The sequence below is a fragment of the Cyclobacterium sp. SYSU L10401 genome (assembly GCF_010993705.1).
GTDB lineage: Bacteria > Bacteroidota > Bacteroidia > Cytophagales > Cyclobacteriaceae > Cyclobacterium.
This window is the reverse complement of record NZ_WOFO01000009.1, coordinates 173,014-230,684: the sequence shown is the minus strand read 5'-3', so window position 1 is coordinate 230,684 and position 57,671 is coordinate 173,014. Positions and strand designations below refer to the sequence as shown.

50 protein-coding genes, 1 tRNA gene and 1 pseudogene (1 of these 52 running past the window's edge) are annotated in these 57,671 nt (G+C 43.8%); 39 read left to right on the top strand and 13 right to left on the bottom strand.

Features of this window, described 5'->3' with window-relative positions; all coding sequences use genetic code 11:
* Positions 1–279: 279 nt before the first annotated feature.
* A complete protein-coding gene (locus tag GL182_RS19315) occupies positions 280–906 on the bottom strand; it encodes a thioredoxin family protein (RefSeq protein ID WP_163381427.1) in 627 nt (208 codons plus the stop codon).
* A 4-nt stretch (positions 907–910) separates the two neighbouring features.
* A complete protein-coding gene (locus GL182_RS19310; protein WP_163381426.1) occupies positions 911–1,399 on the bottom strand; it encodes a TlpA family protein disulfide reductase in 489 nt (162 codons plus the stop codon).
* Positions 1,400–1,757: 358 nt separating this feature from the next.
* Between GL182_RS19310 and GL182_RS19305 the strand changes: the two genes are divergently transcribed.
* On the top strand, positions 1,758–2,624 hold the full coding sequence (locus GL182_RS19305; RefSeq protein WP_163381425.1) for an alpha/beta hydrolase: 867 nt from the start codon (positions 1,758–1,760) through the stop codon (positions 2,622–2,624).
* 63 nt (positions 2,625–2,687) lie between these two features.
* Here GL182_RS19305 and GL182_RS19300 read toward each other — a convergent pair whose 3' ends face one another.
* Both GL182_RS19300 and GL182_RS19295 read right to left on the bottom strand, forming a co-directional pair.
* Positions 2,688–3,335, bottom strand: a complete 648-nt coding sequence (locus GL182_RS19300) for a hypothetical protein (RefSeq protein ID WP_163381424.1) — start codon at positions 3,333–3,335, stop codon at positions 2,688–2,690.
* A gap of 298 nt (positions 3,336–3,633) precedes the next feature.
* Positions 3,634–4,989 (bottom strand): DEAD/DEAH box helicase, encoded by a 1,356-nt coding sequence (locus tag GL182_RS19295; RefSeq protein WP_163381423.1) that lies wholly within the window; start codon positions 4,987–4,989, stop codon positions 3,634–3,636.
* Between the two features lie 70 nt (positions 4,990–5,059).
* Between GL182_RS19295 and GL182_RS19290 the strand changes: the two genes are divergently transcribed.
* The 5 genes from GL182_RS19290 (at position 5,060) to GL182_RS19270 (ending at position 11,532) form a co-directional block, all read left to right on the top strand.
* Positions 5,060–6,403, top strand: coding sequence for a dihydroorotase (locus GL182_RS19290; RefSeq protein ID WP_163381422.1), 1,344 nt, complete (start codon positions 5,060–5,062; stop codon positions 6,401–6,403).
* A gap of 76 nt (positions 6,404–6,479) precedes the next feature.
* Positions 6,480–6,555, top strand: a tRNA-His gene (locus GL182_RS19285).
* A 557-nt stretch (positions 6,556–7,112) separates the two neighbouring features.
* A complete protein-coding gene (locus tag GL182_RS19280) occupies positions 7,113–9,029 on the top strand; it encodes an amylo-alpha-1,6-glucosidase (protein ID WP_163381421.1) in 1,917 nt (638 codons plus the stop codon).
* 10 nt (positions 9,030–9,039) lie between these two features.
* The gene (locus GL182_RS19275; RefSeq protein WP_163381420.1) at positions 9,040–10,320 is read left to right on the top strand and encodes a glycosyltransferase family 4 protein; all 1,281 of its coding nucleotides are present in this window, start codon (positions 9,040–9,042) and stop codon (positions 10,318–10,320) included.
* Positions 10,321–10,323: 3 nt separating this feature from the next.
* Complete coding sequence (locus GL182_RS19270) at positions 10,324–11,532, top strand: glycoside hydrolase family 57 protein (protein WP_163381419.1); 1,209 nt, start codon at positions 10,324–10,326, stop codon at positions 11,530–11,532.
* A 67-nt stretch (positions 11,533–11,599) separates the two neighbouring features.
* On the opposite strand, the gene GL182_RS19265 is transcribed toward GL182_RS19270, so the two are convergent.
* Both GL182_RS19265 and GL182_RS19260 read right to left on the bottom strand, forming a co-directional pair.
* The gene (locus tag GL182_RS19265; protein ID WP_163381418.1) at positions 11,600–14,638 is read right to left on the bottom strand and encodes an AAA family ATPase; all 3,039 of its coding nucleotides are present in this window, start codon (positions 14,636–14,638) and stop codon (positions 11,600–11,602) included.
* Positions 14,635–15,861, bottom strand: a complete 1,227-nt coding sequence (locus GL182_RS19260) for an exonuclease SbcCD subunit D (RefSeq protein ID WP_163381417.1) — start codon at positions 15,859–15,861, stop codon at positions 14,635–14,637. The genes GL182_RS19265 and GL182_RS19260 overlap by 4 nt, the downstream gene beginning before the upstream one ends.
* Positions 15,862–16,051: 190 nt before the next feature.
* On the opposite strand from GL182_RS19260, the gene GL182_RS19255 reads away from it, so the two are divergent.
* From GL182_RS19255 to GL182_RS19125, 27 genes and pseudogenes are all read left to right on the top strand, one after another.
* Positions 16,052–16,561, top strand: a complete 510-nt coding sequence (locus GL182_RS19255; protein WP_163381416.1) for a septal ring lytic transglycosylase RlpA family protein — start codon at positions 16,052–16,054, stop codon at positions 16,559–16,561.
* A 170-nt stretch (positions 16,562–16,731) separates the two neighbouring features.
* Positions 16,732–17,514 carry a 16S rRNA (adenine(1518)-N(6)/adenine(1519)-N(6))-dimethyltransferase RsmA gene (gene rsmA / locus GL182_RS19250; RefSeq protein ID WP_163381415.1) on the top strand — a complete coding sequence of 261 codons (783 nt, stop codon included), beginning with the start codon at positions 16,732–16,734 and terminating at the stop codon, positions 17,512–17,514.
* Positions 17,502–18,869 (top strand): magnesium transporter, encoded by a 1,368-nt coding sequence (gene mgtE, locus GL182_RS19245; RefSeq protein ID WP_163381414.1) that lies wholly within the window; start codon positions 17,502–17,504, stop codon positions 18,867–18,869. Before rsmA ends, mgtE begins: the two co-directional genes overlap by 13 nt.
* A 6-nt stretch (positions 18,870–18,875) precedes the next feature.
* Positions 18,876–19,808 carry an NAD(P)-dependent oxidoreductase gene (locus GL182_RS19240; RefSeq protein ID WP_163381413.1) on the top strand — a complete coding sequence of 311 codons (933 nt, stop codon included), beginning with the start codon at positions 18,876–18,878 and terminating at the stop codon, positions 19,806–19,808.
* A gap of 142 nt (positions 19,809–19,950) precedes the next feature.
* On the top strand, positions 19,951–20,424 hold the full coding sequence (gene greA, locus GL182_RS19235) for a transcription elongation factor GreA (RefSeq protein WP_163381412.1): 474 nt from the start codon (positions 19,951–19,953) through the stop codon (positions 20,422–20,424).
* 61 nt (positions 20,425–20,485) lie between these two features.
* Positions 20,486–20,887: an HIT family protein gene (locus tag GL182_RS19230; protein ID WP_163381411.1), complete on the top strand. Its 402-nt coding sequence runs from the start codon at positions 20,486–20,488 to the stop codon at positions 20,885–20,887.
* Positions 20,874–21,872 (top strand): ligase-associated DNA damage response exonuclease, encoded by a 999-nt coding sequence (locus GL182_RS19225; RefSeq protein ID WP_163381410.1) that lies wholly within the window; start codon positions 20,874–20,876, stop codon positions 21,870–21,872. Before GL182_RS19230 ends, GL182_RS19225 begins: the two co-directional genes overlap by 14 nt.
* 79 nt (positions 21,873–21,951) lie before the next feature.
* The gene (guaA, locus tag GL182_RS19220; protein WP_163381409.1) at positions 21,952–23,481 is read left to right on the top strand and encodes a glutamine-hydrolyzing GMP synthase; all 1,530 of its coding nucleotides are present in this window, start codon (positions 21,952–21,954) and stop codon (positions 23,479–23,481) included.
* 125 nt (positions 23,482–23,606) lie between these two features.
* Positions 23,607–25,265 carry an ABC transporter substrate-binding protein gene (locus GL182_RS19215; RefSeq protein WP_163381408.1) on the top strand — a complete coding sequence of 553 codons (1,659 nt, stop codon included), beginning with the start codon at positions 23,607–23,609 and terminating at the stop codon, positions 25,263–25,265.
* A 7-nt stretch (positions 25,266–25,272) separates the two neighbouring features.
* Positions 25,273–26,559 carry a glutamate-1-semialdehyde 2,1-aminomutase gene (gene hemL, locus GL182_RS19210; protein ID WP_163381407.1) on the top strand — a complete coding sequence of 429 codons (1,287 nt, stop codon included), beginning with the start codon at positions 25,273–25,275 and terminating at the stop codon, positions 26,557–26,559.
* 542 nt (positions 26,560–27,101) lie between these two features.
* Positions 27,102–28,277, top strand: coding sequence for an ATP-binding protein (locus GL182_RS19205; RefSeq protein ID WP_163381406.1), 1,176 nt, complete (start codon positions 27,102–27,104; stop codon positions 28,275–28,277).
* A 7-nt stretch (positions 28,278–28,284) separates the two neighbouring features.
* Positions 28,285–28,713 carry a response regulator gene (locus GL182_RS19200; protein ID WP_163381405.1) on the top strand — a complete coding sequence of 143 codons (429 nt, stop codon included), beginning with the start codon at positions 28,285–28,287 and terminating at the stop codon, positions 28,711–28,713.
* Between the two features lie 91 nt (positions 28,714–28,804).
* Positions 28,805–29,887 (top strand): AAA family ATPase, encoded by a 1,083-nt coding sequence (locus GL182_RS19195; RefSeq protein WP_163381404.1) that lies wholly within the window; start codon positions 28,805–28,807, stop codon positions 29,885–29,887.
* A 257-nt stretch (positions 29,888–30,144) separates the two neighbouring features.
* A complete protein-coding gene (locus GL182_RS19190) occupies positions 30,145–31,047 on the top strand; it encodes an NAD-dependent epimerase/dehydratase family protein (RefSeq protein WP_163381403.1) in 903 nt (300 codons plus the stop codon).
* A 120-nt stretch (positions 31,048–31,167) separates the two neighbouring features.
* Positions 31,168–31,539: a DUF6567 family protein gene (locus GL182_RS19185; protein ID WP_163381402.1), complete on the top strand. Its 372-nt coding sequence runs from the start codon at positions 31,168–31,170 to the stop codon at positions 31,537–31,539.
* A 218-nt stretch (positions 31,540–31,757) separates the two neighbouring features.
* On the top strand, positions 31,758–32,099 hold the full coding sequence (locus GL182_RS19180) for a hypothetical protein (protein WP_163381401.1): 342 nt from the start codon (positions 31,758–31,760) through the stop codon (positions 32,097–32,099).
* Between the two features lie 56 nt (positions 32,100–32,155).
* A complete protein-coding gene (locus tag GL182_RS19175; RefSeq protein WP_163381400.1) occupies positions 32,156–32,563 on the top strand; it encodes a DoxX family protein in 408 nt (135 codons plus the stop codon).
* A gap of 7 nt (positions 32,564–32,570) precedes the next feature.
* Positions 32,571–33,011 (top strand): DsrE family protein, encoded by a 441-nt coding sequence (locus GL182_RS19170; RefSeq protein ID WP_163381399.1) that lies wholly within the window; start codon positions 32,571–32,573, stop codon positions 33,009–33,011.
* Positions 33,012–33,629: 618 nt separating this feature from the next.
* Positions 33,630–34,601: a hypothetical protein gene (locus GL182_RS19165; RefSeq protein ID WP_163381398.1), complete on the top strand. Its 972-nt coding sequence runs from the start codon at positions 33,630–33,632 to the stop codon at positions 34,599–34,601.
* 27 nt (positions 34,602–34,628) lie between these two features.
* Complete coding sequence (locus GL182_RS19160) at positions 34,629–35,243, top strand: DapH/DapD/GlmU-related protein (RefSeq protein WP_163381397.1); 615 nt, start codon at positions 34,629–34,631, stop codon at positions 35,241–35,243.
* Between the two features lie 123 nt (positions 35,244–35,366).
* Positions 35,367–35,738, top strand: a complete 372-nt coding sequence (locus GL182_RS19155; RefSeq protein WP_163381396.1) for a hypothetical protein — start codon at positions 35,367–35,369, stop codon at positions 35,736–35,738.
* Positions 35,739–36,794: 1,056 nt separating this feature from the next.
* Complete coding sequence (locus tag GL182_RS19150; RefSeq protein WP_205603690.1) at positions 36,795–38,597, top strand: helix-turn-helix domain-containing protein; 1,803 nt, start codon at positions 36,795–36,797, stop codon at positions 38,595–38,597.
* 98 nt (positions 38,598–38,695) lie between these two features.
* Positions 38,696–39,736 (top strand): NAD(P)-dependent alcohol dehydrogenase, encoded by a 1,041-nt coding sequence (locus GL182_RS19145; protein ID WP_240469893.1) that lies wholly within the window; start codon positions 38,696–38,698, stop codon positions 39,734–39,736.
* The gene (locus tag GL182_RS19140) at positions 39,733–40,104 is read left to right on the top strand and encodes a DUF6567 family protein (protein ID WP_163381395.1); all 372 of its coding nucleotides are present in this window, start codon (positions 39,733–39,735) and stop codon (positions 40,102–40,104) included. The genes GL182_RS19145 and GL182_RS19140 overlap by 4 nt, the downstream gene beginning before the upstream one ends.
* A gap of 21 nt (positions 40,105–40,125) precedes the next feature.
* Positions 40,126–40,837, top strand: a pseudogene (locus GL182_RS19135) (DUF4386 domain-containing protein).
* Positions 40,824–41,513, top strand: a complete 690-nt coding sequence (locus GL182_RS19130; protein ID WP_163381394.1) for a DUF4386 domain-containing protein — start codon at positions 40,824–40,826, stop codon at positions 41,511–41,513. Before GL182_RS19135 ends, GL182_RS19130 begins: the two are co-directional and overlap by 14 nt.
* Positions 41,514–41,884: 371 nt before the next feature.
* Positions 41,885–42,508, top strand: a complete 624-nt coding sequence (locus GL182_RS19125; RefSeq protein WP_163381393.1) for a hypothetical protein — start codon at positions 41,885–41,887, stop codon at positions 42,506–42,508.
* 375 nt (positions 42,509–42,883) lie between these two features.
* Here the strand turns inward: GL182_RS19125 and GL182_RS19120 are convergent, their stop codons facing one another.
* Positions 42,884–43,090, bottom strand: a complete 207-nt coding sequence (locus tag GL182_RS19120; protein ID WP_163381392.1) for a GIY-YIG nuclease family protein — start codon at positions 43,088–43,090, stop codon at positions 42,884–42,886.
* A 103-nt stretch (positions 43,091–43,193) separates the two neighbouring features.
* Positions 43,194–43,442 (bottom strand): GIY-YIG nuclease family protein, encoded by a 249-nt coding sequence (locus tag GL182_RS19115; RefSeq protein ID WP_163381391.1) that lies wholly within the window; start codon positions 43,440–43,442, stop codon positions 43,194–43,196.
* A gap of 262 nt (positions 43,443–43,704) precedes the next feature.
* Here GL182_RS19115 and GL182_RS19110 point away from each other — a divergent pair, with 262 nt between their 5' ends.
* The 3 genes from GL182_RS19110 to GL182_RS19100 are packed head-to-tail and all read left to right on the top strand — an operon-like array spanning position 43,705 to position 45,606.
* Positions 43,705–45,036 carry a site-specific integrase gene (locus GL182_RS19110; protein ID WP_163381390.1) on the top strand — a complete coding sequence of 444 codons (1,332 nt, stop codon included), beginning with the start codon at positions 43,705–43,707 and terminating at the stop codon, positions 45,034–45,036.
* A 9-nt stretch (positions 45,037–45,045) separates the two neighbouring features.
* Complete coding sequence (locus GL182_RS19105) at positions 45,046–45,321, top strand: helix-turn-helix domain-containing protein (protein WP_163381389.1); 276 nt, start codon at positions 45,046–45,048, stop codon at positions 45,319–45,321.
* Positions 45,322–45,324: 3 nt separating this feature from the next.
* Entirely contained in the window at positions 45,325–45,606 is a 282-nt protein-coding gene (locus GL182_RS19100; RefSeq protein ID WP_163381388.1) for a hypothetical protein, read from the top strand.
* 43 nt (positions 45,607–45,649) lie between these two features.
* On the opposite strand, the gene GL182_RS24515 is transcribed toward GL182_RS19100, so the two are convergent.
* Positions 45,650–45,958 carry a helix-turn-helix domain-containing protein gene (locus tag GL182_RS24515; protein ID WP_410492720.1) on the bottom strand — a complete coding sequence of 103 codons (309 nt, stop codon included), beginning with the start codon at positions 45,956–45,958 and terminating at the stop codon, positions 45,650–45,652.
* A 611-nt stretch (positions 45,959–46,569) separates the two neighbouring features.
* Between GL182_RS24515 and GL182_RS19095 the strand changes: the two genes are divergently transcribed.
* Entirely contained in the window at positions 46,570–47,766 is a 1,197-nt protein-coding gene (locus GL182_RS19095; protein WP_163381387.1) for a tyrosine-type recombinase/integrase, read from the top strand.
* Between the two features lie 189 nt (positions 47,767–47,955).
* Positions 47,956–48,714: a hypothetical protein gene (locus GL182_RS19090; protein WP_163381386.1), complete on the top strand. Its 759-nt coding sequence runs from the start codon at positions 47,956–47,958 to the stop codon at positions 48,712–48,714.
* A gap of 10 nt (positions 48,715–48,724) precedes the next feature.
* On the opposite strand, the gene GL182_RS19085 is transcribed toward GL182_RS19090, so the two are convergent.
* The 4 genes from GL182_RS19085 to GL182_RS19070 form a co-directional block, all read right to left on the bottom strand.
* The gene (locus tag GL182_RS19085; protein ID WP_163381385.1) at positions 48,725–51,073 is read right to left on the bottom strand and encodes a ThiF family adenylyltransferase; all 2,349 of its coding nucleotides are present in this window, start codon (positions 51,071–51,073) and stop codon (positions 48,725–48,727) included.
* Position 51,074: 1 nt separating this feature from the next.
* Positions 51,075–52,157: a ComEC/Rec2 family competence protein gene (locus tag GL182_RS19080; protein WP_163381384.1), complete on the bottom strand. Its 1,083-nt coding sequence runs from the start codon at positions 52,155–52,157 to the stop codon at positions 51,075–51,077.
* 135 nt (positions 52,158–52,292) lie between these two features.
* Positions 52,293–52,499: a helix-turn-helix domain-containing protein gene (locus tag GL182_RS19075; RefSeq protein WP_163381383.1), complete on the bottom strand. Its 207-nt coding sequence runs from the start codon at positions 52,497–52,499 to the stop codon at positions 52,293–52,295.
* 143 nt (positions 52,500–52,642) lie between these two features.
* A complete protein-coding gene (locus GL182_RS19070; protein WP_163381382.1) occupies positions 52,643–56,347 on the bottom strand; it encodes a GLUG motif-containing protein in 3,705 nt (1,234 codons plus the stop codon).
* 253 nt (positions 56,348–56,600) lie between these two features.
* On the opposite strand from GL182_RS19070, the gene GL182_RS19065 reads away from it, so the two are divergent.
* Positions 56,601–57,671 carry the 5' portion of a Fic family protein gene (locus GL182_RS19065; protein ID WP_163381381.1) on the top strand. The gene runs 45 nt beyond the window's last position, so 1,071 of the gene's 1,116 nt are visible here — the first part of the coding sequence; it begins with the start codon at positions 56,601–56,603; its stop codon lies beyond the right edge, outside the window.

Sequence of the window (57,671 nt, the reverse complement as noted above, 5' to 3'; positions counted from 1 at the left end):
AGGCTAAAAGATAGTACCATCCCAATTACCCCCGAAAACAGCCCTTTCTCCACCATTTAGCTGCTTCGGGTTCTGTTTCATTGAAGGGCATTGCTTTCCCGGGAATATTGAAGCAGGTTGAAATAGGGAGAGAAATTTAGGATATCGTCCGATTAACTGATTTCAAAAGTGTTTTTCATTTTGGACGTCAGGACATTGAGGGCATGTTCTTGCTCCCCCGCCAAATAACCTGAATGAATAGCGTAAATTTGGGTAGAAATATTCTTTGGGGTTAAAAGCTTACTCCGATTTCCTGGTCCATTTGATGCTGCATCCAATGGCTTTGGTGGTTTCTTCAGCTATATTTTGCCCTTTCAATAGGGACGCTACTGCGTCTTCTGCATAGTGTTTGGTAACGGCAGAAGCATCCTGGTAGTTGTTGTCTATGGCTCCGATATATTTGACGATAAACTTGCCGTTTTCCTTGTTGAGCAAGTACACATGTGGGGTTCTACTGCCTCCGTAAGCTTTGATGACTTCCTGCGTCTCGTCATGAAGGTAGGGAAAAGGAAAATCTTTTTCTTCCGCCCTTTTTTTCATGGCATCAAAGCTGTCACCAGGGCTGATCTGGGCATCATTGGGATTGATGGCAATAACCGGGTATCCCTGAGGGGCATACTTTTCGTGCAGTTGAATCATTCGATCCTCATAAGCTTTTACATACGGACAGGTATTACAGGAGAAAATCACAAATGCACCCTTTGCATTTTCCATCCCACTCAGTGAAACCCGGGACCCGTCCACATTGGTCAATTCAAAATCCATGGCTTCGTCTCCAATTGAATAACCCTCATTTTGGCCAAAGCTCGGGGAGGAAAGGCACAGTAGGGTCAGGAGGGTTAAGGCTAAAGTAGCTGTCGTTTTCATGGTTTTATGGTTTAAGTTGATCGATTAAGTCTTGTAATGCAGTGGCTTCCAATTCTCCTTCATGAAAACGGCGCTTCCCATCGGGAAGTATAAAAAGGGTGGCAGGAATGGCGCCTGTCCAGCTTTTATCCACTTTATCAATCCAGGAATTGAAATCTACATCATTGAGCAGGTAGACAGGAGACTGAATGTCCTTTTTTTCAATGAAAGCAGTGACTCTTTCCGGCCGGCGCCCGTCATCCATGGAAATAAAAATCAATTCCAGTTCAGGATTGTCCTTGCTGGCCTGCTCAAAATGGGGCATTTCCCGAATGCAGGGGGCACACCAGGTGGCCCAGAAATTGTAGATACGCAGTTTTTCCGAATCCGCTGATGTCAGGGCTTCAAATTCTTCAAAGGAGATAATCTTGAAATCCGGCTCCGGTTCTTCCGTAAATGAAAAATCAGGTACCAGAATAAAAAGGAGTACAATTTTAATGAAAAATGCATTCATAGGTTGTGGTTTTTACGCAGATTTTGTTGGTATTCTTTATAACGCAACAGCCTGTTCAGGGTTTCAGACTGGATTTGAGCGCTTTGAAGAGAGGCTTTCTTGCAAGCAGCTGTCTGGCGTTTATGGCTGCTTTTAGAAATCACCATTAATGGGAATTACCCGACCAGAAAAGAGTAAGTGTTCTGGTAAATTTTAAATATTTAGGTATTTTTAATTTTTGGTAGCTCTTGCAACAAGATCAGCAAAAAATTTCCTATCATTACCGTTGATCCCATCAGGCAGGACTGTTAGAAAAGCATTATCTTTATTTGCCTTTTATTCAACAAAAAAATATTAAACATTAATCCCAATGCAATCTATGAAACCTTTACAACTCTTTTTGCCCTTATTTTTGATCCTGGTCAGCAGCTTGCAGGCCCAGGAAAGCCGTGTGTTTGATGCCCTGAGCATGAACAGTGAAATCCTGGATATGGAAAGGAAATTTGCCGTTTATCTTCCGCCAGGCTATGAATATTCCCAGCGTTCTTACCCGGTACTTTATTTATTGCACGGAGCCGGAGATGACCAGACCGGTTGGGTTCAGTTTGGAGAGGTGCAGCACATTGCAGATAAGGCTTTTGCCGAAGGAATAGCAACCCAGATGATCATCGTGATGCCAGACGCCAATACGGGAAAAAGGGGATATTTCAATGATGTAAACAATGACTGGCGGTATGAGGATTTCTTTTTTGAAGAATTGATGCCTTATGTAGAATCGACGTATAGAATAAAGAAAGAAAAACGCTACCGGGCGATAGCGGGGCTATCCATGGGGGGAGGAGGTACTTACTTCTATGCCATGCACCGCCCGGACCTGTTTTCCTCAGCTTGTCCCCTCAGTGCTGCTTTGAGAAACAATAGCTTTGAAGATTTCAAAAATGGCCTGGCGAACAATGAGGTAGAAGTAAAAAACCCGGCTACTTTGGAGGCTTATTACGACAGGCATCAGGCATTGCGGCAAATCGAGGTGAACGATCCTGAGGATATCAAATCCGTCAAATGGTTTTTTGATTGTGGCGATGATGATTTTCTCTACGAAGGCAACAGCCTGGTCCATATTGCCATGAAGAAAAAGGAAATACCCCACGAATTCAGGATCCGTGACGGAGCCCATAACTGGACCTATTGGAGGGAATCACTTCCCACAGTATTGAGCTTTGTTTCAGATACATTCCGTCAGAAATAAAATAAGCTCCCGGGTTTCCCGGGAGCTTATCCGATAGGTTAAATTATAGTTGGATGTATTCTTTTAAATTTTGGTATAAGCCATTCTTTTGGATACTTTCTTCATTAATGCCTGAACGATTTCTTCATTCATGACTTCCTTATTGCCGGCAATCCCATTCTGAAATTGCACCAGAAGTTCTCCATCTTCAGCATTGAAAATAGACAGGTTGATCACGGCCAGGTTGGTGCCTTGATTTTTGTTTCGGGCATTACAGTCCCGATCTCCATTTTGCCCGGCTTTGGGCTGATTGGTCTCATAATAACCCATGACCACGGCATCTACACCCAAAATATGTGCCAGGCGGGCAGGGCTGTAGGTAAAGTAATTGTCCGGGGTAATGCCTGCAGCTTTCAATTTGGCATTGGAAACGACCGGCGCCTGAATGGTCACGGACAATTTCCCATTTTCCTGCCTTTGCTGGAACCAGGTGTAAATGGCCTTTTGAATGCTTTCTCCTTCCGATTTTTCTAAGTTGGACAGCTCCTGCCTGCTGATGGTATCCATTTGTTCCGGCAGCAAAGTTACTTTGGTCAAAAATGGGAGCGTTGCAATGGTTTCATGGGTATAGGCAATGTTTTCAAAATCTGCATTTTTAAAAAACTGCATTTGCCCCCACAGCTGGCTGACCATCATAAAGGTCAGCAAAAAGACACACATGATTCTTTTCATGGTATAATTGATTTAAAAGTTGAATGTTCTCTAAAGCATTACTTTACATTAAAAAGCTGGAAAAAATCCAACACCGACGACCCGATCCATACGTATCACCAGTAAAAATTTCGGTGACTATCTGGGTACAAAGATCAGGCTATTATCCAGAATAAAAAAATTTCTATTGTGAAAAAACAGTAAAAAAATAATATAATAACACCCTTTACAGTTTTTTATTTGTAAAAAACAAATAATTGGCTACAAATAGGTTTGCCATGTATGGGTAGGGAAAAATATAAATGTCAGGGAAAGGACATCAACTGTTTTTCCATTTGCCCTTGGTTTTCATTTGGTTTCGGTTTCTTTTGGCCTTGCTGTTTTTATTGCCACGTTTTTGTGGCTTTTCGGGGGCTTTTTTCGGGGGAGATTTTTTTTCATGAAAAGCTCCCTGAAAATCAGGATCGTCTCCCCTTTTTTGTTTGTCGATTTCCCTTTCATAGGCTTGTTTTTCCTCAAATGGAGTGTCGTACACGGAGACATCTCTGGGTACCCGGCGTTGGGGAACCTGCATCCTGATAATGCTTTCTATTTTTTCAAAATGATATACTTCAGCCGGGTTGATAAAAGTAAAGGCTTTACCCTCGTTTTCTGCCCTTCCCGTTCTTCCGATCCGGTGTACATAATCTTCGTAAATCACGGGAACATCAAAGTTTACCACATGACTGACCATGCTGACATCCAGCCCCCTGGCGGCCACATCAGTAGCTACCAAGATTTTAATGCTGCCTTTCTTGAACTCATCCATGCTGTTGATGCGGGTATTTTGTCCTTTATTGGCATGGATGACGCGGATGCTTCCCGGCTGCTGGTGTTCCAGGTACCGGAATACCTCATCTGCATTCTTTCTGGATCGGGTAAATACGATACCCCTTTCGAATTTAGCATCTTTGACGATTTTTTCCAGCAGGCTCAATTTGGTTTTAAAGTTGGGGACAAAAAACTTGGACTGGGTAATGGTGCCTGCGGTAGTGGCTTGTTGGGCTACTTCCACCCGCTCTGGGAATTCCAGAAACTCATGGGACAATTTTTCTATTCGGTCACTGAAGGTGGCAGAGAACAGCAGGTTTTGACGTTTTACAGGAATAATTTCCAATATGGCCCGGATCTGTGGCAAAAAACCCATATCCAGCATTTTGTCAGCCTCATCCAGTATCATGGTTTTGATATCCCGGGTGTAGAGCACCTCTTTTTGATACAAGTCCATAAACCTGCCTGGAGTGGCGATAATAATGTCTACGCCCTGGCTTACTTTTTCTATTTGGGGTTTGGGGCCCAGGCCACCATATAGACAGACATACCTGAGGTCAGTATATTTGCCGAATCCGATTATTTCCGATTCGATTTGCATGACCAGTTCTCTGGTTGGGGCCAGTATCAGTGCCCTGGGGTGCTCGCCCTGCGCATATTTAACTTTAAAAAGGAGGGGGAGCAGATAAGCCGCCGTTTTACCTGTACCTGTTTGCGCAATGCCGAGAATGTCATGTCCGGCAAGTGCCAGCGGAATGGCTTTTTCCTGGATAGGAGTAGGTTTGGTGTAGCCGATTTCTTTTATCGCATTTAAAAGTTGTGTATTGAGCTTAAAATTGTCAAAAGATTGCAGCTGATCGGCCATGATTTTATAATTTTAGGGAAATTATGAGGAGTGAAAATATTCATACATCCGCTTATTAAAAACAAATGATATGAAAAGAATATTGATCCGTGATGCAAATATAGTGAATGAAGGTAAGATAATGCGTGGGGATGCCTATATAAAGGAGGGGCTGATTTTTGCCATTGGAGGTGATCTGTCGGGACATGAAGCCGATATAGAAATAGATGCAAAGGGAAAACACCTGTTGCCGGGCCTGATAGACGATCAGGTGCATTTTCGGGAGCCCGGATTGACCCATAAAGCTGAAATTTATACAGAAAGCAAAGCAGCAGTAGCAGGGGGGATAACCAGTTTTATGGAAATGCCCAACACTGTTCCCCAAACGACCGACTTGGAATTGCTGGAAAAAAAATACGATTTGGCGGCCAATAAATCTTTGGCCAATTACTCCTTTTACCTGGGAGCGACCAATGATAATATAGAAACCATTAAGAAAGTCAACCCCCAAACAGTCTGTGGGGTGAAAGTTTTTCAAGGCTCCTCTACTGGCAATATGCTGGTGGATAATCCAGATAGCCTGGAGAAGATTTTCAGATACTGCCCCATACTGATAGCTACCCATAGTGAGAACGATGACATCATTAAGGCCAACCTCGAGAAGTATAAAAAGGAATATGGGGACGACATACCTGTCCGTTTTCATCCCAAAATCAGAACGGAAGAGGCCTGTTTTGATGCTTCAAAAAGGGTAGTGGATATGGCCAGAATGTATGGGAGCAAGCTGCATGTACTGCATATCAGTACAGCAAAAGAAGTCATGCTTTTTGATAACCGACTTCCTCTGGAAGAAAAACGCATTACCGCAGAAGCCTGCGTCCATCATTTGTGGTTTGCTGAAGAAGACTACGAAGAACGGGGGAATTTTATCAAGTGGAACCCTGCCATTAAAACCGCTAAAGATAGGGAGGGGATTTTAAAGGGGGTTTTGGATGGTCACATAGATGTGATTGCTACCGACCATGCCCCGCATACCCTGGAAGAAAAATCCCATCCCTATACCTCTGCCCCATCCGGAGGTCCTTTGGTACAACATTGCCTGCCTGCTTTATTGGAGATGTATCATGAGCATAAAATAAGTTTGGAGGAAATTGTGCAAAAAACCAGCCATAATGTGGCGGTACTTTTTGAAATTGAAAAGCGGGGTTATCTGCGACCGGGATACCAGGCGGACATGGTTTTGGTGGACCTGGAAGATCCCTGGGAGGTAAAGAAGGAGAATGTCCTTTCGAAATGTGGTTGGTCACCTTTTGAGGGGCAGACTTTTAGGTCTAAAATTACCCATACATTCGTTTCCGGACACCTGGTGTACGATAATGGTACATTTGATGAAAGTAAACAGGGGCAAAGGCTTAAATTTTCAAGAAATGTATAGCATTATTTTGCTTGACTAAAAAAAGCATATTACCTTTGCATTCTCTTCAGACAAAAGGTTCAATAGAGGTAAAAATGGTGATTGTAGCTCAGCTGGTTAGAGCGCTGGTTTGTGGCACCAGAGGTCGCCGGTTCGAACCCGGTCTTTCACCCAAACCCTCCCTGTTACCGGGAGGGTTGTTTTTTAAACATAAATACCGTCCCTGAAATTATCCAAAACTATCGAATCGGGAAAAAAGGATAAACACTTTAAAACGAAAATCGTTTTAGAGAAAAGAAAGATAGAAAAGGAATTAAACCTATTATAAGCCTTAAAATATCGTTTTGCCATGCCCCAGAAAATGGCATATTATTTGAGTATCGAACGTTTTAGGAATTATTTAATTTTCAGAAGTCATGTTCCAATTATTGCACCCCACTAAGAAATTTCCTCAGATCAGATATGTCAATTTGAATCAAATTCAATTGTATATCATGAAATTTGAAGAGTCGATTAAGAATCTGGATGAAATTCAGAATGAAAGTACCTGAACTATAGGTTGATGTAGTTATAAGTGAAAGGGCATTTATGCCCTTTTTTTGGTTTCTTTCATTTCCTCAAAATGCATTTTTGCCCAGTTGATCAACTTATTTATACTAGTTTTTCCAACATTTATTTTTCTTTACGAAGTATTCAAGTATTTTTATAAAAACCACAAATTTTTGATTAAATGAGCTATATACATTTCGATAAGACGCAACTCATCAACCTGAATTATTCTTTGGAAAAGGAAATAATTCGATCTAACCGCTCAGGTTGTTATACGAGTACAACGATTATCGGCTGCAATACCAGGAAATACCATGGCCTGCTGGTGGCTCCACAACCTCAGATTGACGGTCAGCTGCATGTCTTGCTTTCCAACGTTCACGAAAGCATCGCTCAGAAAGATGCCGTGTTTAACCTTGGTATCAATAAATATCCTGGTAACTATTATCCCAGAGGACACAAGTACCTGGAAGATTTTGACTCCGAACCTATTCCTAAACTCACTTACAGGGTAGGGGGTGTGGTATTGGAAAAGGAAATTATCCTGGATTCAACCGCAGACAGGGTGATGATCAAATATACCCTGTTGGAGGCTTTGATTCCTACCAAACTCAGGGTGAGTCCTTTTTTGGCTTTCAGGGGATACCATACCTTGTCCAAGGCCAATACTTATGTAAATAAAAAGATCAAAAAAATCAAAAATGGCGTGCAATTCAGGCTGTATGAGGCCTATGATGCACTCTCTTTACAGGTTTCAAAAGAAAATACCTTTGTTCCGGTTCCTGATTGGTTCTACAATATTGAGTATATCCGGGAAATTGAGCGGGGCTACGATTACCAGGAAGATTTGTATGTTCCGGGATACTTTGAGTTTGATATAGAAAAGGGTGAATCAGTTATCCTTTCGGCCGGATTGAAGGAAGCCACTCCCGAAAAGCTGCAGCAGTCCTTCGAAAAAGAGATAGGCAGGAGAATACCCCGGGATAATTTTGAAAATTGCCTTAAAAATTCAGCAGGACAGTTTATCAGCAGAAGAGGAGGAGAAACAAGGGTCATTGCCGGGTATCCCTGGTTTGGCTGGTGGGGCAGGGATACCTTCATTGCATTGCCAGGCTTGACTTTAACCATGGAAGATACGCAGACCTTTTTAGAGGTGATGGATTCCATGTCAAAGGATTTAAAGGGAGCCCTGTTTCCGAATGTGGGTAGTGGAGTAATGACCAATATGAATTCTATTGATGCTCCCCTTTGGTACTTTTGGGCCCTACAGCAATATGTGCTTTTCACTGGGGACAAAGCGACCATTATTTCCAAATACCTGGAGAAATGTAAGGGAATCATTGAGGGGTTTAAAAAAGGAACTGCCTTTAATATCCATGTAAAAGAGAATGGCTTATTGTGTGGAGGTGAGGAGGGGATTGCCCTGACCTGGATGGATGCCGTTACCAAAGATGGTCCGGTCACCCCCAGAATGGGTTGTCCGGTGGAGATCAATGCTTTGTGGTACAATGCACTTTGCTTCTATCACGAACTTTCAGGAGATGCAGACATGAAGGAATTGGCTGACAAGGTGGGAGATGCTTTTCTGGAGGAATTTTGGAGCGAGAAAAAGGGCTACCTGGCGGATGTAGTAAATGATGAAGAAAAGGACTGGTCTATCCGACCCAATATGGTGTTTGCCACTTCTTTGGTTTACAGTCCTTTGACTGATGAGCAAAAAGACCATGTTCTGGAGGTGGTAAAAACCAATTTATTTACCGACAGGGGACTCAGGACCCTTGCACCAAGCGACCCCCGGTATAAGGGCTATTATCAGGGTGACCAGTACGAAAGAGATAACGCCTACCATCAGGGTACCGCATGGCCCTGGTTGTTGGGACATTTTGCCGAAGGATATTTGAAACTGCATGGGAAGCAAGGCAAAAAGCTGGTAGAAAACATGATCAGTAGTTTTGATGGGGTGATGACCCAGTATGGTATAGGCACCATAGCTGAAATTTATGATGGTGATCCGCCACACCGCCCCAAAGGTTCCATTTCCCAGGCGTGGAGTGTGGGGGAATTATTAAGGATGAAATATTTAATCAATAATCTATAAAAAGATTTCTATGAAAGTTTTAATGTTTGGATGGGAATTTCCACCCCATATCTCCGGAGGTTTGGGTACGGCCTGTTATGGGTTGGTAAAGGGAATGGCCCACCACAAACAAGACCTGATATTCGTTGTTCCCAAATTGTGGGGGGATGAAGATCCATTGGCCGAATTTGTAAATGCCAGTGATGTGGAAATCGATTACAGGGAGCGCCGCTTCCGGGATATCTGGAAAAACCTCACCTACCTGGAGGTCAGTTCTTTTTTAATTCCCTACCTGAGTCCTGAAGAATACCAAAACCATACCGAAAGACTACTCAAAGACCAGGATGAATTGGAGTCCAGTGTGCTGGCCAATAAATTCTCCTTTAGTGGAAAATATGGCAAAGACCTTATCCTGGAGGTTTCACGCTACGCATTGGTAGCAGCCCAGATTGCAAAAAACAAAAAATTTGACCTGATCCATGCCCATGACTGGCTGTCCTTTCCCGCCGGAATTGCAGCCAAAAAAATGAGTGGCAAACCATTGATTGCCCATGTACATGCTACCGAATTTGACCGCTCCGGACAAACGGTCAACCAAAGGGTATATGACATTGAGAGAGCAGGAATGGAAGCAGCAGATAAGATCATTGCTGTCAGCCAATTGACCAAGAATACCATCGTTTCCAAATACGGTATTCCCGAAGAAAAAGTGGTGGTGGTGCACAATGCAGTATTGGATACCAGTATCATCAAATCCAAAGAAAAGAAGAAGGTGCCCGAAAAGATTGTCACCTTCCTGGGAAGGATTACTTTTCAGAAAGGGCCGGAATATTTTGTGGAAGCAGCTTATAAAGTGATCAAAAAGGATGAAAATGTGAGGTTTGTCATGGCAGGTTCCGGGGATTTATTAAACCGGATGATCCAAAGGGTGGCGGAATTGAGAATCGGAACCAAATTTCATTTTACTGGATTTCTCAAAGGGGATGATGTGGACAAAATGTTTGCCCTCAGTGATGTCTATGTCATGCCTTCGGTTTCAGAGCCCTTTGGGATTTCCCCATTGGAGGCAGTAAGGCACAATACTCCTGTGATTATTTCCAAACAATCAGGTGTGGCTGAAGTGCTTCAAAATGCCGTTAAGGTTGATTTTTGGGATATAGATACCATGGCAGATGCCATTTTTGCGCTCCTTCACTACAACGGGATTTCAAAGATGTTTAGGGAGCTGGGTAGAGAAGAGCTGAAAAAGCTTAAATGGGAGCATGTGGCAAAAAAAGTAATCGATATTTATACGCAAACTGTTAATCAATAGGATATGAGAACCATTTGTTTTTACTTTCAAGTACATCAACCTTTCAGACTAAAGCCCTACCGGTTTTTTGAAATTGGGGATGATCATGATTATTGGGATGAATATGCCAATAGAAACATCATGAATAAAGTAGCAAAGAAATGTTATCTGCCCATGAACCGGCTTTTGTTGGAGCTCATCCATAAATACCAGGGCAAGTTTAAGGTTTGCTTTTCTTTGTCAGGAACGATACTTGATCAAATGGAGGCCTATACACCAGAGGTTTTGCACAGCTTTCAGGAGTTGGTGGCTACTGGCCATGTGGAATTGCTCAATGAAACCTATGCCCATTCCCTGTGTGCACTTAAGAGCGAATCTGAATTCAGAGACATGGTGCAATTACATCAGGAGAAAATCAAACACCATTTCAACGGCTATGAACCCAAGGTTTTCAGAAATACCGAGTTGATCTACTCCGACAGTATTGGAGAAATGGTAGCAGGTATGGGTTTCGAGGGCATACTTTCTGAAGGTGCCAAGCATATACTGGGATGGAAAAGCCCCAACTTTGTTTATGTCAATGCCCATGAACCCAAGCTTAAGGTTTTACTTAAAAATTTCCGGCTAAGTGATGATATCGCTTTCAGGTTTGGGGAGAAAACCTGGTCTGATTATCCCCTGACCACAGATAAATTTATCAATTGGCTGAACCAGGTGCCTCAGGAAGATGAAGTCATCAATCTTTTCATGGATTATGAAACCTTCGGAGAGCACCAATGGAAAGAGACCGGTATTTTTGAATTCATGCGACACCTTCCCGACGCCGTTCTCAATCGGACCAATTTTGGTTTTTCTACTCCCTCGGAAGTCATTGCCAATGCTTCTCCAGTAGGTAAAATCAATGTTCCAATTCCCATTTCCTGGGCTGATGAGGAGCGCGACCTGACTGCATGGCTGGGAAATGACCTGCAGGATGAGGCTTTTGACCGCTTGTTTGAATTGGAAGGAAAGGTAAAAAAATCCAAAAACCCGGACATTCACAGGGATTGGCGCTACCTGCAGACCAGTGACCACTTTTATTATATGTGTACCAAATTCTTTTCGGATGGAGATATTCATGCCTATTTCAGTCCTTACGAAAGCCCATACGAAGCTTTTATCAATTACATGAATGTGCTGAGCGATTTTATTTTGAGGTTGAAGCAAGATGAAAAGGAAAACATCGCTGTGTAAACGATAGTCACCAACAAAAACTACAAAGAAAACGACCCCTTCAAATAGTAAGGGGTCGTTTTCTTTGTTAAGAAAAGCTGTAATTTACCTGACTTCCCCTATCCGGGTCCAGGCTGATGCTGGCATAAACTTCTATTTCCTGTTGCAGTTCCTCTACATGGCTGATGATGCCCACTATCCGGTTTTCGTGTCTGAGGGCCTTCAGTGTTTCGAAGACAACCCTTAGCGAATTTCTGTCCAGTGCACCAAAGCCTTCATCCAGAAAAAAGAAACTTTGATCCGCCTGATTCAGGGATTTTACTTTTTCTGCCAGTGCTAAAGCCAGGCAGAGGGAGGCCTGAAAAGTCTGTCCGCCAGACAAGGTTTTGAGCAGTCTTTTTTTACCTCCATTCAGGTAATCCACAACCCAGAAAGTATTGTTGTCATCTATTTCCAGGCTCAGGCTGTTTTTGGTCAGTTTGGAGAATCTCAAGTTGGCGGTATTGCAAAGTTCCCGTAGATAAATTCGACTCACGTACTTCACAAACCCGCTTCCTTTAAACAATTGCTCCAGCTCCTTGAGGTAAGTCAATCTCAGCTCCAGTTTTTGAAATAATTGGCTGAGTCTCGCTTTTTCTTCCAGCTTTTCCCTGCTCTCCATGATCACCTGGTTCAAGAGGGTAAGCTGGTTTTTGATTTTTTCCAGGGCTTCTTTTTCAGCCAAATGTCGGGTAGTTAATTTTTCAAATACTTCCGGCTTGAAATCTTTTACCCCCGGTGAACCCTCTAAGGCTGAAATCCTGGATTTTACAACCGAGCACTTTTTTTCATGTTCCCTGATTTCCTGGTCCAACTGATCGGTGTCCATTTTGCGGGAGAAGAGATGTATCAAATGCGTTGTGTCTGGAAAGCCCCATTCCTGCTGAAGGGAAACAAAGGTATGGTTGAGGTTTTTTAATTTTTCGGTCGCTTTTTCCTTTTTGGCTTCGAAATTTTCCAGATTGGCTTTATTCGTTGCCGCTTTATTCCGTGTATCAATCAGCACTTTTTGTTTGCTATCCAGCAGGTGCGCTGTCTCCCGAATATCATCCTGCACTTTTTCTATGGTTTGGCTTATGGTTTCCCTCGTTTTTTGAAGGTAAGCCCTGGTAAAATCCGGATCTGTGATTTCATCTTCCTTGGCTTTAAGGGTACTGTTCAAACTCAAAAGCTGCTGTTCTACTTCTTGGAATTCTTTTTGATCTTTCTCTATCTGTTGGCGCAATTGATCCAGTTTTTTTCTCAAAACCCTACTTTCATTTTGCAGGTCCCGCTGCTTTAGGAGTTCGGCTTCCAGTTTTTTCTGCCTGGCTTCAAGGGCTGGAAGATGGGGTATTCCCTGTTCCCCAAGCTTATGCTGAAGTTTCTCCAGCTGACCATTAACCCGCTGGAGCTCTTCGGTTTTGTTTTGATGTTTCTGGTTTTCGTTTTCTTTTTGCGTTTGCTGTACCAACAAATCCTGAGCCATCAGTTGCGTTTGGTCCAGCACTGTGGAAGCTTTCTTTAGCTCCGCTTTAACGTTTTCCAGTAATTCCTGTGACTGGTCCGAATTGAGCGGAGCAGGGTGCTCCAGGGATCCACATAAGGGGCATGGCTCTCCTTCCGTCAGTACATGTGCGTGGTGTTGTAAGGCTTTTTTCTCAACTAATTTTTCTTTTTTTTCTTCCAGGGTTTGGATGGCTGTTTTCTGGTCAGTAATCCAATGGTCAAAATCCTTGTAATCCCCGGGGAGCTTTTTATTTATAGCATCCATTCCGGTTGTATACTGCTGAAGTTGCCGTTCTATGCCATTGATTTCTTCCTGGATTACAAGTGTTTGATCCTCAAGTGTCTTCCAGTCTTTGATGTCACTACTGTAAGCAGCCATTAACTCACTGCCTCCGGTATTTGCTGTTTTTTCAGCTTCCTGATCTATAGTAGCCCACTGCTTTTCCAGGGTTTTCCACTTTTCCAGGGAGATCTCGAGTTGGGGTTTTAATGCATCTATTTTGATCTGGGCGGCATTTTGCTTTTCGTGGATGGTCTGTATTTCCAATACCTTCTTCAGGTCCCTGATTTTAGCCTCCCTTTCGGATCTTTTATCTGCTTTCTCCCTCAGGTCTGCTTCTTCCTTTTGCAGGTTTGTGATTTCCTTTTCATAAGTCAGTTTGAAGCGGGAACAATCCGTGAACCCTATACTGGCTTCCTCCAGGTTTAGTTCTTCGTCTTTTATTTTTTCCCAGACCGGCCATAAATGGGTCCTGGCACGAAGAAATTCCTTCAGTTCCGTTTTCTTTTTTTCGATATCCGGGATTTGTTTCTCCAGGCTTTCCCAGGATTGTATTTGGGCTTTTAGCTCCAGGTGCTTTTCTTTGATACCCTCCATCTGCTGCATCTCCCCGCTCGTTTGTTCAAAGGATATCTCCTGTTTCTTCAATTCTTCCCTAAGGCCTTGCTGCTCATCCATTTTGTCAGATAGCATCTCCGGAGTCAGTTGTTCCAGGGCTTCCAATTGGGTTTGCAGCTTGATCATTTCCTCTCTGGCCTTTTTTAGTAAGGTGCCCGTTTTACCGGATAGGTCAAACCGCTCCAGGCCAAACAATTCTTTCATCATGTCGGCACGGGGTCTGGGAGTCAGGTCAATGAACTCCCTGAACTTGCCCTGGGGTATGATCACCGTTTGCTTGAAGTGTTCCTTCTTCATGCCAATGATAGCTTCTGCCTTTTCCTGAACGGGTAGCATTTCACCATCCTGTTTTTTGTAAAAGGTATGCGCTGCAGGTCGGATTTCATCAAAATTCTTGGGGTTCCTTTTGACCTCATATCTCGCCAGGTAGCTGTAATTGTGATTTTTTCCTGCAGTAAATTCAAAGTTAATCAGCAAAAGATCACTTTGCAGGTTGATCATGCTGTTTTTTTCCCCCTTGTCAGACAGCCTTTCGGTGCTGCCGTATAGCGCCAGCAAAATCGCCTCAAGGATGGATGATTTGCCACTTCCTACGGCTCCGAAGATTCCAAAAAGGCCTGCGGCGGTAAGTTGCCTAAAATCTATGGTCTGGGGTTCTTTATAAGAGTAGAGTCCCTGAAGGGTGAGTTTTATGGGAATCATGGGTTTTCTTTTTGACTGATCACTTCTTTAAAAATAGTGGTTAATTCCGGGTTGGGGTTTTGCCCTTTTTCGTCCTGGTAATACATCTCGAAAAGGCTTACCATGTCTTTTTCCAGATCTGCCAGCTGCAATTGCTGCCCGGTATTCCCCATTTTGTTTTTGATTTGCGGAATAAGATTGATGATGCCATCATGTGCTTTCATCAGGCTACGTCTGGTAGCCGCATCGATAGAGTGCTCTGTTTCATAAGTAAGTTCTACAAAGCAATTCGGATGTGCCGCCAGCCAATCCAGCGCAGTTGGCAAGTCTGAAAAGGTTTTTCGTTCCAGGCTCCTGCCCTGGTTAAGGGGTATGGCTTCATAACTGACTGCCCCTCCTGGTTTGGCATCAATGAGGACCACTTGTTTTTGCTGACCGGCTTCACTAAAGGAATAAGCCAGTGGGGAACTCGCATATACCACCGGGCATGGTGTTTTGCTGGCGGCATGGTATCGGTGCAAGTGTCCAAGGGCTGCATATTGTACCTGATCGGGTATGTTGTGCGTGTAGAGGGCCTGGGTTCCTCCCAGGTGGAGGATAGGCCGCTCACTTTCCGGTTCCGGCTCCGGTTTCTCTCCTTCCTTTACGAAGAAAAAATGGCCTAAAAAAAGGTTGACACCACTTTTGTCGCAGTATTTGTCGGCGAGGGCTTTCCATCTCCCGGCCAAAAGATTTCTAAGTTCATTCTCCCTGTCTTTTTCTCCCAGATAGGTGCGAAGAAGGGTTTCGTTGGCATAGGGGGCGAGCAGTATCCGGACAGGAAAATCCACCTCCGGTAATTTCAGTGACACGAATCCGGCGTCAGATGCCATGATTTCCAACCCATTATCCAATTCCCCCTGCGGGATTACCGTATCGTATTTCCCATAGAAAAATATTCCCATTTCCCTGGCCAGGGGATCTGGTGCCTCAATGAACTGGGTGCTGTCATGATTGCCCGAGATGGCTATAACGGGACGTTTTCCGTAATTGGAAAGTTTTCTCAGGGTCCGGTATAGTAGTTCTACCGCTTCATGGCTGGGATTGAAACTATCGAAAATATCCCCGGCGATCAGCACCAGGTCCACTTCAAAGGTTTCAGTAATGGCGATGATTTCTTCCAATACCAGGATTTGTTCATCAAACCTGGAAACATCCTGAAGTTTTTTGCCCAAATGCCAGTCTGCCGTATGTAAAATTTTCATTGGTAAAAAAAATGAAGTGAGAAAACATTAATTGAAGCTTAAATTTACTGCAAAGCAGGGGTAGGGCAATAGGAATTGATGAAATTTACTAATAGAAATGGTGGGTATTTGAGAAAAAATACCAAAATTGGCCCTGGAAATCTGTCCAAAGGCGGATGGTTGGGGATGTTGGTCGTAACTGTTGAATTTTATGAAATTGATTTTAGGACTTTTGATGATCAGTCAGTTGGCTGTTTTTTCTACTTCAAGCGCTCAATCCCCTTTTACAGCCCCGGATTCCCTTTTGGTTATTCAGGAGGGGATTGCGAGTTACTACGGAACCAGGTTTCATAACCGGATGACAGCCAATGGGGAGATATATGACATGTGGGAATTCACTGCTGCGCATAAACACCTGCCATTTGGTACCCTGCTGAAGGTTACCAACCAGAAAAATGGGCACCAGGCCATTGTTCGGATCAATGACCGTTTGCCCAAATCTTCTACCCGTATCATTGATTTGTCAAAAGGTGTAGCCCAACAGCTGGATATGGTAAATGATGGGATCGTTCCGGTTCGTTTGGAATTGCTCAGCCACCATGCCATTGATTGGGTGAGGAAGCAGTACAGGAAGGTGCCTGAAGACATTCGCCTGAGAAGTTATTTCCAAGGGGTGGCCTACCAAAAAGATCAGGAAATTATCAAAAAGCCATTGAGATAAAGCCACAGGAGGGCTGTAATTGGCATGCTGTTTTCTTACCTGATTTAAGGCTTTTTGAACAAAATCACATGCCATGCCAAATTTTATACCAGAGCGGGTATGGGGCCATGGTCGTTACAGATTATTGTTTTACTTTTGGATACTCAAACGCCAACTAAACACCCTTCTATATGCGCAAAGTGAAAGCCAAAAAGCATCTGGGGCAGCATTTTCTCACGGACCTGCAAGTGGCGGAGAGGATAGCCGGTTCACTTTCAGGTCACCAACAGGTGAAGAAGGTATTGGAAATAGGGCCAGGCATGGGTGTATTGACTGATTTCCTGGTACAACAGCCCTGGGAATTGTTTCTGATTGAGATTGACGAAGAGTCTGTGGACTACCTGCTGGAGAAGTATGCCGACCGGGACCTTAAAGTGATCAAGGGAGATTTTCTGCATCGCGAATTCCGAACCCTGTTTGAGGAGCCCTATGCCATTATTGGTAATTTCCCATACAATATTTCCAGCCAGATTTTTTTCAGGGTTTTGGAGGAAAGGCATCATGTATCCGAAATAGTAGGGATGTTACAAAAAGAGGTAGCGGAGCGGATTACTTCCAAAAAAGGAAACAAGACCTATGGCATATTGAGTGTATTGCTTCAGGCCTATTATGAGGTAGAATATTTATTTTCCGTACCACCTGAGGTTTTTGACCCACCTCCCAAGGTAAACAGTGGCGTGATCCGTTTGAAAAGGAATGCAATCAGTAAGCTGGATTGTGATGAAAAGCTGTTTTTCAGATTGGTCAAGCAGGCATTCAATACCAGAAGAAAAACCCTGCGCAATGCTTTGAAGCCCCTGGGACTTTCAGAGGCGTTTAAAAATGAAAGCATGCTGGGCTTAAGAGCAGAGCAGCTGGGGGTGGAAGAATTTGTTTATTTAACCCAACAACTGGAAGCATCTTGGAAGCAATAAAATCATTCGAACTCTCCAAAGAGTATTTGGAGGCCTTGAGGGAAAGCATAGCCAATGAAAACAGCGTTTTCATCCAGGAGTCTATGCAGGATGCCAATAGAGCTGATGTGGCCGCCCTTTTGGATGAACTGGACATGGAAGAAGCACTATTTGTGCTTCGTGCCCTGGATCCTGATTTTTCGGCTGATATCCTGATAGAGCTGGATGAAGACTCACAATACAAAGTGATCACTACCATTCCGCCTGAAGAACTGGCTACACTCATCGATCACATGGATTCTGATGATGCAGTGGATGTACTGAACCAATTGGTGGTCAATGACCGGGAGGCCGTGATCAGCCACTTGGAAAAGAAGGAAAAATCCCTGTACATCATCGAGCTGTTGCGGTATGATGAGGACAGTGCAGGTGGATTAATGGCCAAAGAGATCATTAAAGCCAACCTGAACTGGACCGTGGTGCAAACCATTGAGGAAATTCGCAGGCAGGCGGAGAATGTTGAAAAGATTTTTTCCATATACGTGGTGGATAATAAGGAGAAGCTTTTGGGAAGAATAGCCCTAAAAAAACTAATTCTGGCCTCTTCTGACACCAAAGTGGCAGACCTGTATGAGGACAATATCATTTCTGTACCCACCTATATGGAAGGAGAAGAGGTAGCAGAAATCATGCGCCGCTATGACCTGGAAGCAGTGCCGGTAGTGAATGTTAAAAACAAATTGGTAGGCCGGATTACGGTGGATGATATCCTTGACCTGATCAGGGAACAGGCCGAAGAAGACATTCAAGCCATGACGGGTTTTTCAGACGATGTAGAAGAGTCTGACTCTATCTACAGATTGTCCCGGGCACGGCTTCCCTGGCTGCTCATTGGGATGGTAGGAGGACTGATGGGAGCAGGATTTATCGGTTTTTTTGAAGAAGGATTAAATGCGGTTACAGCCCTGGCATTTTTTATACCCCTGATCACCGCTACCGGAGGGAACGTAGGTATTCAATCATCCACCCTTGTCGTACAGAGCCTGGCCAATAAATCGGTATTTGAGGATAGCCTGACCAAGCGGTTTTTTAAGGTGCTGCTGGTGGCCGTATTGAATGGCCTGGTATTGGCGGCATTTGTGTTTGCCACGGTAGTATTCCTTTACGGACAAGAAACTAAATTTGGACTGGTGGTAGCCATAGCCCTGTTTAGTGTAGTCTTGCTGGCTTCTTTTATGGGTACATTGACACCCATTATTCTGGATAAGATTGGAATCAATCCTGCCATGGCCTCAGGTCCTTTTATCACTACCGCCAATGACCTGCTCGGACTGGGCGTTTACTTTGGTGTGGCCACGCTTTTGTTAAACCTTTAATTCATCATGAGAATACTGATCATTGATCAAATGCATGAAAGCATTGTTCCTTTACTGGAAGAAAAGGGACACAAGGTCGATTACCGGCCTTCCATAGAGAGGAAAGAAATATTGGCTTGCCTTGCCCATTATGAAGGCTTAGTGATCCGTTCCAAGACTACTATAGATCGCTCCTTGTTGGAAAAGGGCCCGGATTTGCAGTTTGTCGCCCGAGCAGGAGCAGGCCTGGACAATATCGATCTGGATTATCTGGAGGAGAACAACATAGCGCTGTACCATGCACCGGAGGGTAACCGGGACGCTGTGGCCGAACATGCCATTGGCATGCTGCTGGCCTTGTTTAACCACTATATACAGTCAGATCAACAGGTGCGAAGGGGGATTTGGGACAGAGAAGCCAATAGGGGAGAAGAACTAGCCGGTAAAACGGTAGGTATCTTTGGCTTTGGCAACATGGGAGAAGCTTTTGGCAGAAAACTCCGTGGTTTTGATGTGGAGATCCTGGCTTACGATAAATACAAGAGCGGATTTGGAAATGCATGGGTGAAGGAATGTGATTTCAAGACCCTCCAGGAAAAGGCGGATGTTTTGAGCATCCATGTGCCCCTTACTGCAGAAACAAGGTACTTTTTCAACAGTGAAGTGATGGCAGGCTTTAAAAAGCCATTTTACCTGATCAATACAGCCAGAGGTGAGGTGATCCGCATGGATACCCTTAATGAAGCCTTGCAAAATGGTGTTTTAAGAGGAGCCTTGTTGGATGTGTTGGAAAAGGAAAAACTCCAGGCTTTGAGTGCTGCGGAAAGGCTATCTTTTGAAAAATTGACCGAAAGGAAGAATGTGATTTTTTCACCCCATGTAGCCGGGTGGACACGGGAGTCTTACCTCAAAATAAACCAGGTACTGGTAGCCAAGATCAGCGGGACCTGGAGGGGGTAAAGACCTAATAAAAGGACCGTTAAATTGTAAAATAAGAATTCTTACTTTATCTTTGCTTATACAAAAATACAGGAAGCATAAGGGAACGGTCTCAAAGTTGAGACCGTTATTTTATTTAATGTCAGGCTATTAATTAATTGATATGGGAAACATACAGTATTACACAGAAGAAGGGTTGAAGAAACTCAAGGATGAGCTTCAGCAACTCAAGACCAAAGGCAGATCTGATATCGCCAGGCAAATCGCAGAAGCCAGAGACAAAGGTGATTTGAGTGAAAATGCAGAATACGATGCTGCCAAAGATGCCCAAGGTCACCTGGAACTTAAGATTGCCAAACTGGAAAATGTACTCGGAAATGCCAGGGTTTTGGACAATTCCAAAGTGGACACCTCCAAAGTCAGTATCCTCTGTACCGTAAAGATCAAAAACATCAAAAACGGCATGACCGTAAGTTATACCTTGGTGTCTGAGGAAGAGGCCGACTTGAAAGCGAATAAAATTTCACTGGCATCACCATTTGGTAAAGGCCTACTGGGTAAAAAGGTAGGTGAAATTGCGCAAATACAAGCACCTGCCGGTAAGCTTGAATTCGAAATATTGGATATCAGTTACTAAATTTCATCCCGATAGCATTGCATCGGGATTTTTTTGTGTAGAATAATTAAGCTCCTGAATCATGTCTTCCATATTTACTAAAATCATTAATAGAGAAATTCCGGGATACATTGTCGCCGAAGATGAGCAACATATTGCTTTCCTGGATATCATGCCTTTGGTCAAGGGACATTTACTGGTAGTACCCAAAAAAGAAATTGATTACATTTATGACCTGGAGGATGAGTTGTACAGCAGCCTTCACCTTTTTGCCAAAAAGGTAGCCAAGGCGCAGGAGAGTGTGGTGCCTTGTACCAGAATTGGCGTGGCCGTTATCGGCCTGGAAGTCCCCCACGTCCACATTCACCTGGTACCATTAAGGAGTATGGATGATATCAATTTTAACCGACCCAAGTTAAAAGTTCCCTCGGAGGAAATGGAGGCATTAGCAAAAAAAATTAAGACCGCATTTGATAACGCTTGACAATAGCGGGATTTTTTGTCCCCAGGCCGGGATTTACATAGATCCATGGAAGCCGGTGGATAAGGCGATCATCACGCATGCCCATGCCGACCACGCCCGCTGGGGGATGAAACACTACCTGGCACAAGACCAATCCAAAGAAATTTTGAAATACCGCCTGGGTGCAGGCATACAGCTGGAAACGCTTCCCTATGGAAAACAAATAAGTATAAATGGGGTAAAGCTGTCTTTACATCCTGCAGGACATATACCCGGATCTGCGCAGGTCAGGCTAGAACACCAGGGGCAGGTGGCTGTTATCAGTGGTGATTATAAAACCGAAGCCGATGGTATCAGCAGCCCTTTTTCTCCGGTTCCTTGCCATACCTTTGTATCAGAATGCACCTTTGGTTTACCGATTTACCGTTGGGAGCCGCAGGATAAAATTTTTGCTGAACTGAATCAGTGGTGGGAAAGCAATTCCCGGGAAGACCGGTGCTCCGTGGTGTTTGCCTACTCATTGGGAAAAGCCCAGCGGATCCTCCGGCACCTGGAGATGGATCTGGGTCCTGTCTTTGCTCATGGCGCCATCCGGAACACCAACGAAGCCCTGGCAGCAGACGGAATAGTTTTACCTGAGGTCCAGAAAGTAAGCCGTGAAATACCTAATAAAAATTACAGGAAGGCTTTGATATTGGCTCCACCTTCCGCCGCAGGAAGCTCCTGGATGAAACAGTTTGCGCCTTTCCGGACTGCTATTTGTTCGGGTTGGATGAATATCAGAGGGGCCAGGAGGAGGAGGGCCGCCGATGCAGGCTTTGTATTATCCGATCATGCCGACTGGACCGGTCTGAATCAAACCATAGCCGCCACCGGAGCGAGCAAGGTATACCTGACCCATGGTTTCAATGAGGTTTTTGCCAGGCATTTGCGGGAAAATGGATGGGATGCAGAAGCACTGGACACCCTTTTCAAAGGGGAGTCTTCCGATGCTGAGGACGATTGATATTGGCATTGATCCAAACATTCTTTTGAAAATTGCCTTTTTTATTTCGGGATTTGGTAGGGGCTGGTTAACTTTGCGCATGGCCGAACAGATTCTGATTCTTGACTTTGGTTCCCAGTACACCCAACTTATTGCCAGGCGGGTCAGGGAGCTGGATGTATATTGTGAAATTCATCCTTATAATAAAATCCCACCCCTTACTTCTGATATCAAAGGAGTCATTTTATCAGGGAGTCCCTGCTCGGTTAGAGATGAGGGGGCTCCGGATCTGGACCTGGATGTTTTCAGGGGTAAGCTCCCCATATTGGCTGTATGTTATGGGGCGCAATTGATGGCGCAGAAATACGGTGGTAATGTGGCACCCTCAGAAATCAGGGAATATGGACGAGCCAGTCTTTCCCATCTGGATACCCATGCCCACCTTTTCAAGGAAATGACCCATGGCTCCCAGGTTTGGATGTCACATGGGGATACCATCAAGGAACTGCCTGAGGGTTTTGATGTCATCGCCAGTACTCCATCAGTAAGGATTGCTGCCTATAAAATTCAGGGAGAGGAAACCTACGGTATTCAATTTCATCCAGAGGTGACCCACTCTACGGAAGGAAAGAATTTGTTGAGAAATTTTGTGGTGCAGATCTGTGACTGCTCTCAGGATTGGACCTCAGATGTATTCATAGACATCACCGTAGATGAATTGAAAAAAACCATTGGTACCGACCGGGTAGTGATGGGGCTTTCCGGAGGGGTTGATTCCTCTGTGGCAGCTACCCTGATTCACCGGGCTATCGGGGACCAGCTTACCTGCGTGTTTGTGGACAATGGCTTGTTGCGAAAGAATGAATTTGAAGAGGTATTGGATTCCTACAAGGACATGGGACTGAATGTGATTGGCGTTGATGCCAGACAAAAGTTTTATGATGCCCTGAAGGGAATATCTGATCCTGAAGGAAAAAGAAAAGCTATAGGAAGGACATTTATTGAGATTTTCGATCAGGAAGCCCATAAAATTAAGGAAGTCAAGTGGCTGGGGCAAGGTACCATTTATCCGGATATTATTGAATCTGTCTCTGTAAACGGACCTTCTGCCACCATCAAATCACATCACAATGTGGGTGGATTGCCGGATTTCATGAACTTGAAAGTGGTGGAGCCACTGAAAACCCTGTTTAAGGATGGGGTAAGGGAGGTAGGCAAGGCCCTGGATATAGCGGATGCCATCATCGGGCGGCATCCTTTTCCCGGCCCGGGTCTGGGAATCAGGATATTGGGAGATATTACTCCTGAGAAGGTTCAGACCCTTCAGGAGGTAGATTACATATTCATACAGGGACTCAAAGAAGCCGGTCTATATGATCAGGTCTGGCAGGCCGGAGCCATTCTGCTTCCGATTCAGTCGGTAGGCGTCATGGGTGATGAAAGAACCTACGAAAGGGTGGTAGCCCTTAGGGCAGTTTCTTCCGTTGATGGCATGACCGCAGATTGGATCCATCTTCCCTATGAGTTTTTGGGAAAAGTGTCCAATGACATCATCAATAAAGTGAAAGGAGTCAACCGGGTAGTTTATGATATCAGTTCCAAGCCTCCTGCCACCATTGAATGGGAATAAATTCCCTCAAAACCTGAAATGAGATTGCTTCAAAAACCTCTAAATTCGAATTTCAGTCGCCAAAGCTGTACCTTTAAAAAAAGGTATGAAATTTGACTGACCTTGCCTATAAAAATCTGCCAATCATGAAAATAATTCTATCCGCCATCTTTTTTTTATTTTCCTTAGGACTGGTATTTGCCCAGGAGGAATCTGCCAATTACGAGCGTGCCAGGGAGTTCATCGATCAGGGAAACCATGTGGAAGCCATGGAGCTGTTAAGACCCTATCTCGACCGGGAAAAGTATGGTAACCTCTCTGGTTTTGCCAGGTACCACTTTGCCCGTGCTGCTTATGGCAACAGGCAGTATGAATTGGCTAAAAATGCCCTCCTTATGCTGCTGGAACAAAGGGACTGGACTGCTTCGGATGAAGCCCGGTATTTGTTGGCACTGTCTCACTTTCAGTTATCTGCGCCTTCCGAGGCCCTAAAGCAGATAGCAGCCATAAGCTCGGAGGAATTAAAATCCGAGGCAGATAAAGCAACTTATGAGTTTTTAAAGGTTAGTTCGTCCAGCGTATTGGCTGCTCAATATGGCCAATATCCTGATAATATGGGTTTGGTAATGGCCTTGAAACAAGTGCTGGAATCACAGGGATCCATGTCCAGCAATGAGCGGACGGTTTATGAGGAGATAAGAAGGAAGGCATTTGAAATAGGTGATGCTGGTCCCGCAGGGGAAAAAGACCAGGTGTTGGATATTGCGGTGATATTACCTTTCAATTATGAGGGAGGTTCGGGAGTAGGATCACTTATGGAAAATAACTTTGTATTGCAATTGTATCAGGGGATTCAACTGGCCCTGGAGGAAGCAAAAGAAGAAGGCGTGGAGCTTAATTTCCAGACGTTTGACACCGAGCGGAATGCTGAGAAAGTAAGGGCCATCCTCGGAGATCCTTTTTTGAAAAAGGCTGATATTATCTTGGGACCGATTTATCCGGAAGAGACCGCCCTGGTAGCTGAATTTGCCAATTTGTATCAAATTCCTCAGGTCAATCCCCTTTCCAATATGGACGAAAACATCAGGGAATTTAGCCACTCTTATTTGTTCAGACCCTCCGTCCAATCCATTAGCGAGAAAGTGATTGACTACTGCAAAAGGTTTGAAGGAAGAAGGATTGCGCTCGCTTATTCAGGTGCAAGCCGTGATGAACAATTGGCCAGATTATTTGCTGAGATGGCCGGAAGAAGTGGCTTGGAGATTATCGAAAACAAGAAGATCAATACACCCGATATGCGGGATTTTTTTGAAAGCCTGGGCTTGCGAAATGACGAGGATCCTGAAGTAGACCTGATGGTGATTTTCTCGGATGACCCCAATGTAGCCTCCCCGGTTTTTGCCATGGTGGAATCTCTGGGGTCCAGCATTCCTGTAGTGGTTATGGAAAGTTGGTTGTATTTCAATTTTGCAAACTATGAAATGATGGAAACACAGAACTTCCATTTTGTAGGTAACAATACGGTGGATTTCAATGATGAAATTCTGGATGAGTTCAGAAATCGTTATATGGAAACCTACAAAACCTATCCTTCTTCCTATGTGTACATAGGGTATGAATTGGCCGGTTTTGTCAGTCAGGTGATTAACGGAAGTAAGGGCTTTGAGTTTCAGGCTAACCTGGATCGAAGCGGTTATCAGAAAGGAAAGCTGACTTTCGGATTTGACTTTTCCGGGAAGAGATCCAATCATTTTGTGCCCATTTTGAGGCTTGAAGAAGGAGTTTTGACCATTGAAGAAGAATAAATCAGATATGATTACAGAAAAAAGCAAACAACTTTTCGAAAAAGCCAAAAATTTTATACCAGGGGGGGTCAACTCTCCCGTAAGGGCTTTCAAGGCTGTGGGAGGAAACCCCCTTTTTATTTCCAAAGCTGATGGTCCCTATATTTTTGATGCAGATGGCAATCGGTTTATTGAGCTGATTAACAGCTGGGGTCCCATGGTATTGGGCCACAATCATCCCGAAGTCCGGGAGGCGGTGATCAAGGCCATGGAAAATGGCACCTCCTTTGGCGCACCTACAGCACAGGAAGTGGAAATTGCCGAATTGATTACCAGGATGGTACCCTCTGTGGAAAAAGTAAGGATGGTCAATAGTGGGACAGAGGCTACCATGTCCGCAATAAGAGTTGCCAGAGGATATACAGGTAAGGATAAATTTATCAAGTTTGAAGGAAACTATCACGGTCATGGAGATAGTTTTTTGATTGCTGCCGGATCTGGAGCCATTACCATGGGAAATCCGGATTCCCCGGGTGTGACCCAGGGAACAGCCATGGACACCTTGTTAGCCCCCTATAATGATTTAGAAAAAGTAAAGTTGCTGGTAGAGGCCAATAAGGATGAAATTGCAGCCATGATCCTGGAGCCGGTAGCCGGAAACATGGGTTGTGTTTTACCGGAGCCGGGATTTCTGGAAGGTTTGAGAAAAATCTGTGATGAAGAAGGTATAGTCCTGATTTTTGATGAAGTCATGACAGGCTTCAGATTGGCCAAAGGGGGAGCACAGGAAGTCATGGGTGTGAAGCCTGACCTGACCACCATGGGTAAGATCATTGGTGGGGGAATGCCTGTGGGAGCCTATGGAGGAAGAAAGGAGATCATGGAGTTTGTGTCTCCGGATGGACCGGTCTATCAGGCAGGAACCCTCTCCGGAAACCCAATAGCCATGGCTGCCGGACTGGCCATGTTGCAACACCTGCATCAGAATGCGGATGTATATACCCGTTTAGAACAAACCGGTAGCACCCTTGTAGGAGGAATCCAAGGCAGTCTGGACAAATTGGGCTTGCCCTATACCATTAACCATATCGGGAGCATGTACAGCCTTTTCTTCACCGATATAAAAGTGAAGCATTTCGCAGATGCCCAGACCTGTGATACGGAGCTTTTTGGCAAGTATTTCAGGGCCATGCTGGATCAGGGGATTTACCTCGCTCCTTCCCAATATGAAAGTCTGTTTCTATCCACTGCCCTGGAACAGGAGCACCTGGACCGTATTCTGGAAGCCAATGAATCAGCGCTAAAGCGTCTTTAGACAGGCATCTACCCTTTTTGCCATCTATTGAATATATCCATCCGGATCCTGGATTTTCAAGATAGGGTAAAATCCAGATGGCTCCTACTGCTGTCATGGATGCCCTACCTGTGCACCTGTTTATTTCCCGATCAGTTGGGAAGACCTTTTTGTGAATCCTGTTCAATGGATGGGTTCAGATCTTATGGTAAGAAAGGCTAGCCCTTATAGCTGATAAGGTAAAACCCGAAATATGCATTAGGAATTCTATTGCAGACTGAAATTACTTCAAAATCAGTCAATCGTTGCAGTTTTCAACTTCACCATAGCGGCACTGTGCCTCCGTTTTCAAAATGCCTGATTTTCTTGCAATTTCAGCGTTCATAACGACACCTAATACCTAATCCGGGTTAAATTAAATATGGTGACTAAGCTGGATACTAAATTGTAAATGCTTAATTTAACTTTAGAAACCTGGGATGGAGGCAGTTTCCTTTGGACATATACACCAAACGCTAATTTAGGCAAGTGTGTATGGATGTTGGCAAATAACTCATTACAATATGCAAATACCAGAGGTACCCGTAAATGAGAAACTCAGGCTCAGGGAATTAGAATCCTACAATATTATCGGAGCCGCCGAAGAAGATGATTTTGATTTTCTTACTTCCATGGCTGCGCAAATTTGTAAGACAAAAATTTCTCTTATCAGCCTGGTGACCCATGAGAAGCAATGCTTTCTTTCTCACCATGGTTTGGAGACCAGTGAATCACCCAGGGATTTTTCCTTTTGTGCCCATGCCATTAACCACCCGGATCAATGTTTTGTGGTAGAGGATGCGCGAACAGATGTGCGGTTCTTTGACAATCCCTTGACCACCGGGAAACCGCACGTGATTTTTTATGCCGGCATGCCATTGGTCAATAGCAATGGTTTTCCCCTGGGTACCCTGTGCGTTATTGACGATAAGCCGGCTCGCTTGACTGATGAGCAATTGCAGCAGCTTCAAATGCTGGCGAGGCAAACGGTCAAGCTGTTGGAGCTCAGAAGGAGTCAGATTGAATTAGGCCATTTAAATGAAGAGTTGGAGCAGTTTGCTTACATCGCCGCACATGATTTGAAGGAGCCACTGCGGGGGATCACTGCATCTTTGTCCATTTTACAAAAAAAATATAGTGAACAGCTAGATAATAAGGCACATGTCTATATCGATCATGCCTACAAGAGTGCCAAAAGAATGAAAAAATTAATCACCGATATTCTTGATTTTTCTAATACCGGTAAGGTGGGTCAGGACCAAATAGACCTCAATGATTTGATGGACATTGTTTTTTCTACTTTTAATCAAGACCATGCTAAGGACCCGGTTAAACTTAGTAAATCTGATTTACCGGTAGTAACCGGTGACGCAAGTTCTTTCATTCAGTTATTCACGAACTTAATAGACAATGCCATAAAGTATCAGCCTGAAGGAAATGTCGCCGAAATCAAGGTTGAAGCATGTGAGGACGAGGCCACCTGGACCTTTAGTGTGGCTGACAATGGCATAGGTATTGCCCCTGAATATCAGGAAAAGGTATTTGAGGTATTTAAGAGACTTCATACGGATACGGAATACAGTGGGTCCGGGATAGGGCTGGCAAACTGCAAAAAAATAGTAAAAGCCATGGGAGGAAAAATTTGGTATGAAAACAACCAACCAACGGGAACTATCTTTAAATTTACTTTACCTAAATGATAAAATCATGGTCAAACTAAAAATTCTATTGGTTGAAGACAATGCGGTAGATGCTTTACTCCTGAGAGAGGCCATGCAAGATCAGGATTTTATTAGTAAAATCTATCACGTCCCAGATGGTGCAAAGGCCATAAGTTTTTTGAAAAAAGAAGTGCCCTATGAGGACGCAGAGGAACCCCATTTGATTCTGATGGATATAAATATGCCAATTATGGATGGGCAGGAAGCTTTGAGAAAAATTAAGGGGATGGATCGTTTTAAGCACATCCCGGTGATTATGCTGACCACCTCATCCAGGAAAGAGGATATTTTGAAGGCCTATAAAGGACAATCCAACTCCTATATAGTAAAACCTGATGATATTTTTGAATTGGATGAAATTGTAAACACACTTAAAAATTATTGGACAAAAACAGTAAAACTTCCCAAGACATGAGGATTTAAATCCCATTATTTATGGGTTTAAAATTACAACTTAAAAAATAGCAAAGCATCGGGCTATTGGAATCTCTATCTCAAAAAATCAAATGGCTGAATTAATAAATTCATTCAATTACTACAATGAATTTGAAAGGTACTCCTACTTTTCAGTATGCTTTGATCAACTGCCTTCCAGTCTGGGCTTTGAAACGCCGCTTAAAATGGATAGGGCACAAATGGAAACCGTGCTTGAAGCGATCGACCTGGCATCGCAGGAGTTGGGAGTGGTTTTTAAACATTGGAATACCCAGGATACCAAAGCAGCCGATTATAGTGAAGATTTTCCCTACCAATACCTACTGAAAAGCAAAGCCAAAAAATTGCTCATTTGGCTGTCATTGGAATTCGATCAATTGTATGTGGATACCTTGTATGATGCCTCTGATGTGGAGCTGGAACAATGGGTGATTGAAACCAACCGTAAGTTAAGGACCAGGTTTGGTCTGGACCGAACCCCGGGCTTTAAAGTTTTGTCAAGAAACGATAACGGATTTTTCACCCAGGAGGTAAAAACAGACAGTTTCGAGTGTGATATTCAAAAAATGTATAACGATGACTTTGCCGAAATAAATAACCTTATTGAAGCCTCATTGGACATAGACAAGGCGGGGTTAATCTTGCTGCATGGGGTGCCGGGAGCCGGTAAAACCTCCTACATTAAGAACCTGATTAGCAGGCATCAGGAAAAGAGTTTTATTTTTATACAAAATGAATTTATCAATGAATTGCTCCACCCCAACTTTATTTCCTTTCTTCTCAAAAACCAAAATGCCGTATTAATAATTGAAGATGCAGAAAAAGTATTGACGAGCCGGGAGCAGGTGAATGAAACTTCGGTGGTTTCTACTATTCTGCAATTGACAGACGGGCTGTTCAGTGACTATTTGAACTTTAAAATCATTTGTACCTTTAATACCAGCATCGATAAAATTGACAAGGCCCTGCTGAGAAAAGGAAGGATGATCGCCTACTATGAATTCCAGCCACTGGTTCCTGAGAAAGCCAATCAACTGCTTAGGGAGATGAACCACGAATCTACCAGCAATGCGATGACCCTATCGGATATATTTAATTTTCAGAAAAGGAACTTCCAACAGGCGAAAAAAGCAGTCATTGGCTTTCAGAAGTAGGGGACCTCTTTATTGGATCATTACCTAGAAAAATCCCGAAGGGATGACATGGTACCTCAGGCAAATTGGCCCGAAGGACACCAGGAAAAGACGGTTGATTTTGTGAACTCTTTAGACCGCAGAAGCGATTTGAATGTGACAAAACAGAACTGGGCAACAGGAATAATAATTGCTGTTAAAACATAAATCAGCGAAGACCACATCGGACATTGGGTTCGCCTGATTTGGACTGAACAACAACGATTAAACCATATCATATGACTAAAAAACGAATTTTCTTTACCGGAGGATCCGGAAAAGCAGGAAAACACGTGATCCCCTACCTGCTCGATCAGGGACATCGGGTGATGAATGTAGACCTGAAACCCCTGGATCATCCGGGAGTGGATAACCTTATTGCCGATATTACCGATTCCGGCCAAATGTTTAATGCCATGAGCTCCTATGTGGGCCTTGATGAGTTGGAACCGGGAGGTGGGGTGCCCCCCTTTGATGCGGTGGTTCACTTTGCTGCCGTGCCCCGCATCCTCATCAACCCTGATAATGAAACCTTCAGGGTCAACACCATGGGAACCTATCATGTGATCGAAGCGGCCGTAAAGCTGGGCATCCGGAAGATTATCATCGCTTCCTCAGAGACCACCTACGGCGTTTGTTTTTCAGACGGCCCTACCGACCCCCATTCCCTTCCCCTGGAAGAAGACTATGATGTGGACCCCATGGATAGTTACGGGCTATCCAAGGTGGTAAACGAAAAAACGGCCCGCGCCTTCCAGCGACGGTCAGGAGGCGATATCTATGCCCTTCGGATAGGAAATGTGATTGAACCCCACGAATACCAGGAACTGTTTCCCCATTACTTCAAACACCCCGAAGTGCGGCGTCGAAATGCCTTTTGCTACATCGATGCCCGTGATCTGGGGCAGATAGTGGATTTATGCGTGAAAAAGGATGGGCTGGGTTACCAGGTATTCAATGCCGGGAACGACCACAATGGAGCGATTATCCCCAGCAAGGAATTGGCTGAGAGGTTTTTCCCTGGTGTGTCGGTTACCCGGGAATTGGAAGAACATGAAGCCTTGTTTTCCAATCGAAAAATACGGGAAGTGCTGGGGTTTAAAGAGCAACATAACTGGCGGAAATACGTGAAAGGAGAATAGCTTTGGATAGCTGCTAAGGGTTGCGAAACTGCTCCTGCAGGAGCCCAATCTGTTTTACCGGTTACCTCCAAAAATTCATTCATTCCTAAAACGATTTTCAAACAAAAACTACCGTCTACTATGAAAAAAACCAGAAATATCATTCTTGGACTGGCACTTATTTTCGGCCTGGGTTCCTGTGGTGTCAATCAGGCCTGGATACTCAATCAGAATCAAAATAATACGCAGGTTAATCTTGGAAGCAATAACTTCGAGGTTCTGGGTCAGGTAAAGGGAACCGCTGAGGTGGACTACATCCTTGTTTTCGGAGGACAGAAACGAAGAAACTTGTTTAATGAAGCGTATTCCGCCATGATTGAGGAGGCTGATCTGACCTCCGGTTCGCGAACCATAACCAACATTCTGACGGAAGAGCATGTGGGTGGAGTCCCCCCGTTTTATTACAAAAGAACCATCACGGTGAGTGGCACGGTGGTAGAGTTTACCAGGTAGTCCTTACCCTCACAACGAAAGCAGAAGTACAAATAGGGAAGTTTCCAGGGGCATCAGCCCCCGGAAATCTTTTCAAAAGTTGCTTTTTTTGAAATTTTGCTGGTATTTGTCCTGGTTTTATGCTTTTTATGGTGATTTTTTAAGGAGTGAAAACAAGTAATAACCATCATGCCTGATTTCTCGTAAACCTTGTTTAAATTAATGACAATTCACTGGTTATGATTTTCTCTCTATTTGGATACAGGAAAATAATTGTTTTTGCGCTGGTAGCATTAATAGCTATTCCCTGTTCCTTAAAGAGAGAATTTTCGCAAGTATCGTTTGCAAATACATCCAATCAACCTACTCAAAAACAGAATAAAAATGCTTGTTTGACTTTTCTTAGGCTGGAAAAGGAGCATAAAAAGGAAGAGAAACAAATTGATATTGCTAATTTTCGCCATTTTTCGAATGAAGCGCCTATTTTATCCGGTCTTAAAACCAATCTTTCATTCCATTTTTATAATCAACAAAAAGAAAAAATTCCTACCTATCTTTTTTATCAACAATTTCTGATTTGATACCACCTTCCTGAATGAATAGGTGATTTTTTATCAAACAAAGAAATTATTAAACAATGAACAAATCAATTGTGGTGAGTGGGGTTTCCGTACTCCTGTTCCGAATAATGCTTAGCGGAATATTTATAATGGCTGGAATTGCTCACCTGACCAATCCGGAGCAGGTCGCACAGCGCATTCATTCGGCTGCTTTTAATTCATTTGCCGCTTTTTTTGGTGATCCGTACCTGTTAGGAATAGGGACGGGTTACGTGTTATTAATTGCCGGGCTGTCTTTCCTTCTGGGGGTTTTCCCACGCTGGGCAGCGCTTGTTTTATTTTTGGTCCTGATTCCAATTACGATTACCGTACAGCTAGGCAATGGTTGGATTCACGGGCCATTGTGGAAAAACGTGGCCCTTTTTGGAGGCTTGTTGTTTTTCATCATAAATGATCCAAAAGTGTACAGTATTTATAATAAATAAAGAAATAATGAAAATATCACTGATCACATTTATCGCTTTGCTAACCCTTAGCTTGAGTCTGTCCAATGCACAAACGGCTGAGGCTATCAGGGAAACCGAGCAAGCTATCCGAAAGGATGGCAAGTATGCCATGTTGGTTATGAAAGCCCAGCATTTAAAGGCCGGAATAAAAACCGGTATTGCATTCAAATCCGAAAGTGAAAAAATAGATTTTCAAATTGTGGCTTGCGGTATGCTGGTAAAGGAAATTTCTGAAGATGCGGAATTGCAAAGCCTGATCAAAAATACGGTATCTGACCACGGTCTTAAGATTCTGGTCTGCGGGCTATCTATTCAGCAATTTGGAGTAGATAAAACACTGTTGCCGGATGAGACTCCCATTACGGACAATGGATTGATCTACATGTTTGGATTGCAGGAGTTAGGGTACAGGTCCATCACCCTCTAATGGCCTTCTGTGGATCCTTAAAAAACCAGTCGCCACAAGGGACTGGTTTTTTTTAGTGGTGGATCAGGAGCAATTTCATTTAATTTGGAATCAAAAGCAGCTGTTTCAATTGATGGCTTCTTCCCTTTGAATAGAGGCTTCTAAAATGCCTTATTCAGGAGATTTAGGGAAGTAAAAGACAATAAATTGGGCGGAGGGCGGAAGGTAGTAGTTTGTTCATGTGGGGTGCTGTGTTTTTTTTAACCATAAAAAAAGAATGAATTTAGGGGGGTGAAACTGACATAAAATCATTTCCCCTACCTATTCCCCTGATTGCCAATCTGCCCTATAGAAGGTGCCCACTTGCATCTTTCCACAGGAGTTTAACTACCTGATTAATCCCAATCATCCGGATTTCTCTTGAATCCAGGTGATTTCAAAAATGACACTGTCGTTTGGCTCCAGATTTAGGCTGGTATAGCTACCACCAGGCTAGTAATTGACACTGCAGCTTACTCTTCTTTAGCCTAAGAGCCTGAAACCCAAAATAAATGATTGAAATGTACTTTTCTATCAGAGAGTACCTCGAAATATTTAATTTTTCTTGCGTAAATTGTCTGTTGCACAAAAATAAAGGCAATGTACGCTTCGAAAATGACACCTTTAAGCTCCCTGGATACCTGGCTTCCATTGTTTCAGGAACTGGTTTGGCCCATTACCGTATTGCTTATCTTGTTCTTTTTGAAAAAATACATCCCCCAGTTATTGGATCGCACCACCAAAATCGGCGCAATGGGCATCGAATTGGAATTTGAAAAGGCAAAGGAATTTTCCTCCTCCTGGAGTAATGAATACGTAGGGGACATTCGAACCAGCGTAAAGTCCGATGACTTTTCCAGCGGTGTTATGGACCTGATGGAGCAATTCAGTAAAGCAGGCAGCTACGACTACGCAAGCATTGACATTTATGGGGGAAAGGCCTGGTTAACGTCTCGATTGTACATTTTCTCAGCGATTTTGTCGAAATTAAAAGGGGTCCGCTACTGGGTATTCGTTGACTCCCATGATTCGATTCACAAAAAATTTATTGGTTATATAGATTCCAGAAGCTTGCGACTGCAATTGTCGGATCATTTTCCCTTTCTATCCAAGGCCTACACGAAGGCATTGCTGGAAGTTTTTCCGGATGGAGAGGACAGCATGAAGGCGGCTGATACCTGGAAAATTACCCAACTGGTGAAGCTGTTTTTGAAAGGCATTCAAAAGGAATATCCCCGGAAGGAAGAGTTGGGCGTGGAGCGGGATCCAACACAGGAGATAGAAAAGGGCTGGGTACTGCTGAAAGACGGGTTGACGCTGGAGAAGGCCCGGTTTCTGAACATCAACGAGCTGAGAGAGATCTGCGGAGAGTGGATACAGACGGATGCCATTCGAAGTCTGGAAACGAATTCAAAGGAGCACTTAGCAGAAAAAATACTCCTTAGTAACGAGCGATTGATTCCCCTTCTCAACTCCGAAAATCGGTTTTTGGACATGGTGGATGTCGTCCATACAAAAAGAAATTTGATGAAAAGCAATGTTCTCGGCCAGAAAACCGCTGCTAATCCATAAACCATGTCGACAAAGAATAGCCGATAAATGATTGATATTAAGTATTTTATTTCGGATGTCCCCTCATTTCTCCAAACAGAGGACTATCGCCTGCCATGGAGAATTGTGGCAGAGCTAGAAGAAATCATAAAGCGAATGCTACCCGATCTTGGACCGGGTTACACGGTGGAGAATGGTATTGCCATCCATAAGACAGCTACTGTGGATAATGGGGTAACCTTAAAGAGCCCGGTAATTATAGGAGAGAAATGTCGGGTAGGGGCCCACGCCTATTTCAGGGAAGGTGTTTTTTTGGACTGCTCGGTGAAAATCGGGCCTTCTTCTGAGATCAAAAGCAGCCTTATTTTTTCCGGTACTGCCATTGCAGACTTAAATTATATCGGGAATAGCATCATTGGTAGCAATGTCAATTTTGAGGCAGGTTCCATTGCCGCAAATCACTATAACGAACGGGAGGACAAACGAATTCTAGTGCGTTTTAAAGACGAGTTAGTGGATACGGGGCTGGAAAAATTCGGGGCCTTAGTTGGAGATGGTTCGAAAATTGGAGCAAACGCTGTTTTGTCTCCGGGAACGATTTTGCCTAAAGGCGCTATCGTAAAAAGACTGGAGCTGATCGAACAGGTCAAAGCAAAAATCTAATTAAAGTTGCGACATAAAATCGAGCCTGCCAAAGGCAGACAGGCATGACGAATGCGTCACACAGGGGGATGATAATAAAGCATGCGAGATTCCATCTGGTCTAAAAAAATCAAAAAAAAACACATGAAAACGATTATTTATAGTTCCGGTATTCTAGGTGGATTGTTGTTGATCATTGGTCTCATCGGATGGATTGCGCCTGTTCCATTTGCGGAAGTATGGCTACTGACAGGAGTCCTGCTGTTAGCCCTGGTATGTGTCCCGCTCATCATGGTAGACCGGTATCGGTATGCGAAAAGAATAGACCGAATTATAAAATCATACAAAGATACTCCGGCAAAAATTGAACGACTATCTGCTGAAAAATCAAAATTCACCGGTTGGGGAATGAACAATTCCCCCTTTCGAGAACGAAAATCTGGTCTTACCTGGGGAGGCGGAAATGTGAAAGGTGCAAACGCAAGCAGAGGTAACAGAAGAAGGTTTTTAAAATAAGTAAACAGACCCGATGACCTAAAGTCAGTCTTTTGATTCAGGCATTACGCAGAAAAATCAGGGAGTATCCCACCACCCATTTCCGATTATATGACGGCATAGCTGGAAATGAAAAGTCCGCCCAGCCGGGCTAATTTCTCCAAAATGACTTTTTAAAAACTAAATTCAATGGACATGGTGGGAATCCGTGCCACTCGCCTACTAAAACGTAGCTTTAAATAGGGCTTAGGGGTATTTCATACAAACTAAATCCAACTACTTTACTATTTATCCGTATATTAGATGCTTACTAACCGGAAAAACGATGATCGTTCAGGGAACACAATTACCGAACTTTAACGAATTAACTGAGGTTTTGAAGAGTCAATTCTCCAATTACTCCATTTACACATTTGACTCGAAACCTCAAAAAAGTATAATCGTACGAAAGTCTGCCCTGATTGGCGCACAAATTACGTTTCATGATAACGAAATTATCGTTGATGCCTGTTGCCCAAACATTTTTATCTCGGCCCTAATAGGCTTAGTAAGTACAATTTTTCCGCCCTACCACCAGTTCGAAATTAAGGTTACAGATTTCTTGAAAAAGACATACAATTGATGGCACTGTTAACTTGCTCATAATGAATAGCTTTCCTGATTCAAAAATATCGGGATGAAGCTCTGGCCTAATATCCCAAGCATTAACCAAGCTCACAGGCCAGGTTATCGACCTGTATACCCATTCCTGGCCTGGCAGATTCTTTTTTACGTTCGGCCCCATTTTTCCGGATTGTGGGTTGACCTTGCCAGAACCGCATCAGGAAGGTTTTTGTGGTAGTCAGAAAGCATCGATTTGTTTCCTGGCCTCTCGCATCAGGTTATTGGAACACGGCGGCATTTAGTACAATAAAACCGCACGATTACCATGTGTAAGCGGCATTCGAACGGCTGCTTTAAACAGACGAGGTCTACGCTATCCCGGCCAGATCGCCGCCTTTTCAAAAAAAATCAATAACTTAGACCACGTATTTTCTACTTCCAACCGTACGCCTGCCGACGCAACGAAACCGAACGATGATCCATCCAAAATCCATTGCCGTGTTGCCTTTTGTCAACATGAGTCCCGGAAAAGAGAACGACTATCTTTGCGACGGCATAACGGAGGAAATCATCCATGCACTGGCTAAAATCGAACAGCTGAAAGTGACTTCCCGGACCTCCAGTTTCTTCTTTAAAGGACAAAACCGGCCGCTGACAGAAATAGGCCGTGAACTGGATGTGGCCAACCTACTCGAAGGAAGCCTGCGGGTAAGTGGCGATCGCTTGCGCATTACCGCTCAGTTGATACAGGTGTCGGACGATTCCCATTTCTGGTCCGAAAGCTGGGACAGAAAGATGGAAGACATTTTTGCCATACAAGATGAAATCAGCCTTCGGATCGCGGACAAGTTGCGCGAACACCTGGGCCACCTGGACATTGCCGATCAGCTGGTGCAGGCACCTACCAGCAAGGTGGAGGCCTACCGGCATTACTTGCAGGGGAAATCACTTTTTAACAAATGGAATCCCGAAGACGTATATCAGGCCATTGGCCATTTTGAAAAGGCGCTTCAGTCCGATCCGGACCTGATCGATGCCCATACCGGACTGGCCGATGCATACAGTTTTTTGGCAGTAGCCGGCTTTGCTCCCCGCGAATTAGCCTGGAAAAAGGCGATGGAATCCATGCAGCGCGCCACCGAAATCGATACCCATAACGCTCCACTGAATTACCTACTTGCCAACGAGGCTTTCTTTACCGAAGCCAATTTTGGCGAAGCCATGCGGTATGGCCAGCAGGCCATTGCCAGCAAACCGACCTATGCCGAAGGTCATCAGTTTCTGGCATTTCTTTTCATGCTCCGGGACGATATGAAAAAGGCCGGGGAACATTTGAGCTATGCCCGATCTATTGACCCGCTGAATCCGGAGACCAAATTTTACCAGGCGTATTTTCTTTACCGCTCTCAATTCTTCGATCAGGCGGAGGTTTTGCTCCTGGAATTATTGGAAGCCAATGCCAAAAACCTGCCTGCCCTGATTACCTTAATTTATGTGCTGCTTAAAAAGGAAGCGTTTGAGCGTGCAGAAAGGCTGATTTTTGGCAGTCCCGCGGAGGGGATCATGCCGGATGAAAAGTTGGGGTTGGCCTGCCTGCTTTGGGTCATGCAAGGAGCCGCGGAAAAATATCCCGCCCTTCTGGACGAGTTGGAGGGGAATGCATCCCGGGATACTTCCTTTCAGGCGCATGCCTATCTGTTTCTAGTGTATGCTGCGCTAAACGAAGACAAAAAGGCATTTTCCGTATTGGAAAAATTATTTAAACACCGGTCTTCCATTCTTTTGCTGGCTTTTGGTGATCCGCTTGCAGCTCCTCTGCGGCACAACCTCGAATTTGAGGACTTCCAGAAGTGGATTTTTGCCCTACCGAACCCTAACCCTCCGGTCAGGCCCGTAAAGCGGAACAGTGCCGAGCTAAGCGAAGCCGACGCAACCGACTACCTTCAGGTATTGGAGCGCTTTATGGAAACGGAGAGTCCCTTCCTGGATCCTTCCCTTTCCCTTCGGTCCCTTGCCAACCAACTGGAAATGCACCCCAACCAGCTGTCCTGGCTACTAAACGAAAAGCTGGGCAAGAACTTCAATGCCTACGTCAACGGCTTCCGCGTGGCGCATTTCAAAAAATTGCTAGCGGATCCCGGCAATGCAGGCTTTTCGCTGATTGGACTGGCCTACGAGAGCGGTTTCAATTCCAAAACCGTTTTCAATACCGTATTCAAGAAAGAGACCGGCATGACGCCCAAAGAATTTCAGAAAAACCGGCATTTATCCGGTTAATTGGTTCTGGATTATAATTCCGAACCCCTTTTCACTTTTCCCGAACCTTTGTGACGCTTCATTGGCCCAACTTTGTTCCGAATCAACAAGGTAAAGTCATGAATAATGAAAAAATGGAAGCGGTCAGTGCCACAGGGTACGGCCCCGCTTCCATCCTGAAAGTAACGCAGGTAGCCAAGCCCCACCCGGCGCCGGATGAAGTGTTGGTGAAAGTGATCACCTCATCGGCTACGACAGCCGACGCCATGATGCGAAGCGGCAAGCCCTGGTTGGCACGTCTTTTTCTGGGGCTACGAAAACCAAAAAACGCCATACCGGGAACCGGATTTGCCGGATACATAGCAGAAATAGGAGCCGAAGTCCGCAACTTCCAGGTAGGGGACCGGGTTTTTGGTGAAACCACCCTTGGATTTGGTGCCAATGCCGAATACCTGACACTAAAGGCCAGCGGTGTCTTACTGCCCCTGCCGGAATCATTGGGTTTTTCCGAAGCAGCCACCTTCTGCGACGGGCACCTGACGGCCTATAATTACCTGAAGCGTCTCGGTCAGGTAAAGCCGGGAGATCAGGTATTGATCAACGGAGCCTCCGGAAGCCTGGGTACGGCTGCGGTACAGATTGCCAGGCACCTGGGAGCCGAGGTGACCGCCGTATGCAGCGGCAAAAATGCCGGTCTGGTGAAATCACTGGGAGCCTGCCATGTGGTGGACTACACCAAAGAGGATTTTACGCGGAGTGAAAGCAGATACGACCTCATGTTTGATACCCTGGGCAAACGCTCCTTCACGGACTGCAAGAGGGTATTGAAAGAACAGGGCACCTACTACTCCCCGGTACTCAAATTTTCCCTGCTGATGCAAATGCTGTTTACCCGGTTTTTTTCTTCTAAAAAGGCGGTCTTTGAAGCGACCGGTTTACTTTCCGACGAACAACTTCGCGGCCTATTGGCCGAGGTGCTGGAGCTCCAGCAAGCAGGCAAGCTCCGGACGGTGATAGACCGGCAATATCCACTGGCCAGGCTTTCCGAAGCACACCAATACATCGACTCCGGCCACAAAAAAGGAAACCTATTAATTATTAACTCGGATGACTTTACATCCTTTCAATCCAATTCAATTCTAAAACAACAAACAACATGAAAAACGTACGAAATGCAGTTATTGCCCTGACTTTAGTTGTCGGGTTGGGATCTTGCGGGGTCAATCAGGCCTGGATTTTAAACCAAAACCAAAACAGCACCGAAGTACATCTGGGAAGCAAAAATTTTGAGGTGCTGGGACAGGTAAAAGGATCGGCATCGGTCGACTACGTACTGATTTTCGGCGGGACGAACCGGAAAAGTCTCTATAACGTAGCCTACGCGGCCATGATAAAAGAGGCCGATTTGACCTCCGGTAGCCGTACCCTTACCAATGTTCTTACCGAAGAACATGTGGGCGGCGTTCCGCCCTTTTACTACAAGCGAACCCTGACAGTCAGCGGGACGGTGGTGGAATTCACCCGATAAATCGTTTTGAAGGTATTGGTGATGAATCGACTACTTGAAATAACAGAAAAGAAAGCGTACATGAGGCAAACAGGCCTCATGTACCTTATGGTAATTGTATTGGCTGGCTTCAGCCAGGGCTACATCCGGGGCAGTCTTGTCGTTCCGGAAGATGCGGTGGCCACCTCCCTAAACATTGTGGGCGAGGAAGGGCTGTTTCGCCTGGGACTGGTACTTGATCTGACTGCTTTTCTGCTGGACGCGATTATTTCCATCTGGTTGTATCGGCTGTTTCGTTCCTATGGCCAGACACTTGCGTTGACGGCCGCTGTGCTGCGGCTTCTGGCCCATCCGGCGATCGGCAGCCTGAATCTGCTCAATCATTACCTGGCCTTACAAGCAGCTCTGGTACCGGATTTACTGACCGGATTTGATGCGAATCAACTGCAATCCATGAGCCTGCTGTTTATGGAGGGGGTACCTGATCTCCGGCGTGTTTTTTGGGTTGCACTGCCTGCTATTGGGGCTGTTGCTGCACCGGTCACCGTTGCCCGGTCTGCTGGGTACCTTGATGATACTGGCTGGAATCGGGTACGAAATGGAATCGTTTGGCGATTTTCTCTTTCCCGGAAACGAGGAATGGCTGGCCCTCCTGGTGGGGATTACGGCGGTCCTGGGAGAGGTAAGCCTTACTGGCTATTTTTTGAAAAAGGGGTTGTTTACCAATAAATTGAAAGTGGATGAAGTCAAGTAAACGAAAATTGGCCCTTTTTTCTGGCCTGGCCCTGATCGCCATGGCCCTGGCTGCGGGTTACGCCTACGGCTATGTGTACGGAGGCCTGATCGATATGAACAGCTCGCAGGATACGTATCGAAACCTGCGGTCTTCAGGTACGCTATTCCGCTATGGAATGGTGGCATGGGGAGCGATTGTGCTGTTGGATCTGTTGGTAGCAGGCAGTATGTACGGATTCCTGAAAGAAGTCCATCCCCGGCTTTCGGCACTCACCGCCCTGGTCCGGGCACTATATGCATTCATATTACTGGCGGCAGTGGCCCATTTGGTGGAGGCGCTTGCCCTGGCGGAAGCCGCTGCAGGTGCCACTGAAGCCTTGCTGGCGCTGCAGCGTTTTGAAACGATCTGGTTCCAGGGATTGATACTCTTTGGATTTCACCTGTTCGGGCTGGGCTTGTTGTCTGTCAAAGCAAGGTTCGTCCCCTCCTTTTTTGGCGGGTTGCTGCTTTTTGCCGGTTGTTGTTACACGGGCATCCACCTGGCCAAAATAGCCCTTCCCGTCTATGCCCCACAAATCGAGTTTATCGAAACGATCGCAAGCCTACCCATGGCACTTGCGGAGATCGGTTTTGCCTTTTGGTTGCTTATCAGAGGAGGTAAGCCGCTTTCTTTCCGACCTGTTGATTCCCGGTGATTTTTCCATAACGTAAAAAGGCTTAAATTGGAGGTAAGTAAGATGCAAGTAGTATCGACAGCTGCGGGATCGGGTACGGATATGTTGTTCCGGCATTCGGATTGCGATAGGCACATGTGCCGTACAGGAAGGTAAAGTCCGATTTTCAGGATTTGCTTCTCCCGCTGAGCCGGTAAAGTAACGGGACGCTGTAATGAACTTCCAGTTAATGAAAGGATTACACCCCTATTGGCAACGAAGACGTAAAAATAAATGGGAAAGAAGAACCGTGTATTTATTGTAAGCAGTTTAGATGGCTATATAGCTAACAAAAATGGCGGAATTGATTGGCTACATTCCTTTCCCGTAAATGCTGATAAACCAAATAGAAAGTGGTGAAGAAAATTTTATTTCCGTTAATTGCAATATTCTTAGCCTACAGGTCTTATGAGATGGTTAAAACCCTTTGGTATATAGAAGCTTCGGGAATTAACATTTTAATTCAGATTTTATTCTCGATTCTTTTGAATTTGTTTATTACCGGGATTTTTGCCTTTATGGGGTTTGCATACAAAACAAGTCGACTTTTGGGGGAAAATTATTATCGAACAGATAATCCACATTTGGTTATAGAATTATCTAAATTGTTAAAGATTGAATCTTTCAAAAAGTTTCTTATCATTCTATTTTGGGGTAAAGGGAAGAACAGAAAAAAATATTTTGATGGCACCAGATGGGGATTAGAAAATTTTGAATACCAAACCCGACAATCTGAATTCGGCCACTTTTCAGCACTTATTGCTATTCAAATTGTGGTAATATTAATCATAATAAAGGGCCACTATGTCATCGCATTAATGACAACGCTGATAAACGCAATCTTCAACTATTTACCAATTTTACTTCAAAGGAATCATAGAATACAAATTGATCGGATTAGGAAAGTTTTAAATAAAATTCCTACCGTTATTCCATCTCAAAATTCAGTCCCTGACCGAAGCGGAATTGCTGATTGAGCAGCATAAAAATCCGATTAATCCCCTGTTTTCCAGAATCCGACTACTTGCTGCCTGCAAATAAAAGTGCGTTAAAGGGTGCGATCTTTATCCGAAATGATTGCACTGAAAACGGAACACATTCGGAGAGGTCCAGGCCCACCTCCGGGGGATAATGATTATGGGCCAATATCTTCTCCCGTCCAAAAGAGGATCTTGTTTCAAACAATTTAAAACCGCTACTGCCAGAAGGTGCGGCTTTTTCGATATTACATTTTTTGGACCAAAAAGGTCGTGGGGACTATGTCCATTGAATCGGCAAAACCCGATTTGCTTTTGCCGGATGATAACCCTTCCTGATAAGGGTTTTTCATTTTCTTTTAGCTCTGTCTTTTCCTACCGCCTGTTTAGTAACCGCAAGCATTCCTGGAAGTGAGGGGTATCGGACGGATAAATAAAGGAGAGCTTTGATTTCCGAAACTTAATCGTCCATCCCTTTGTCCCGAGCTCGTTATGTGAGATCAGGCGTTTTTGAAGATCAGAAGTAAATCCGATATAGATTTTATCGAATTTTTCACTATAGAGGGCATATACGGTAAACATGGCCTTAAAAATAACAAAAAAAGGCACTGTTTCCAGTGCCTTCGAATGTAGCGGGAACAGGACTCGAACCTGTGTCCGCCGCGGCGGATAAGAGCCCAGGGTATTAATTTTCGGGAATGAGATTCCGGATAAATTCTCTTCCAACCCCTGTTTTGAGGTATTTTTCTCTATCCATGGCTTCATTCTTGGATTCAAATGTTTCGGTATGGATAAGCTTCCATGGCCGAAACTTAATCGTCCATCCCTTTGTACCGAGCTCGTTATGTGAGATCAGGCGTTTTTGAAGATCAGAAGTAAATCCGATATAGATTTTATCGAATTTTTCACTATAGAGGGCATATACGGTAAACATGGCCTTAAAATAACAAAAAAAGGCACTGTTTCCAGTGCCTTCGAATGTAGCGGGAACAGGACTCGAACCTGTGACCTTTGGGTTATGAGCCTTACAACCTTTGATTCAATATGATCTAAAATGATGCGAAATGGCGTTTTAAGAAGGTTTTATGCTTCATATCAGACCATCAAAAACCAATTAAAATCGAATTATTCTGTACCTATTCTGTACCCCTTTTTAAAAATAATTCGTATCTTTAAGTAACTAAAATACATGGATTATGGCCTCCATCAAAATTGTACGGCGCAAAAACAAGGAAAGAAAAGACGGAACCGCCCCACTCGCTCTTAGGATCAGCAAGGATTACAAAACTAGCTATACCTTTTTGGGGCAATATATCCTCGCTAAAGATTGGGACGATGTAGCCGGTAAAGTAAAACGCTCCTATCCCAATTCTGTTCGGCTCAATAATTTTTTGATGAAAAAACTCACAGAAGCCAATGATGCGGTGTTTGAAGCCAGTGATCAGGTCACCACCAAAGATCTCAAAAGAAAAGTCAAAGGCCAAAGCCGTCAAGAATCCTTTTTTGCGGTCGCTGCGGATCGGATCATGAGCAAATATGAACAAGGGAAATATTCGGTGGCAAAACCTGAGCTATCCATCCTGTACAACATTTCTGAATTCGTCAAATTTAAACCCTCATTGGATAAAAAGGAATCCATGGGTGTATTGACCCAAAAAAGAAAGGAACGCGTCAGTAAGGGCAGGAAATCCGATTACACCCTAATGGATGCGGTAAAGGAATTTAAAAAAGATAAATCCCTGTATTTTGAAGATATCAATGCCGCATGGATCAATAAATTCAAAACCTTTTCAATTTCCTACCTCGGACAAAAAAACCGCACCCTGACAAACCAGCTTATCTTTATCCGCACCCTGTTTAATATTGCTATTAAGGATGGGATTGTGGATCAAAAATACTATCCCTTTGCTGGCGAAAAAGAAAAAATCCGGATTGGATCAGGTCATAAAATAGGCCTGACTGAAAAAGAGGTGGAATTAATAGAGGCGTTGGACGTGGAACCAGATACATCAATGTGGCATACCCATAAAGTTTGGTTGGTGTCCTTTTACTTTGCAGGTATGAGAATTTCCGATGTTGTGAAATTAAAATGGTCAGATTTCCAAGATGGAAGGTTGTTCTATGTCATGAATAAAAACGAAAAACCCCTTAGCCTAAAAATTCCTGATAAAGCCGCTGTCATTTTGGATAGATACAAAAAAGAAAGTAAGCAGAATAATGGTTATGTGTTCCCTTTCCTTCGAGATGTTGATCCGGCCAATGCACAGGATATTTTTATCAAAACCAGAAATGCCACAAAGCTTTTCAATAAATATTTAAAACGTATTGCTGCCAGCTGCGGAATAGAAAAAAACTTATCAAACCATATCGCCCGACATAGCTTCGGAAATATTGCAGGTGATAAAATCCACCCGCTTATGCTGCAAAAACTTTACCGACACAGTGATTTGAAAACCACCCTGAATTATCAGGCAAATTTCATTCACAAAGAAGCCGATGATGCTTTGGATAGCGTAATTAATTTTTAATTTAGCCTTATGGAAGTCATCTGCCTTGAAACAGAAGCATTTTATAAACTGGTCGATAATGTTGTGACCAGAATAAAGAAGGATACCGGCCTCAAGGCCGATGATTGGAAATGGATCCCGGAAGAGGAAGCCATGGCCAAGCTGAATATTTCCTCCAAAACAACCCTACAGAAGCTAAGAGATAACGGAGAGATCCGTTTTACACAGCCCCGTAAAAAAATCATTCTTTACGACCGGGATTCTATCGCAACATATTTGGAGAAACACGCACAAAACCAATTTTGAGTTATGGCAGCATCAGAAAACTATCTGAAAGGATTTAATCATGGCTATTTCCTGCAAAAATACGAGCCAGATCTTCTCCATGACATCCTCAAGACCCCACAAGTTGATCATGATTATGTTGCAGGGCTAACAGATGGGAAGAGCGAGCTTGACAAAGAGGTTCTGAAAGAAACAGGCAGAGAGAATATCAATGATCTTAAGGATCCGTTTGAAAAGCGGTTAAATGCCCAAGAGGACAAAAACATACCCACGAATGATAAAGGGTTTGATAAAGATGAACGGTAGAGGCTTCGACATGGAAGCCCCTACCAGTGTTTGATAGGTTTTTTTATTTGATTTTATTGTCATTACTCGCTTTGAACGTTATCGGATCCAGGTTTTGATCTAAAATGTCATAATCTTTTGGAACAACAATTAACTTGGATTCCAAAACATCAGCCCAACAATAAAGATTAAAGACATTGGGGGTTCGTGTGCCACACTCCCATTTACTCACCAGCCTATCGGCTACCCCGAGCTTAAAATTAATGTCTTCCTGGGATAGTCCGAGGATCTGTCTTTGTCTAACCAACTGTTTAACAACCGTATTAAGAAAATCTGTTCGAATAGACGAAGAAGAGTAGTGGTCATGGGGCATGGATAACCTCGCTTTTGCTATGTGATGGAAGGGTCTCAAATTTAATTGATGCTTTCTTGCGAATGATACGCACAAAAAGCATTATTATATGTAATTAAAACATAGCCTTACCGAAAAAGTCGACTATTTTTTGAGAGATTGTTGATCCATCAGACAAATTTTTTGCAACCATTCTTTCTTATGGGATATCCACGGTTCAAATCTTGAGCAGCAAAATCTGCTTGGGATGCTATGCGGTTTTCAATTTCGATTGTTTGTGTTTTGGTAGATATGATATTTTTCCTTTCAATATTGAGTTTTTTCAAGAAAGAATATTGGAAAGAAAACTCTAAAAAAAATAATCTGGGGGTAATTCAGGGGGTAACATACCGAGATAAGAACATCCATATTATTTAAAAACAATCGCTTAAGCTCTAAAGTCTGTAGCAGTTACGCCCACCATTTTCCCTCTCGCCAACATTCATTCTCATTCATGATTAACCGAAAAAGCCTTGACTTTCAAGTGCTTTCATTTCACTATTACTCAAAACCAACCGCGATTGACCGCCCACACTCAGGGGTAACAGGGGGTAATGAGCGGGGGTAACGCTCATAGGCTGGGGGTAATATAAATGAAATTAAGCGATTTAAAGTGCAAAAGCGCCAAACCTAGAAACAAACAGTACAAATTGTTTGACGGGGGCGGCCTGTATCTTCGGGTAAGAGCGAACGGTTCAAAGCTCTGGCAAATGAAATATCGCTACCTGAATAAGGAAAAGACCTTATCCATAGGCCAGTACCCCCTAATATCGCTGGCACAGGCCAGACAAGCCAGAGATGACGCGAAGCGCCTTTTGATGCAAAACCCGCCCATAGATCCTATGGCACACAAAGCCGAAAACAAACGCCAAGCCATTCGCAAGGTGGAAAATACCTTTAAGGCCGTGGCGCTGGAATGGCACGCCCTAAACAAAGACCGCTGGAGCGACAATTACGCCTACAAAATTCAAAAAGGGCTGGAGCTTAATGTATTCCCACATATTGGCAGTCGCCCTATTGCAGAGATAACTCCGCCGGAACTCTTAAATGATTGCCTGAAAAAGATTGAAAAGCGCGGTTCGCTGGATATTGCAGGCCGCACCCGCCAGATATGCGGCCAAGTCTTTCGCTACGGTATTCAAACAGGCAAATGCGAATGGAATCCCGCCGAAAACCTAAGAGGTGCATTAAAGACCCGCAAGACAAAGCATTTCAGGACGCTGAACATTAAGGAAGTGCCGGATTTCTTGAAAGCCTTAGAACGCAACGAGGCCCGACTATTTGAGCGCACTCGCCGCGCGGTATGGCTATCGCTTTACACATTCTGTCGCCCTGTCGAAATCCGTAAAGCCCGCTGGGAAGACTTTGACTTTGACGAAGCCCTTTGGACGATACCGGCAGAGATTATGAAAATGCGCCGCGAACATATCGTGCCACTATCCCGTCAAGCGCTGGCCGTACTGGAAGAACAAAAGAAAGAGGTGGAAATATTAAACACACCTTGGGTTTTCCCCTCACAGGTGCGCCCCAGAGAACCTATGAGTGATGGCACAGTAAACAAGGCCATAAAACGTCTAGGTTTCGGTAAGGATATGGTTGCACATGGTTTCCGCGCCCTTGCTCGCACAACCATTCGGGAAAAGCTGCACTATGATAGCGAGGCGATTGAATGCCAGCTTGCACACAAAGCCGCTGGCCCGCTAGGGGAAGCCTATAACCGCACACAGTTTCTCGATGTGCGTAAAATCATGATGCAGGACTGGAGCGATTATTTAGACGCACTAGCCTAAGGAATATAGCTGTATTACTATCGACCTACGCCAAGTGAATGTATAGATTGAAACTAAAGGCAAAGAAAATCCATAGAAGTGCGATGTAATTGCCTTAGAAACACTAAATCATCTGTTTAAATTTATGACTAAGTTCGGTTTTATGGATTTTTAGTTTTAATTTATTTTACCATTAGCTAAATTGATAAAATGAATTTAAGTGATTTGATCCCTAATAAGTATATAAGAGAAGCAAGAATTTATCCTTTCTTGATAGCAGCTTTACCTATAGGTTTAGCCATTTTTATTTGGTTTCCTGATGAACTTGCAAAATGGAAACCTATCGCGGGAAGTGCTGGTGTTTGGATAGTAGCAGCTATGTTAATTTCACAGTTCGTAAGAGACGCTGGTGCAAAGAAACAAAAACGATTATTCGAAGTTTGGGGCGGTACTCCAACAACAAAATTGTTAAGACATGAAAATGCTCGAAACCCCATAATGCTTGAACGAACTCATAAAAAGTTAGAACAATTACTTTCTTCTGATTCAGAGCTTTTCAAATTACCTACTAAAGAGGAGGAGAAAAATGACCCAGTATTTGCCGACCAAAAATATGAACTATGTGTTTCATATTTGAGGAATAACACTAGAGACACTGACAAATTTAATTTACTCTTTATTGAAAATTGCAGTTATGGCTTCAGAAGAAACTTGTGGGGACTGAAGATCTGGGGAATTGTTATCTTAATACTCAGTATACTTATGGTTTTTTATAAACTATTGACTAGTCTCTCATATTCTGAATTTACATCGGTTTCTGAGGTAATTGTAACTCTATTTCTCTTCATTTTATTATCCTTTTGGATATTTCTCATTAACAAACAATGGGTAAAAGAAGCAGCTTATCGCTATGCACAGGCATTAATTGATAGTTGTGACTATCTACCGGCTAATAAATCCGATAGATAAAAAATTTATGTTATTCAACTGTTGGTTTGACAGGGTAATGGGGTTGGTTAACAGGATGAACTGTACAAGAATAATCCCCATTTCTAGAAAAAATTATCATTACGGGACGAGTGGTTAAATATTCTTTTTGTTCCGAAATAGAAGAAAGGCTTTCTATATCGGTACCACTAGGAGAATTGTTGCTATGTGGATGGCTATGCCATTCCCCTAAATATAAAAGTTGTTTTGTTGCGTGTTGGTTTACAAAATTTTGGCAATACTCTACATCTCGCTCAAATCTAGAAGCTGTTCTCTGAGAATTTGGCCCTGGACCTGAGGCGTGCAAGATTTGAACAGAATTATTTTTTACATCAAAATTACCTATTAAGACACCGCCGGTTTCAACACCTGGAGTAGCTAATACTAAGTTTTGCATATATTCTAATGCCTCTTGACTTAGTATTATCTTAATTGGGTTTAACCCTTGGCAATATTGGCATTGTGGGTGAGGAGCGAGTTTTCGTGCTTCTAGAACAGAAGGGGTGCTGCTTGTGATGTTAATGCCGCTAAATGAATCACTTGCCCAAACCCAATGGTTGACTGCTTGATTGTTCGGTGATTGCAAATAATCTAACAATGTCTTTCCTGCGAGTGCAGAAATAAGTTTAAGATCCGCAGCACTACTTGGCCGTATAGGATTATTACATTCATTGCGAATTGTGGGTAATTCATGGTCTTCTGGAATATCTATAAAGCTTTCATGTCCCTCGCTTCTGTAAATACTTAAACAATGAAAGCAAGCATCCTGACCAGGAATAACTCTAAAAATCCGAGCTGATTTACCTCCACGTAGCGCTCTAACATAAAATACTGTACGCTTATTTAATAAAGCCTGTTCATTCAAATAACTTTCTGTATTGTCATCAGCAATAGATGAAATACCAATACCATTTTCAGGGAAATATTCAGGAATGTCCTCTAATAATATATTTTTTCCAATTGGTAGGATATTAATATAAGGATTGTGTTCACGTAATATCGTTGCTACAGCATCTACTTTTCGTTGGTTGGCCTGACGGCAACTAGCTAGATGCCTAATACTGTTATGGGCAAACATTATTTGGTTATCTACTAAACAAACTGTACCTATTCCCCCTTTTGCCATGATATCAGCCGTTTCGCTACCTAATGCTCCACACCCGATAACTGTTAGTATCCTGTCTTTAACGATATTACGATCTATTCGTCCCTGATTTCGTAAATGATGTTTTTCTTCGGTTAGAGCCTCAGAATAAGCAGCTGTCACTTGGTAATCTCCTAATACCTCAGTGACATTAGGTTCTCCGATGATCAGGGGGTGATTATTGCTAGAAATTTTCTTCAGTAAAAGAATAACCCAATCCAGCTCGCCTCGTCGATTTAGAAAGCGGAGACCTATAAAAATAGATTGCTCTTGCGCTTTTAATTTGGGCCAAAAGCTTTTTACGACTTCAGCCACCCCCTTGTCTATATCTCCGTGACCCAGTGCAACGATGAGCTCTTGAGTATTTTTAAACACATCTGGTTCGGCTGTTAGGTGCCACCAATGACCTTCTATTAACTCTTCATCTTTGATAAGGTCATTTAACCTTGTTTGATTATGAGCTATTTCCTCCCTGCTCTTAAGCCCATCAGGCATGAAGGGTAATTGTGTTAAACTATTATCCGTTTGTATGCCTGAAGCAGTTTGATTTACTAAGCAGGCACCAAAGTATACGTTAGGTAAGTTTTTCCGAGAAGCACTCTTCGGAACCTCATACATATAGTTTAAGTAAAATACACCCTTTTTACCATTATCCATATAAAAACTATCAGTTAATAATACATGGACTCCGGCCTTATTGGGATAATGTGAGAATAGTTCTACCTCAGCTCCTTCAGGAGGGAAGTGATTTGTAGTGAAGCCAGCTAAGTATTTACCAACCCTTTTTAAAACGGTATTTGCATCGAATATCTCTGCGCCAATTTGGTCGAGATTATCCTGTTCCAAGACACATAAGCTTCCATCTTCGTTTTGATGTCGTCGATAATAATACTTTGCCTTAGATGATAAGAATTTTGATACCTTATGATGAGTCAATGAAGCTAAATTATCTAATTCTGCTTCAGTCAATACTGCTTCAATTAGATAAACCCATGGTAAGGCATATGGAGTGGCCTTAGGGTAAACAATTGCTACAGGGTAGCGTTGTGTCTGTCCATTTGCTCTAACTTTAATTGTTCCGGTTGAAACAAACAATACATCCCGTCTTTGAGCTAATTCTTCATAATGACTATTACTACTAAGCTGCCTAGATTCTCTCTCTAAGATCTGAGGATGAAGTTCAAACCATTCACTCATATCATCCCATTGGTTTTTTATCTAAAGTACTGGTTCGTACGCCTATTATCGCTGCAGCAGCTTTTTTACTTCCCTCTGAATCACTACCGGAATGATCATCAAAACCATACTCAGTAGCTAGTTCACCATTGTCAGAATCGATTACATAACTTCCATTTGGATAAATGTCTACTATCATAGATTCTCGCTTGTTACCTAGATGAAAAATATTATCTTCCTCCAAATGTTTTCTATATAGCTCCATTGCATCATCATGTGGATGATCATGACTGCTTTCTTCTTGGGTCGGAGCACTTACTATTAGATAATTGGGGGAAATGGTTTCAATATGAGTTTCATAAATATCGTCGTCGTTATTTGGAAACTTAAAAAAGGTACGAGAACCATGATGAACTGCACTTAGAACCTCAGCCTGAACTGAATCTTTATGGTAATTCAGTATATGATCTTCCCAGGCAACCCTATCTGCATCGCCGGTCATTAGTATATTTCTAGCAGGATTTCCATAAGTTAACTTAATGACGGCACAATGTTCATGAATACGACGATATCTCTTCTCAGCGTCGTCACCTGCTATTTCTTCACATAAGTATTCTGCAGGCGATAAAACATGGAAATCAATATCTCCAATTTTTTTAATTACTTGGGTCTCCCCATCTGACGCTCTTACTTTATTCAGATCGTTTGTTCCAAAGAACTTATATTCATTATCAGAACCAATTGCTTTAATGACACGCCTCATTTCCTGGTAAGCATCGTCATGCTTTTTTCCCGGAACATGCCCAGAATGCCATACTTCCTCAACCCCAACCTCGTTATGAATTTCTTCTATGCCTTCTGTATGATCTTTATGAGGATGAGTGTTCATAAAGATGATTTTTTTATCGTCAAGGAGATCTTTGAGTAATTCTACTGTATTAATACCACCTGCACTTATATCAATATTATTGTCTAACAATACATAGCGAAAATCACTACCATCCGGTATTGTAAGTATTGCTGAGTCCCCTTGTCCAACATAAAGAAAGACTATTCTAAAAACGCCTTGATCAGGAACAATAATTTCTTTTGCTTTATTTGCCATAGGATAACCGAGTATAGTTCGTATGCTTCATTCTAGCAACAAATATACTCAGAAAAAATTACTTCTCATGTGATTGTCTTTTAGACACATGGAGAGGAAATTATGAAGTTGAGATTAATCCTAAATGGATATTGGCTAGCGTTTTCTAGTTTCTGTTAAATACCCTTGAAGCTCTTGCTCCCAATTCATTAGACTTTTCTTGGGAATAAGCGTTCTTTTACCTGCTTTAACCGCCTTTAGGCGACCACTATTAAGCTCTTGATAAAGTTTTGTCCGGCCAATGCCAATTTGATGCATGGCTTCAGGTATGGTGTAAAAAAGTTTTTCATTATGGAGAGACATTTAAGACCTCTTGGTTCTATGACGTTTAAAGCTCAATTTTAAGAGATCTTAATTTATTTTTGTACGCACAAACCCGGCCATTTTCATAGTCTAAGGCTTAAAAAAGCATTGGATCCCTCGGAGCTCTAATTATGAACTATATTCTATTTTAAATACCCTAGTTGCTGTAAAAGCGGCTTGGTAAAATAGATTGTATACGCGTTGCTGGTTAGATTGGTGACTGTATCAGTATCGCCCGATGCTGAGGGAGAAATCAGATTTAGGTCAAAACTATTATTATCCAGATTAATCCCACCATTCAGGATATCCACATTATACATCGGGGCATCGGTACTAATTCCATTGGAAGAAGATACACCACTACTACCTGGTGAATACTGCTGCAATGGAGCAACCGGGCTAGTTACGGTACTATAACGACCTGCTTCTGTGCTGGCCGGCATATCCGGTTTTACAATCGTTAATGTTCCTGATTGAGTTGTAATATCATAGCCCTGTTGACCGGAATACACACCCATTGGTGTAATGGAATAGTTCCCTGTATTCACCGCATTTTGCGCCGTTCCGCCATAACTTAAAACACCACTCAAATCCGTTGCATCCCCACCGTCTTTAAAACCGGACCAGACAACACCATTACCGCCCATATAAGCAGTCCCATCATAGATAGCACTGGCGTTATTAGCGGTAACTGTCAAAGGGGTCATAAAATGACGTAGCAAGGGCGAAGTCTGGCCTTCATAGATACGCCACGCAGTACCAGTGCCACCGGCATCATCGATATCCCATTCGGAAAAGCTGTCCATCTCCTGCATCTCAGCCGTGGTGAGGCCAGTAGCGCCCGCACCTCCAGCACTGGTTGCCATGCCCGACGTGTCCATATCCCAATAGCTGTTAGTGACACCTCCGTAATGCAATATTTGTCCGACAAGACCACCGCCACTACCGGCTTTTGAAACAGAACCAGTTGCATAACTGTAGCTGATCATGCCACCGTTTTGATGGGTACCTACCAGTCCGCCAACGTTACTACCCGAACCTGTTACGGCTCCTGTCGCATAAGTTTGTTGAATTACACTGTTAAAACTTCTACCGACAAGACCGCCGATATAATTAGCTCCTGAAACAGCACCTGTTGCATAACTATAGCTGACGGTGCCGTTGTTCTCATTGTATCCCACAAGTCCACCAACAATGTTATTGCTCAATCCTGCTACTGTTCCTACGGAATAACTGTGGTTGATTGTGCTGTTGTTATTTACTCCCACCAAACCACCAACACGATCACCATTTCCTGTAATGGTACCAGTTGCGTAACTTTGGTTAATTGTGCTACCACCTTGATTGCGCCCAACTAGCCCCCCTACCATAGAATTTCCAGTAACCATGCCTTTGGAATAGCTTTCATTGATTGTACTGTTTACGTTATAGCCAACCAACCCGCCGACATAATCCCCATTTCCTGTAACTGTGCCGGTCGCGTAGCTTTCACTAATGATGCTGGAATTATTATATCCAACTAGACCGCCGAAATGCCTACTTCCCATAACATTGCCAGTCGCATAGCTAAAATCGATTATGCCGTTGTTTAGGTTATACCCGACTAGACCGCCAACATAATCGCCAGTTCCCATAACATCTCCAGTAGCGTAGCTTTCACTGACTGTGCTACCTTGATTATTATACCCAACTAGACCGCCAACAGAGCTATTTCCTGTAACACTAGCGGTTGAGTAACTTGAACTGATGGTACTATTAGAATTAACTCCCACCAATCCGCCAATATTATTATTGTTTCCGGTAATATTTCCCGTAGCATAACTATTACTTATTACGCTATTTCCTACGTTACGCCCAGCCAAGCCACCGACATGCGTATCTCCAGTAATGCCGACATCAACCAAACCAACATTGCGGATGATGGAATTTTCCGCAAGACCAAATAAGCCAACATTATCAGATCTATCAATATACAAGTCACTAATGATGTGATTTTGGCCATCAAACTGACCGGTAAAGCGATCGTTAAAATTCCCAATCGGCACAAATCCTGCGCCGGTGTCCCAGTTGACGGTATCGGAGGCATCAATATCACCGCTTAACGCATAGCTGCCCGCACGCGTGGTATTGTTTGTATTGATCGCTTGCAACTGATTAACATCATGCACCAGCATCCAAGCCGTGCTATCGCCCGTAATGTTTGCACTGTAATCCGTCGGTGTCGAATACGCACTTGGGTTATAATAAAGATCCGTTCGACCACCACCCGTCATCGCAACTGAGCCCGAGCCATTAAAGCTCACCGTCCCAGTCCCAGATCCCGCCTTGTCAGAGCGCAATACCAATGACCCACCAGTCGTATTGTTAATGCTGGCGTTAATATCTATATCACGATGCGCATTTAAGATCAGTGTCCGATCACTGCCCCAGCTTAACGCATCTTCCACAACGATATCACCTGGATCAGACCCCGTATCCGCCGTTTCAATCGTCACATTGTTCGACCCCAACTGACCCGATAACACAACCGGTGTGATATCACCACCAACATCTGCAATGGTAAAATCCTCAGGGTCGATATACCACAGACCCGTCTCACCATTAGGGGCCGAGGTATCTATACTGATTGCATCTTGGAAGGTCGCACGGCCCTTACTTGACGTCTCAATCATCCCCCCATCTCCGGATTGTAATCCACCCTTTGCCGATAGTGTTGCCGATATATCCGTCAACTCGTTTGACCACACCACAATGCTGCCACCATCACCATTGGTGATGGCATCCGCCGTAATAGTTGTATCGGCGTCCACTGTTGTGGTATCCGCCTGGTGTATACCTTCTCCACCTTGATAGCCACCACCAATACGAATGGTGCCACCGCCTTCACTGCCAGAGGCGTCTAACCGGGCGCTAGCCAGGTTTATCTCCTTACCCGTCACCTCAATCCGGCCACCCGTTTCAGATGCACCCTTACCGGATGCGTCGACTGTGCCTGAGACCGAGGTGGTTGCCGCGTCACCACTTAAAATAATCACACCGTTCTTCTCATGAACGGATTTGGCTTCGATCACACCCGTATTACTGACCAACCCATCAACCATCGTCTTGGCCGATGCGGCTTCTAATTGCACCACACCGCCATCCGCCTCGATAACACCGTTGTTCTTAACAAGCTGCGCATTGATCGCATCGCTCGCGGCAATCTCAACCAACCCATCACCATACAGGTCAAACGTAAAACGGTCCCCTGATGCCAGATGAACCTTGCCTAACCGCGCCGTAATCGTTCCCGTATTCTCAACATGAGGGGCCACAAAACCAACCAAGCCGGCGTCTCGCACCGTAATCGTTCCATGATTAACAATCGATCCTGCCGGATCACCCCCCGCCTCAAAGCGGATCCGCGCATCGTTCATAAAGCTGTCTGTTGATACATGAGAGGATGTGGCAATCAAACTCCCCACATCAACCTGTGCCGTTTGACCAAACACAACACCGTTGGGGTTCATCACAACCACACGGCCATTCGCGCTTAACGACCCGTCAAACTGGGTTGGGGATCCTGATATAATACGGTTTAATACAATCGAGTTTACATCGGGTTGCACAAACTCAACACGCTGGTGGGATTGAGTGTCAAATCTTTGCCAGTTAATCACCGCCCGATTGGAATGCTGATTTACTGTAACGGCATTGCTGCCTTGGCCTGCAATATCCGCTGCACCGTCCACAACAGTTCCGCCTGACGGACCCGCCATAGCTGTTCCCGCTAACAATATCCCTGTTAGCGATAGCATCACTCCGGCGATAGGCAATCGGCCAATCAACTTAATATCCCCCGTCATCATAGCGTGAACAACCCCACACACACCTTAATCCTTACATCCATTATGTCTAAAAAAAGTTAATATATCACCGAACAATACAATGAAAGATCAATACCTTAATGCTATGTTTCTTGTAATAAATGAATCTTATCAAAATTAAAGGTTACTACATACTTGATATTATCAGTTTATTTTTATCTTTTGAGCCGAATAACATTGACAATTGGCTCATTTATTTATTATATTTGAGCCGAATAAAAGAGGTAATCGGCTCATGACGTATAACTGGCAACAAAAAAACTGGCCTGACTTTCAGTATGATTTATCAGAAATAGAGCCTTTGCTCTTTAAGTTTTCTGAAAAAGTAGGGCGTGTCAGCGGCCTATTAAGGGGATTGCCAGAAAAAACTCAAAATGAAGCTATTATCGATTTAATGGTAGCTGAGGCCATTAAAACCTCAGAAATTGAAGGCGAATATTTGAGCCGCCAGGATGTTATGTCCTCTATTCGTAATAATCTTGGCTTAAGCCATCAACAGGTGAGTGATTTGCGGGCACAAGGCGCCGCTGAGCTTATGGTGGATGTACGCAACACTTTTGAAGAGGAGCTAAGACAAGAAAAGCTGTTCTCTTGGCACCAGATGATCATGAAAGGCAGCAAAGGCATCACTGTTGGTGATTGGCGCAGTCATGAAGAGCCAATGCAGGTCGTATCTGGGGCAATGGGAAAAGAGAAAATTCATTATGAGGCCCCACCATCAAGAATTGTCCCACAAGAAATGACAGGTTTTATAAGCTGGTTTAATGAAACGGGACCTGGTGGCAAAAGTGAAATCAAAAAACCGGTGGTACGCTCGGCGATTGCTCATTTGTATTTTGAAACCATTCACCCGTTTGAGGATGGGAATGGCCGTATCGGCCGTGCCATATCGGAAAAAGCATTATCTCAATACGTGAAACGGCCAATTCTTTTAAGCCTATCACGGGCCATAGAGGCCAAGAAAAAAGATTATTATGCTGCTTTACAAAAAGCACAGCAGTCCAATGAGATCACACCTTGGATTACTTATTTTCTGACGATGGCAATTGAGGCGCAGGATCAGGCTGAATCCTTAATTGATTTTACGCTCAAAAAAACTCAGTTCTTTGATCGGTTTGCAAGTACCTTGAATGAACGGCAGCTAAAAGTCGTGCGTCGTATGTTGGAAGAAGGACCAAAGGGCTTTGAAGGAGGTATGAGTGCCAAGAAATATATTGCCGTCACCCAAACTTCAAAAGCCACTGCTACAAGAGATTTACAGGATTTGGTCGAAAAGAATATTTTTCTTCCGTTTGGAGGTGGTCGA

What these genes read in the sequence shown, in the direction of transcription:
- GL182_RS19315 (WP_163381427.1), bottom strand. Translation starts at nt 906, where the DNA reads ATGAAAACGACAGCTACTTTAGCCTTAACCCTCCTGACCCTACTGTGC.
- GL182_RS19310 (WP_163381426.1), bottom strand. Translation starts at nt 1,399, where the DNA reads ATGAATGCATTTTTCATTAAAATTGTACTCCTTTTTATTCTGGTACCT.
- GL182_RS19305 (WP_163381425.1), top strand. Translation starts at nt 1,758, where the DNA reads ATGAAACCTTTACAACTCTTTTTGCCCTTATTTTTGATCCTGGTCAGC.
- GL182_RS19300 (WP_163381424.1), bottom strand. Translation starts at nt 3,335, where the DNA reads ATGAAAAGAATCATGTGTGTCTTTTTGCTGACCTTTATGATGGTCAGC.
- GL182_RS19295 (WP_163381423.1), bottom strand. Translation starts at nt 4,989, where the DNA reads ATGGCCGATCAGCTGCAATCTTTTGACAATTTTAAGCTCAATACACAA.
- GL182_RS19290 (WP_163381422.1), top strand. Translation starts at nt 5,060, where the DNA reads ATGAAAAGAATATTGATCCGTGATGCAAATATAGTGAATGAAGGTAAG.
- GL182_RS19280 (WP_163381421.1), top strand. Translation starts at nt 7,113, where the DNA reads ATGAGCTATATACATTTCGATAAGACGCAACTCATCAACCTGAATTAT.
- GL182_RS19275 (WP_163381420.1), top strand. Translation starts at nt 9,040, where the DNA reads ATGAAAGTTTTAATGTTTGGATGGGAATTTCCACCCCATATCTCCGGA.
- GL182_RS19270 (WP_163381419.1), top strand. Translation starts at nt 10,324, where the DNA reads ATGAGAACCATTTGTTTTTACTTTCAAGTACATCAACCTTTCAGACTA.
- GL182_RS19265 (WP_163381418.1), bottom strand. Translation starts at nt 14,638, where the DNA reads ATGATTCCCATAAAACTCACCCTTCAGGGACTCTACTCTTATAAAGAA.
- GL182_RS19260 (WP_163381417.1), bottom strand. Translation starts at nt 15,861, where the DNA reads ATGAAAATTTTACATACGGCAGACTGGCATTTGGGCAAAAAACTTCAG.
- GL182_RS19255 (WP_163381416.1), top strand. Translation starts at nt 16,052, where the DNA reads ATGAAATTGATTTTAGGACTTTTGATGATCAGTCAGTTGGCTGTTTTT.
- rsmA (WP_163381415.1), top strand. Translation starts at nt 16,732, where the DNA reads ATGCGCAAAGTGAAAGCCAAAAAGCATCTGGGGCAGCATTTTCTCACG.
- GL182_RS19240 (WP_163381413.1), top strand. Translation starts at nt 18,876, where the DNA reads ATGAGAATACTGATCATTGATCAAATGCATGAAAGCATTGTTCCTTTA.
- greA (WP_163381412.1), top strand. Translation starts at nt 19,951, where the DNA reads ATGGGAAACATACAGTATTACACAGAAGAAGGGTTGAAGAAACTCAAG.
- GL182_RS19230 (WP_163381411.1), top strand. Translation starts at nt 20,486, where the DNA reads ATGTCTTCCATATTTACTAAAATCATTAATAGAGAAATTCCGGGATAC.
- guaA (WP_163381409.1), top strand. Translation starts at nt 21,952, where the DNA reads ATGGCCGAACAGATTCTGATTCTTGACTTTGGTTCCCAGTACACCCAA.
- GL182_RS19215 (WP_163381408.1), top strand. Translation starts at nt 23,607, where the DNA reads ATGAAAATAATTCTATCCGCCATCTTTTTTTTATTTTCCTTAGGACTG.
- hemL (WP_163381407.1), top strand. Translation starts at nt 25,273, where the DNA reads ATGATTACAGAAAAAAGCAAACAACTTTTCGAAAAAGCCAAAAATTTT.
- GL182_RS19205 (WP_163381406.1), top strand. Translation starts at nt 27,102, where the DNA reads ATGCAAATACCAGAGGTACCCGTAAATGAGAAACTCAGGCTCAGGGAA.
- GL182_RS19200 (WP_163381405.1), top strand. Translation starts at nt 28,285, where the DNA reads ATGGTCAAACTAAAAATTCTATTGGTTGAAGACAATGCGGTAGATGCT.
- GL182_RS19195 (WP_163381404.1), top strand. Translation starts at nt 28,805, where the DNA reads ATGGCTGAATTAATAAATTCATTCAATTACTACAATGAATTTGAAAGG.
- GL182_RS19190 (WP_163381403.1), top strand. Translation starts at nt 30,145, where the DNA reads ATGACTAAAAAACGAATTTTCTTTACCGGAGGATCCGGAAAAGCAGGA.
- GL182_RS19185 (WP_163381402.1), top strand. Translation starts at nt 31,168, where the DNA reads ATGAAAAAAACCAGAAATATCATTCTTGGACTGGCACTTATTTTCGGC.
- GL182_RS19180 (WP_163381401.1), top strand. Translation starts at nt 31,758, where the DNA reads ATGATTTTCTCTCTATTTGGATACAGGAAAATAATTGTTTTTGCGCTG.
- GL182_RS19175 (WP_163381400.1), top strand. Translation starts at nt 32,156, where the DNA reads ATGAACAAATCAATTGTGGTGAGTGGGGTTTCCGTACTCCTGTTCCGA.
- GL182_RS19170 (WP_163381399.1), top strand. Translation starts at nt 32,571, where the DNA reads ATGAAAATATCACTGATCACATTTATCGCTTTGCTAACCCTTAGCTTG.
- GL182_RS19165 (WP_163381398.1), top strand. Translation starts at nt 33,630, where the DNA reads ATGTACGCTTCGAAAATGACACCTTTAAGCTCCCTGGATACCTGGCTT.
- GL182_RS19160 (WP_163381397.1), top strand. Translation starts at nt 34,629, where the DNA reads ATGATTGATATTAAGTATTTTATTTCGGATGTCCCCTCATTTCTCCAA.
- GL182_RS19155 (WP_163381396.1), top strand. Translation starts at nt 35,367, where the DNA reads ATGAAAACGATTATTTATAGTTCCGGTATTCTAGGTGGATTGTTGTTG.
- GL182_RS19150 (WP_205603690.1), top strand. Translation starts at nt 36,795, where the DNA reads ATGATCCATCCAAAATCCATTGCCGTGTTGCCTTTTGTCAACATGAGT.
- GL182_RS19145 (WP_240469893.1), top strand. Translation starts at nt 38,696, where the DNA reads ATGAATAATGAAAAAATGGAAGCGGTCAGTGCCACAGGGTACGGCCCC.
- GL182_RS19140 (WP_163381395.1), top strand. Translation starts at nt 39,733, where the DNA reads ATGAAAAACGTACGAAATGCAGTTATTGCCCTGACTTTAGTTGTCGGG.
- GL182_RS19130 (WP_163381394.1), top strand. Translation starts at nt 40,824, where the DNA reads ATGAAGTCAAGTAAACGAAAATTGGCCCTTTTTTCTGGCCTGGCCCTG.
- GL182_RS19120 (WP_163381392.1), bottom strand. Translation starts at nt 43,090, where the DNA reads ATGTTTACCGTATATGCCCTCTATAGTGAAAAATTCGATAAAATCTAT.
- GL182_RS19115 (WP_163381391.1), bottom strand. Translation starts at nt 43,442, where the DNA reads ATGTTTACCGTATATGCCCTCTATAGTGAAAAATTCGATAAAATCTAT.
- GL182_RS19110 (WP_163381390.1), top strand. Translation starts at nt 43,705, where the DNA reads ATGGCCTCCATCAAAATTGTACGGCGCAAAAACAAGGAAAGAAAAGAC.
- GL182_RS19105 (WP_163381389.1), top strand. Translation starts at nt 45,046, where the DNA reads ATGGAAGTCATCTGCCTTGAAACAGAAGCATTTTATAAACTGGTCGAT.
- GL182_RS19100 (WP_163381388.1), top strand. Translation starts at nt 45,325, where the DNA reads ATGGCAGCATCAGAAAACTATCTGAAAGGATTTAATCATGGCTATTTC.
- GL182_RS24515 (WP_410492720.1), bottom strand. Translation starts at nt 45,958, where the DNA reads ATGCCCCATGACCACTACTCTTCTTCGTCTATTCGAACAGATTTTCTT.
- GL182_RS19095 (WP_163381387.1), top strand. Translation starts at nt 46,570, where the DNA reads ATGAAATTAAGCGATTTAAAGTGCAAAAGCGCCAAACCTAGAAACAAA.
- GL182_RS19090 (WP_163381386.1), top strand. Translation starts at nt 47,956, where the DNA reads ATGAATTTAAGTGATTTGATCCCTAATAAGTATATAAGAGAAGCAAGA.
- GL182_RS19085 (WP_163381385.1), bottom strand. Translation starts at nt 51,073, where the DNA reads ATGAGTGAATGGTTTGAACTTCATCCTCAGATCTTAGAGAGAGAATCT.
- GL182_RS19080 (WP_163381384.1), bottom strand. Translation starts at nt 52,157, where the DNA reads ATGGCAAATAAAGCAAAAGAAATTATTGTTCCTGATCAAGGCGTTTTT.
- GL182_RS19075 (WP_163381383.1), bottom strand. Translation starts at nt 52,499, where the DNA reads ATGTCTCTCCATAATGAAAAACTTTTTTACACCATACCTGAAGCCATG.
- GL182_RS19070 (WP_163381382.1), bottom strand. Translation starts at nt 56,347, where the DNA reads ATGATGACGGGGGATATTAAGTTGATTGGCCGATTGCCTATCGCCGGA.